The sequence below is a fragment of the Rhizobium sp. AP16 genome, assembly GCF_000281735.1.
GTDB lineage: Bacteria > Pseudomonadota > Alphaproteobacteria > Rhizobiales > Rhizobiaceae > Rhizobium > Rhizobium rhizogenes.
Genome location: NZ_AJVM01000063.1, coordinates 56,577 through 111,680, shown reverse-complemented (window position 1 = coordinate 111,680; position 55,104 = coordinate 56,577). Strand labels below are relative to the sequence as shown.

At 60.7% G+C, this 55,104-nt stretch carries 57 protein-coding genes and 1 tRNA gene (2 of these 58 running past the window's edge); 20 read left to right on the top strand and 38 right to left on the bottom strand.

Annotated elements, in window-relative coordinates; all coding sequences use genetic code 11:
• On the bottom strand, positions 1-902 hold the 5' portion of the coding sequence (locus PMI03_RS17005; RefSeq protein WP_007695521.1) for a carbohydrate kinase. 25 nt of this gene lie to the left of the window's left edge; 902 of the gene's 927 nt are visible here — the first part of the coding sequence; it begins with the start codon at positions 900-902; its stop codon lies beyond the left edge, outside the window.
• Between the two features lie 76 nt (positions 903-978).
• A complete protein-coding gene (locus tag PMI03_RS17000; protein ID WP_007695520.1) occupies positions 979-1,677 on the bottom strand; it encodes an orotate phosphoribosyltransferase in 699 nt (232 codons plus the stop codon).
• 192 nt (positions 1,678-1,869) lie between these two features.
• On the opposite strand from PMI03_RS17000, the gene PMI03_RS16995 reads away from it, so the two are divergent.
• Positions 1,870-2,346: a DUF1772 domain-containing protein gene (locus PMI03_RS16995; protein WP_007695519.1), complete on the top strand. Its 477-nt coding sequence runs from the start codon at positions 1,870-1,872 to the stop codon at positions 2,344-2,346.
• Between the two features lie 12 nt (positions 2,347-2,358).
• On the opposite strand, the gene pyrC is transcribed toward PMI03_RS16995, so the two are convergent.
• The 5 genes from pyrC to PMI03_RS16970 all read right to left on the bottom strand — a co-directional run bounded on the left by pyrC (position 2,359) and on the right by PMI03_RS16970 (position 7,175).
• Positions 2,359-3,399, bottom strand: a complete 1,041-nt coding sequence (gene pyrC / locus PMI03_RS16990; protein ID WP_007695518.1) for a dihydroorotase — start codon at positions 3,397-3,399, stop codon at positions 2,359-2,361.
• Between the two features lie 96 nt (positions 3,400-3,495).
• The gene (locus tag PMI03_RS16985; protein WP_007695517.1) at positions 3,496-4,128 is read right to left on the bottom strand and encodes a nucleoside triphosphate hydrolase; all 633 of its coding nucleotides are present in this window, start codon (positions 4,126-4,128) and stop codon (positions 3,496-3,498) included.
• Positions 4,125-4,931 (bottom strand): ATP-binding cassette domain-containing protein, encoded by an 807-nt coding sequence (locus tag PMI03_RS16980; protein WP_012650897.1) that lies wholly within the window; start codon positions 4,929-4,931, stop codon positions 4,125-4,127. The genes PMI03_RS16985 and PMI03_RS16980 overlap by 4 nt, the downstream gene beginning before the upstream one ends.
• The gene (locus tag PMI03_RS16975; RefSeq protein WP_007695515.1) at positions 4,907-5,971 is read right to left on the bottom strand and encodes an ABC transporter permease; all 1,065 of its coding nucleotides are present in this window, start codon (positions 5,969-5,971) and stop codon (positions 4,907-4,909) included. The genes PMI03_RS16980 and PMI03_RS16975 overlap by 25 nt, the downstream gene beginning before the upstream one ends.
• Before the next feature lie 178 nt (positions 5,972-6,149).
• A complete protein-coding gene (locus PMI03_RS16970) occupies positions 6,150-7,175 on the bottom strand; it encodes a sugar ABC transporter substrate-binding protein (RefSeq protein ID WP_007695513.1) in 1,026 nt (341 codons plus the stop codon).
• A gap of 252 nt (positions 7,176-7,427) precedes the next feature.
• Here PMI03_RS16970 and PMI03_RS16965 point away from each other — a divergent pair, with 252 nt between their 5' ends.
• Both PMI03_RS16965 and PMI03_RS16960 read left to right on the top strand, forming a co-directional pair.
• Entirely contained in the window at positions 7,428-8,675 is a 1,248-nt protein-coding gene (locus PMI03_RS16965) for an ROK family transcriptional regulator (protein ID WP_007695511.1), read from the top strand.
• Complete coding sequence (locus PMI03_RS16960) at positions 8,659-9,090, top strand: RbsD/FucU family protein (protein ID WP_007695509.1); 432 nt, start codon at positions 8,659-8,661, stop codon at positions 9,088-9,090. The genes PMI03_RS16965 and PMI03_RS16960 overlap by 17 nt, the downstream gene beginning before the upstream one ends.
• A 3-nt stretch (positions 9,091-9,093) precedes the next feature.
• Here the strand turns inward: PMI03_RS16960 and PMI03_RS16955 are convergent, their stop codons facing one another.
• From PMI03_RS16955 to PMI03_RS16930, 6 genes are all read right to left on the bottom strand, one after another.
• Entirely contained in the window at positions 9,094-10,131 is a 1,038-nt protein-coding gene (locus PMI03_RS16955; RefSeq protein ID WP_007695507.1) for a 4-hydroxyproline epimerase, read from the bottom strand.
• A gap of 14 nt (positions 10,132-10,145) precedes the next feature.
• On the bottom strand, positions 10,146-10,856 hold the full coding sequence (locus PMI03_RS16950) for an SDR family oxidoreductase (RefSeq protein ID WP_007695505.1): 711 nt from the start codon (positions 10,854-10,856) through the stop codon (positions 10,146-10,148).
• Positions 10,857-10,866: 10 nt separating this feature from the next.
• Positions 10,867-12,114 (bottom strand): FAD-binding oxidoreductase, encoded by a 1,248-nt coding sequence (locus tag PMI03_RS16945; RefSeq protein WP_007695503.1) that lies wholly within the window; start codon positions 12,112-12,114, stop codon positions 10,867-10,869.
• Positions 12,115-12,224: 110 nt separating this feature from the next.
• Complete coding sequence (locus tag PMI03_RS16940) at positions 12,225-13,526, bottom strand: alpha/beta hydrolase (RefSeq protein WP_007695501.1); 1,302 nt, start codon at positions 13,524-13,526, stop codon at positions 12,225-12,227.
• A 534-nt stretch (positions 13,527-14,060) separates the two neighbouring features.
• Positions 14,061-14,942 (bottom strand): aldo/keto reductase, encoded by an 882-nt coding sequence (locus PMI03_RS16935; RefSeq protein ID WP_007695499.1) that lies wholly within the window; start codon positions 14,940-14,942, stop codon positions 14,061-14,063.
• A 40-nt stretch (positions 14,943-14,982) separates the two neighbouring features.
• Positions 14,983-15,831: an oxidoreductase gene (locus PMI03_RS16930; protein ID WP_007695497.1), complete on the bottom strand. Its 849-nt coding sequence runs from the start codon at positions 15,829-15,831 to the stop codon at positions 14,983-14,985.
• Between the two features lie 132 nt (positions 15,832-15,963).
• Between PMI03_RS16930 and PMI03_RS16925 the strand changes: the two genes are divergently transcribed.
• A complete protein-coding gene (locus PMI03_RS16925; protein WP_007695496.1) occupies positions 15,964-16,893 on the top strand; it encodes a LysR family transcriptional regulator in 930 nt (309 codons plus the stop codon).
• A gap of 2 nt (positions 16,894-16,895) precedes the next feature.
• Here PMI03_RS16925 and PMI03_RS16920 read toward each other — a convergent pair whose 3' ends face one another.
• Entirely contained in the window at positions 16,896-17,549 is a 654-nt protein-coding gene (locus PMI03_RS16920) for a TetR family transcriptional regulator (RefSeq protein ID WP_007695494.1), read from the bottom strand.
• Between the two features lie 11 nt (positions 17,550-17,560).
• Positions 17,561-18,259 (bottom strand): class I SAM-dependent methyltransferase, encoded by a 699-nt coding sequence (locus PMI03_RS16915; RefSeq protein ID WP_007695492.1) that lies wholly within the window; start codon positions 18,257-18,259, stop codon positions 17,561-17,563.
• 227 nt (positions 18,260-18,486) lie between these two features.
• Between PMI03_RS16915 and PMI03_RS16910 the strand changes: the two genes are divergently transcribed.
• Complete coding sequence (locus PMI03_RS16910; protein ID WP_007695490.1) at positions 18,487-19,434, top strand: SDR family oxidoreductase; 948 nt, start codon at positions 18,487-18,489, stop codon at positions 19,432-19,434.
• A 47-nt stretch (positions 19,435-19,481) separates the two neighbouring features.
• Here PMI03_RS16910 and PMI03_RS16905 read toward each other — a convergent pair whose 3' ends face one another.
• Entirely contained in the window at positions 19,482-19,988 is a 507-nt protein-coding gene (locus PMI03_RS16905) for a BA14K family protein (RefSeq protein ID WP_012650888.1), read from the bottom strand.
• Positions 19,989-20,126: 138 nt separating this feature from the next.
• Here PMI03_RS16905 and PMI03_RS16900 point away from each other — a divergent pair, with 138 nt between their 5' ends.
• Together PMI03_RS16900 and PMI03_RS16895 are read left to right on the top strand one after the other, a co-directional pair.
• Positions 20,127-20,576: a MarR family winged helix-turn-helix transcriptional regulator gene (locus PMI03_RS16900; protein ID WP_007695487.1), complete on the top strand. Its 450-nt coding sequence runs from the start codon at positions 20,127-20,129 to the stop codon at positions 20,574-20,576.
• Entirely contained in the window at positions 20,573-22,129 is a 1,557-nt protein-coding gene (locus PMI03_RS16895) for an MDR family MFS transporter (protein ID WP_007695485.1), read from the top strand. Before PMI03_RS16900 ends, PMI03_RS16895 begins: the two co-directional genes overlap by 4 nt.
• Before the next feature lie 2 nt (positions 22,130-22,131).
• On the opposite strand, the gene PMI03_RS16890 is transcribed toward PMI03_RS16895, so the two are convergent.
• The 4 genes from PMI03_RS16890 to PMI03_RS16875 form a co-directional block, all read right to left on the bottom strand.
• A complete protein-coding gene (locus PMI03_RS16890; RefSeq protein WP_007695483.1) occupies positions 22,132-22,992 on the bottom strand; it encodes a WcbI family polysaccharide biosynthesis putative acetyltransferase in 861 nt (286 codons plus the stop codon).
• Between the two features lie 69 nt (positions 22,993-23,061).
• Positions 23,062-24,120: a GSCFA domain-containing protein gene (locus PMI03_RS16885; protein WP_007695480.1), complete on the bottom strand. Its 1,059-nt coding sequence runs from the start codon at positions 24,118-24,120 to the stop codon at positions 23,062-23,064.
• Complete coding sequence (locus PMI03_RS16880) at positions 24,117-24,992, bottom strand: WcbI family polysaccharide biosynthesis putative acetyltransferase (RefSeq protein WP_007695477.1); 876 nt, start codon at positions 24,990-24,992, stop codon at positions 24,117-24,119. The genes PMI03_RS16885 and PMI03_RS16880 overlap by 4 nt, the downstream gene beginning before the upstream one ends.
• Before the next feature lie 400 nt (positions 24,993-25,392).
• On the bottom strand, positions 25,393-25,818 hold the full coding sequence (locus tag PMI03_RS16875; RefSeq protein WP_007695475.1) for a helix-turn-helix domain-containing protein: 426 nt from the start codon (positions 25,816-25,818) through the stop codon (positions 25,393-25,395).
• A gap of 112 nt (positions 25,819-25,930) precedes the next feature.
• On the opposite strand from PMI03_RS16875, the gene PMI03_RS16870 reads away from it, so the two are divergent.
• Positions 25,931-27,352 carry an MFS transporter gene (locus PMI03_RS16870; RefSeq protein WP_007695473.1) on the top strand — a complete coding sequence of 474 codons (1,422 nt, stop codon included), beginning with the start codon at positions 25,931-25,933 and terminating at the stop codon, positions 27,350-27,352.
• A 52-nt stretch (positions 27,353-27,404) separates the two neighbouring features.
• Here the strand turns inward: PMI03_RS16870 and PMI03_RS16865 are convergent, their stop codons facing one another.
• The 4 genes from PMI03_RS16865 to PMI03_RS16850 all read right to left on the bottom strand — a co-directional run bounded on the left by PMI03_RS16865 (position 27,405) and on the right by PMI03_RS16850 (position 32,005).
• A complete protein-coding gene (locus PMI03_RS16865) occupies positions 27,405-27,797 on the bottom strand; it encodes a lysozyme inhibitor LprI family protein (RefSeq protein ID WP_007695472.1) in 393 nt (130 codons plus the stop codon).
• A 325-nt stretch (positions 27,798-28,122) separates the two neighbouring features.
• Positions 28,123-28,199 (bottom strand) — tRNA-Arg (locus tag PMI03_RS16860).
• A gap of 124 nt (positions 28,200-28,323) precedes the next feature.
• Positions 28,324-29,844: a HAMP domain-containing sensor histidine kinase gene (locus PMI03_RS16855; protein WP_007695470.1), complete on the bottom strand. Its 1,521-nt coding sequence runs from the start codon at positions 29,842-29,844 to the stop codon at positions 28,324-28,326.
• A gap of 169 nt (positions 29,845-30,013) precedes the next feature.
• Entirely contained in the window at positions 30,014-32,005 is a 1,992-nt protein-coding gene (locus PMI03_RS16850) for a methyl-accepting chemotaxis protein (RefSeq protein WP_007695468.1), read from the bottom strand.
• Positions 32,006-32,431: 426 nt separating this feature from the next.
• On the opposite strand from PMI03_RS16850, the gene rpmH reads away from it, so the two are divergent.
• Genes rpmH through yidC form a run of 3 tightly spaced genes read left to right on the top strand, consistent with a single transcriptional unit; the run spans position 32,432 to position 34,790 of the window.
• Positions 32,432-32,566, top strand: coding sequence for a 50S ribosomal protein L34 (rpmH, locus tag PMI03_RS31135; RefSeq protein WP_046794124.1), 135 nt, complete (start codon positions 32,432-32,434; stop codon positions 32,564-32,566).
• A gap of 20 nt (positions 32,567-32,586) precedes the next feature.
• Complete coding sequence (gene rnpA, locus PMI03_RS16845; RefSeq protein ID WP_034520160.1) at positions 32,587-32,988, top strand: ribonuclease P protein component; 402 nt, start codon at positions 32,587-32,589, stop codon at positions 32,986-32,988.
• Positions 32,988-34,790, top strand: coding sequence for a membrane protein insertase YidC (gene yidC, locus PMI03_RS16840; RefSeq protein WP_007695464.1), 1,803 nt, complete (start codon positions 32,988-32,990; stop codon positions 34,788-34,790). The genes rnpA and yidC overlap by 1 nt, the downstream gene beginning before the upstream one ends.
• A 108-nt stretch (positions 34,791-34,898) precedes the next feature.
• Here the strand turns inward: yidC and PMI03_RS16835 are convergent, their stop codons facing one another.
• Complete coding sequence (locus PMI03_RS16835) at positions 34,899-35,873, bottom strand: hypothetical protein (protein ID WP_007695462.1); 975 nt, start codon at positions 35,871-35,873, stop codon at positions 34,899-34,901.
• Positions 35,874-35,917: 44 nt separating this feature from the next.
• Positions 35,918-36,763, bottom strand: a complete 846-nt coding sequence (locus PMI03_RS16830; RefSeq protein ID WP_012650879.1) for a GyrI-like domain-containing protein — start codon at positions 36,761-36,763, stop codon at positions 35,918-35,920.
• Positions 36,764-36,920: 157 nt separating this feature from the next.
• Between PMI03_RS16830 and yihA the strand changes: the two genes are divergently transcribed.
• The gene (yihA, locus tag PMI03_RS16825; protein WP_007695459.1) at positions 36,921-37,580 is read left to right on the top strand and encodes a ribosome biogenesis GTP-binding protein YihA/YsxC; all 660 of its coding nucleotides are present in this window, start codon (positions 36,921-36,923) and stop codon (positions 37,578-37,580) included.
• 73 nt (positions 37,581-37,653) lie between these two features.
• Here yihA and PMI03_RS16820 read toward each other — a convergent pair whose 3' ends face one another.
• The 3 genes from PMI03_RS16820 to PMI03_RS16810 all read right to left on the bottom strand — a co-directional run bounded on the left by PMI03_RS16820 (position 37,654) and on the right by PMI03_RS16810 (position 39,567).
• Positions 37,654-38,211 (bottom strand): fasciclin domain-containing protein, encoded by a 558-nt coding sequence (locus tag PMI03_RS16820; RefSeq protein WP_007695457.1) that lies wholly within the window; start codon positions 38,209-38,211, stop codon positions 37,654-37,656.
• A gap of 109 nt (positions 38,212-38,320) precedes the next feature.
• On the bottom strand, positions 38,321-39,031 hold the full coding sequence (locus tag PMI03_RS16815; protein ID WP_007695455.1) for an anti-sigma factor domain-containing protein: 711 nt from the start codon (positions 39,029-39,031) through the stop codon (positions 38,321-38,323).
• Positions 39,028-39,567, bottom strand: coding sequence for a sigma-70 family RNA polymerase sigma factor (locus PMI03_RS16810; protein ID WP_012650878.1), 540 nt, complete (start codon positions 39,565-39,567; stop codon positions 39,028-39,030). The genes PMI03_RS16815 and PMI03_RS16810 overlap by 4 nt, the downstream gene beginning before the upstream one ends.
• A gap of 181 nt (positions 39,568-39,748) precedes the next feature.
• Between PMI03_RS16810 and argB the strand changes: the two genes are divergently transcribed.
• Positions 39,749-40,636, top strand: coding sequence for an acetylglutamate kinase (gene argB / locus PMI03_RS16805; RefSeq protein WP_007695451.1), 888 nt, complete (start codon positions 39,749-39,751; stop codon positions 40,634-40,636).
• A 63-nt stretch (positions 40,637-40,699) separates the two neighbouring features.
• Here argB and PMI03_RS16800 read toward each other — a convergent pair whose 3' ends face one another.
• Entirely contained in the window at positions 40,700-41,542 is an 843-nt protein-coding gene (locus tag PMI03_RS16800) for an oxidoreductase (protein WP_007695449.1), read from the bottom strand.
• 150 nt (positions 41,543-41,692) lie between these two features.
• Here PMI03_RS16800 and PMI03_RS16795 point away from each other — a divergent pair, with 150 nt between their 5' ends.
• Entirely contained in the window at positions 41,693-42,589 is an 897-nt protein-coding gene (locus PMI03_RS16795; protein WP_007695447.1) for a LysR family transcriptional regulator, read from the top strand.
• Here PMI03_RS16795 and PMI03_RS16790 read toward each other — a convergent pair whose 3' ends face one another.
• Entirely contained in the window at positions 42,590-43,360 is a 771-nt protein-coding gene (locus PMI03_RS16790; protein WP_007695445.1) for an isocitrate lyase/phosphoenolpyruvate mutase family protein, read from the bottom strand.
• Positions 43,361-43,581: 221 nt separating this feature from the next.
• On the opposite strand from PMI03_RS16790, the gene PMI03_RS16785 reads away from it, so the two are divergent.
• Both PMI03_RS16785 and PMI03_RS16780 read left to right on the top strand, forming a co-directional pair.
• On the top strand, positions 43,582-44,286 hold the full coding sequence (locus PMI03_RS16785) for a pyrimidine 5'-nucleotidase (protein ID WP_007695444.1): 705 nt from the start codon (positions 43,582-43,584) through the stop codon (positions 44,284-44,286).
• Between the two features lie 113 nt (positions 44,287-44,399).
• Positions 44,400-45,035 (top strand): EF-hand domain-containing protein, encoded by a 636-nt coding sequence (locus tag PMI03_RS16780; protein WP_007695443.1) that lies wholly within the window; start codon positions 44,400-44,402, stop codon positions 45,033-45,035.
• A gap of 63 nt (positions 45,036-45,098) precedes the next feature.
• Here PMI03_RS16780 and PMI03_RS16775 read toward each other — a convergent pair whose 3' ends face one another.
• Positions 45,099-45,971: an LOG family protein gene (locus PMI03_RS16775; RefSeq protein WP_007695442.1), complete on the bottom strand. Its 873-nt coding sequence runs from the start codon at positions 45,969-45,971 to the stop codon at positions 45,099-45,101.
• A 213-nt stretch (positions 45,972-46,184) separates the two neighbouring features.
• Between PMI03_RS16775 and dapD the strand changes: the two genes are divergently transcribed.
• From dapD to PMI03_RS16760, 3 genes are all read left to right on the top strand, one after another.
• On the top strand, positions 46,185-47,042 hold the full coding sequence (gene dapD / locus PMI03_RS16770; RefSeq protein WP_007695441.1) for a 2,3,4,5-tetrahydropyridine-2,6-dicarboxylate N-succinyltransferase: 858 nt from the start codon (positions 46,185-46,187) through the stop codon (positions 47,040-47,042).
• Positions 47,043-47,211: 169 nt separating this feature from the next.
• Positions 47,212-48,405, top strand: a complete 1,194-nt coding sequence (gene dapE / locus PMI03_RS16765) for a succinyl-diaminopimelate desuccinylase (protein WP_007695440.1) — start codon at positions 47,212-47,214, stop codon at positions 48,403-48,405.
• Positions 48,392-48,991, top strand: coding sequence for a hypothetical protein (locus PMI03_RS16760; protein ID WP_007695433.1), 600 nt, complete (start codon positions 48,392-48,394; stop codon positions 48,989-48,991). Before dapE ends, PMI03_RS16760 begins: the two co-directional genes overlap by 14 nt.
• 181 nt (positions 48,992-49,172) lie before the next feature.
• Here the strand turns inward: PMI03_RS16760 and mqo are convergent, their stop codons facing one another.
• From mqo to def, 6 genes are all read right to left on the bottom strand, one after another.
• Entirely contained in the window at positions 49,173-50,891 is a 1,719-nt protein-coding gene (mqo, locus tag PMI03_RS16755; protein ID WP_007695431.1) for a malate dehydrogenase (quinone), read from the bottom strand.
• 125 nt (positions 50,892-51,016) lie between these two features.
• A complete protein-coding gene (gene truA / locus PMI03_RS16750) occupies positions 51,017-51,814 on the bottom strand; it encodes a tRNA pseudouridine(38-40) synthase TruA (protein ID WP_007695428.1) in 798 nt (265 codons plus the stop codon).
• A complete protein-coding gene (fmt, locus tag PMI03_RS16745) occupies positions 51,814-52,761 on the bottom strand; it encodes a methionyl-tRNA formyltransferase (protein ID WP_007695426.1) in 948 nt (315 codons plus the stop codon). Before fmt ends, truA begins: the two co-directional genes overlap by 1 nt.
• Before the next feature lie 22 nt (positions 52,762-52,783).
• Entirely contained in the window at positions 52,784-53,203 is a 420-nt protein-coding gene (locus PMI03_RS16740) for a type II toxin-antitoxin system VapC family toxin (RefSeq protein ID WP_007695425.1), read from the bottom strand.
• Positions 53,204-53,271: 68 nt separating this feature from the next.
• A complete protein-coding gene (locus PMI03_RS16735) occupies positions 53,272-53,532 on the bottom strand; it encodes a FitA-like ribbon-helix-helix domain-containing protein (RefSeq protein WP_007695423.1) in 261 nt (86 codons plus the stop codon).
• Positions 53,533-53,598: 66 nt separating this feature from the next.
• Complete coding sequence (def, locus tag PMI03_RS16730; protein ID WP_007695421.1) at positions 53,599-54,114, bottom strand: peptide deformylase; 516 nt, start codon at positions 54,112-54,114, stop codon at positions 53,599-53,601.
• Positions 54,115-54,300: 186 nt separating this feature from the next.
• On the opposite strand from def, the gene PMI03_RS16725 reads away from it, so the two are divergent.
• Positions 54,301-55,104: the 5' portion of a DNA recombination protein RmuC gene (locus tag PMI03_RS16725; RefSeq protein WP_007695419.1), read on the top strand. The gene runs 393 nt beyond the window's last position; the window shows 804 of its 1,197 coding nt (coding positions 1-804); its start codon is at positions 54,301-54,303; its stop codon lies beyond the right edge, outside the window.

Sequence of the window (55,104 nt, the reverse complement as noted above, 5' to 3'; positions counted from 1 at the left end):
GGCGGATTGGCGCCCGCACGGGAAACCGTCACAGCCGCTGCCTTGGCGCCAAGCGCCAGCGCATCCCGCAACGCTTTCTCGTCCAGCGTGGCGACCTGCGCCTTGGTCAGCAGATTATTCATCTTCAGCGAAGCGAGGATACCAGCATCGAAGGTATCGCCGGCGCCGACCGTGTCGACCACGGTAACGCGTTCGCTCGGAACCGAGACCTTTAGCGACTTGGTGTAGCCTGTCGCCCCCTCGGCGCCCTTGGTGACGACCACCAGCTTGGCGCCCTGGTTCAGCCAATGAGCGGCGAGTTCATCATGGTTTCCGGCAATGCCGAACCATTCCAGGTCTTCATCGGAGAATTTCAGGATATCGGACATGGCGGCCATGCGGCTAATGCGACCCATATGCGCCTGCTTGTCCTTGATGAAGCCGGGACGGATGTTCGGATCGAGCGAGATCACCCGGCTTTGATATTCGCGCTTCATCAGCGCCTCGTAGGTCGCGCCGCACGGATCGGGGATCAGGCTGATGGCGCCGAAATGCAGGGCCTCGCAATCATCGCCCAGCGTCGGCAGATCGGCCTCGGTGATCATCCGGCCGGCGGAGCCTTCGTCGTAGAAGGCATAGGTCGCCTGGCCGTTGACCAGCTTGACGAAAGCGATCGTGCTCGGACGAGGAGCGATGGCGCAATAGCTATAGTCCACCTTGGCGGCGCCAAGCGTCTCCCGCAGGATCTCGCCCATCATGTCGTCGGCAATGCCGGTGAAGAAACCGGTCGGCACGCCGAGACGGCCAAGCGCAATCGCGGTGTTGAAGATCGCGCCGCCGGCATAGGGCGCAAAGGCTTTTTCACCCAGCGTCGTCTCCCGCGGCAACATGTCGATCAAAGCTTCGCCACAGCACAATATCATTCCGGCCTCCTGGAGAGCGCGTCTATCGGTCTAGTTCCGTAAATCGATTAGATAAATTCTTGGCAAAAGCAAAGTGTCACTTTGTTGCCAGTTCCGCCACGCCGCCGTTGCGGCCGGACCAGGCGAGTGGTGCATTGAGGAAAGCTTCCACTTCCTCGAGCGTCTTGTCGTCGAACAGCTTCTGTTCCTTGGCGACGGCGAGCACGTTGCGCCAGGTGGCGATATGGTGCAGGCGAACCTTGCCGTTTGCAAACCGTGCCTCGGCCTCGGGGAAGATGCCGTAGTAAAACAGCGCCATGCCGTGATCGACGATGCCGCCGGCAGCGCGGATGGCATCGATGAAGGTGAACATGCTGCCGCCGGCCGTCGTCAGGTCCTCGATGACCAGCACGCGCGCACCATCCGGCATATGGCCTTCGATCTGGGAATTGCGGCCATGGCCCTTCGGCTGTTTGCGGACATAGATCATCGGCAGGTTCAGGCGCTCGGCGAGGAATGCGGCAAAGGGGATGCCTGCTGTTTCGCCACCGGCAACGCAATCGAACTGCTCGAAACCGGCATCGCGCATAATGAGGCTGGCGGCGAAGTCCATCACCGTCGAGCGGACGCGCGGATAGGAAATGAGCTTGCGGCAATCGATATAGACTGGGCTCGCCATGCCCGAAGCGAGCTTATAGGGCTTATCGGCGCTGAAGTGCACCGCCTTGATCTCCCAAAGCATCTTCGCCACCAGTTCGGCCATCACGGCGCGGTCGGAAAATGTCATCTGGGTCATGCGGGTCTCCTTGGCTCCTGGGACGTCCCTGCGGCAATAGCAGCTAGCGGCGGCGGTTTCCAGAAGCTTCGGGGGATTTGCACGCGTTCGTTCTCGGCAGCGGCCTTATCCCCGGCTACGCCGCCACTGGCTTCTCCGAAACGTGGGTCGCAGGTATAAGAGAATCATCACATTTTGAAGAGGAGGAGCTTCATGGTGCCGATCACGAATATCGCTCTTATCGCGGCTGCGCTCGGCAGTGGCCTCATCGCCGGTATTTTCTTTGCGTTCTCGACCTTCATCATGCAGGCCTTCGCCCGGCTCCCCGCCGAACAGGGTATCGCCGCCATGCAGTCGATCAACACGACGATCCTGCGCTCGCCCTTCATGGTCGTGTTTCTACTGACCCTCGCTTTGTCGGTGTTCATCGCCGTGATGGCGATCGTGCATTGGCGAGGCGGTGTCAGCATCCTGATGCTTGCCGGCGCCGCGCTCTATATCGTCACCACGTTTGTCTCGACGATTGTCTTCAATGTCCCGCTAAACGACGCGCTGGACAAGGTCGATGGCCGCACAGCTGAAGCAGCCGAGCTATGGGCAACCTATCTCAGCGATTGGACGAGATGGAACCATCTGCGGACGGCAGCCTCTCTGCTGGCGTCCTGCGCCTTCGTGCGGGCTCTCTTTTAGAGGGTCGCAGGCTTAGCCTTCGACGTCCCAATGCAGCGGGAACATCGGGTCGAACACGGTAACCGTGCCTGCTCCGGTTTCGATCTTTTCGGGGAAGGTCACTGATTCCACGCGGCGGATAAGCGTGATCCGCTCCTCGTTGGGCGCCAGCCCGTACCAGGCAGGGCCGTTCAGCGAGGCGAAAGCCTCGAGCTTGTCCAGCGCGCCGTCCTGTTCGAAGACGTGCGCCAGGCAGCTCATCGTATTGATCGAGGTATAGATGCCGGCGCAGCCGCAGGCGCATTCCTTCAGCGGATCGACATGCGGGGCGGAATCCGTACCGAGAAAGAACCTGCTGTCGCCGCTCGTCGCAGCCGCGCGTAGTGCCAGGCGATGGCTTTCGCGCTTGGCGACCGGCAGGCAGTAATAATGCGGCCGGATACCGCCAACGAGGATGGCGTTGCGGTTGATGATCAGGTGATGGGTGGTAATTGAGCCGGCGAGATTGGCCTTGGCCGACTTGATATAGTCGATGCCATCAGAGGTCGTCACATGTTCCATGGTGACCTTCAGCTCCGGCAGGCGCTGGCGCAGCGGGTCGAGCACGGTTTCGATAAAGACGGCCTCGCGGTCGAAAATATCCACCTCCGGCGTCGTCACTTCGCCATGGACGCAAAGCGGCAGGCCGATCTTCGCCATGCGCTCCAGCGTCGGCATTGCCTTATCGAGATTGCGCACGCCGCCGTGGGAGTTGGTCGTCGCACCCGCCGGATAGAGCTTGACGGCGGTGATGAGGCCGCTCTTCTTGCCCTCTTCGACATCGTCGGGATTGGTGTGCTCGGTGAGATAAAGCGTCATCAGCGGCTGGAAGCGATCACCGGCCGGCAACGCTTTCAGAATGCGCTCGCGATAGGCCGTGGCATCGGCCGTGGTGACGACCGGCGGCACCAGGTTCGGCATGATGATGGCGCGGGCGAAATGCCTTGAGGTATCGCCGATCACGCCTTCCAGCATGGCGCCATCGCGCAGGTGCAGATGCCAATCGTCGGGGCGGCGGATGGTGAGCTTTTGCATGGGCGCGAACCTCTGGATGGTCTCATGGTGTCGCGCTTCGATAGCACCAACCGCTATCGCAAAACAATCGCCTATGCCACGGAAATGATACCGGGCTCAGTCCTGAACGATATAGACGGTGGCATCGGCGGGGCGACGGTTTTCCAGGATCAGGCGGCCATTGGGCAGATCGTTGCCGTAGACCTTTTCGCGGGCGGCCTCGTCGTCGAGTTCATAGCCCTTCCAGCGATCCCATAGCCGCTGCTCCAGGACTTCCATGGGGGGCGCGAGCATGATCGAATAGTCGAACATGCCTTCCAGCTCCGCCCATTTGCCCTGGCTGAGAAGCAGGTAATTGCCCTCGATGACGATGAAGCGATGATCGGGCGAGACGATGCGGGCCGAGGCGATGGCAAGCTCGCGCGAGCGGTCGAAAACCGGCACCAGCACCTCCTGATCGGCAGCCCGCACCGCCTTGACGATATCGAGAAAGGCGCGCACGTCAAAGCTTTCGGGCACGCCCTTGCGCTTCAGCAGGCCCTTTTCGATCAGGACGGCATTGTCCATGTGGAAACCGTCCATCGGCAGGACCTCGGCGCTTTCGCCCTTGGCCCTCAGTGCTTCGGCCACCTTATCGGCCAAGGTCGATTTGCCGGCGCCGGGCGGGCCTGCGATGGCCACCAGGAACCGTCTTGTATCGCCGGCGCGCGCGATGATCTCGCCGGCGATGTCCTCGAGCGTGGAACTCATGCGGCGACGGTCTCCGGCGGCGCCTTGGCGCCGGTCATGAAGGCGACGGCATCGGACATGGTGTATTCCTTCGGATTGATCACGGTCAGCCGGCGTCCGAGACGGTGGATATGGATACGATCCGCCACCTCGAAGACATGCGGCATATTGTGCGAGATCAACACGATCGGCAAGCCGCGCGAGCGCACGTCGAGGATCAACTCCAGCACCTTGCGGCTTTCCTTGACACCGAGGGCCGCCGTCGGCTCGTCCATGATGACGACCTTGGAGCCAAAGGCGGCGGCACGCGCCACCGCCACGCCCTGACGCTGGCCGCCGGAGAGCGTTTCCACCGCCTGATTGATGTTCTGGATGGTCATCAGGCCGAGTTCGGTCAGCTTGTCGCGGGCGCGCTTTTCCATTGCCGGCCGATCGAGCATGCGGAACACGGAGCCGAGGACGCCTGGCTTGCGGATCTCGCGACCGAGGAACATGTTGTCCGCAATCGAGAGCGCCGGCGACAATGCCAGGTTCTGGTAGACCGTTTCGATACCGGCCTCGCGCGCTTCCATCGGCGACCTGAAATGGACAGCCTTGCCTTCCAGCTTGATCTCACCTTCATCGGGTGTGACCGCGCCGGAAATCGCCTTGATCAGCGAGGATTTTCCGGCGCCGTTGTCGCCGATGACGGCTAGGATTTCGCCGGGATAGAGATCGAAATCGGCGTTGTCGAGCGCGGTCACGCGTCCATAGCGCTTGACGAGGCCACGCGCGGTGAGAAGGGGTTCGCCAGTCGTGGTCATGCCGATACCTTTCTGATCCATTGATCGATCGCGACGGCGCCGATAATCAGCACACCCGTCAGGAGGACCTTCCACTGCGGATCGGCTCCGAGCATGTTGAGGCCCATGGAAACGACGCCGACGATCATGGCGCCGAAGAGCGTACCAAGGATCGAGCCACGGCCGCCGAAGAGCGAGATGCCGCCGATCACGGTCGCAGTAATTGCCTGAAGATTGAAGTCCGTCACCGCCGAAGACGGCGAGACCGAGCCATTACGGCCGATCGAAACCCAGGCGGCGAAGGCCGCGATCAGTCCCGAGACGCCATAGACGGCAAGCAGCACCTTCTTGGTCTGGATGCCCGACAGCTTTGCCGCTTCCGGATCATCGCCGACCGCATAGACATGCCGGCCCCAGGCGGTGTGATTGAGAATGTACCACAGGCCCACCACCAGCAGCACCATGGCGATGACGCCGAGGGTCAGCACCGCGCCGCCGAGCCGGAAGCTGACCGCGAAGAGATGCAGGAGCGGCGCCTTTTCATCGACGTCGGTGTCGCGGATGGTTTCATTGGCGGAATAGATGAAATTCGTCGCCATGACGATGTTCCAGGTGCCGAGCGTCACGATGAACGGCGGCAGCTTCATGTTGGCGACGAGGAAACCATTGAGCAATCCACAAAGGCCGCCCGCAGCCATGCCGGCGATAATGGCGACCGGCGTCGGCAAGCCGTAAGTGACGGCGACATTGCCCATGACGACGGAGGAAATCACCATGATCACGCCGATCGACAGATCGATGCCGGCGGTCAGGATCACCAGCGTCTGCGCCGCAGCGAGAATGCCGACGATGGCGATCTGCTGCAGGATCAGCGTCAAGGTGTAGGCGGAGAAGAAGCGCCCGCCGATGGCAAAGCCAAAGATGATGATCGCCATCACCAATACGATCAACGGCACGGCGGCCGGCGTCGAATGCAAGAAATGCTGCATGCGTTTGAGAAGAGAGACATCCTGGTGCTCAAACGAGGCAACGTTCTTGTCGCTGCCGTCGAGAACACGCTCGAATTCCTGTGCTCCGGTCATTGTATTCCTCCGCTGCCGCGCCGAATTATACGCGGAAACCGCCGGGTGTTGAAACCGGCCGGATCTGAGGTCCGGCCGGCGTTGATGTCAGGAAGGCATGGCCGCGAACCGAAGGACCGCTTCAGCGAAAAATGTGAAGCGGCTCTCGGGTCGGATCATGCCAAATTCAGGATGAGGCTTAGCCCCAGCACTTTGCCGTGCCTTCCTTGGTGTCGATCGACTTCAGGCCGGAAACCGGCTTGTCGGTCACCAGCGAGACGCCGGTGTCGAAGAAGGACTTGCCTTCGGTCGGCTTCGGCTTTTCGCCGGTATCGGCGAACTTCTTGATCGCCTCGACGCCGAGGGCTGCCATCATCAGCGGATATTGCTGCGAGGTGGCGCCGATCACGCCTTCCTTGACAGACTTGACGCCCGGGCAACCGCCGTCAACCGACACGATCAGAACCTGCTTTTCCAAGCCGACGGCCTTCAGAGCCTGATAGGCGCCGACAGCGGCCGGTTCGTTGATCGTGTGGATGACGTTGATGCTCGAATCCTTCTGCAGGAGGTTTTCCATGGCCTTGCGGCCACCTTCCTCGTTGCCGTTGGTAACGTCATGGCCGACGATGCGCGGATCGGTTTCGTCGCCGATCTTGTTCGGATCCTTCGGGTCGATGCCGAAGCCGATCATGAAGCCCTGGTCGCGCAGCACGTCGACGGAAGGCTGCGACGGCGTCAGGTCGAGGAAGCCGATCTTGGCGTCCTTGGCCTTGTCGCCGAGCGTCTTGTTGGCCCATTCGCCGATCAGCTTGCCGGCGAGAAGGTTGTCGGTGGCGAAGGTCGCGTCGGCAGCGTCAGCCGGCTCCAGAGGCGTGTCGAGCGCGATGACCAGCAGGCCGGCGTCGCGTGCCTTCTTGACCGAGGAAACGATGCCCTTGGTGTCGGAAGCGGTGATCAGAATGCCCTTGGCACCGCTGGCAATGCAGCTTTCAATAGCGGCAACCTGGCTTTCGCTGTCACCGTCGATCTTGCCGGCATAGGACTTCAGCGTCACGCCGAGTTCCTTGGCCTTGGCGGTCGCACCTTCCTTCATCTTGACGAAGAAGGGGTTGGTGTCGGTTTTGGTGATCAGGCAGGCGGAAACATCGGCAGCCTTGGCCGGCGCGGCAAAAGCGACGCCGATCGCCAGAGCGGCGAGTGCTGCGGAAATAACAGATTTCTTCATTCAATCCTCCCAAGATTTGAAAAACCGGGATCCCCCGGCCACTCCGGCTCGCACTGAGTCCGGCTTCAAGACGTGCCATGTCCGTTTAGATTTCTTCCCGCTGGACCGCCTCCAAGGCCATGCGCACATCCTCGACGAGACATATCTGACCCTAAAGATTTCGCCCTGTCAATAAATAAATCCGATTGAATTATTAATCTGATGTGGCATTTTGATGAAAAATAGGGCATGGCCATGATGGAAGGAGGGCCAATGTCTCCCCCGCAAGATCCTGAGGAAACGCCGACATCACCCTTGATTCTCGACCCCAGCGGGGGTGCGAATCAGGTTCGCGTCCGCGCGCATAACGAACGGCTGGTGCTGTCGCTCGTGCGCCGCCACGGCGCTTTGTCGAAAGCCGACATCGCCCGGCGCAGCGGCCTGTCGGCGCAGACCGTCTCCGTCATCATGCGGGCGCTGGAGAAGGACGGGCTGCTGTCGCGCGGCGAACCGGTACGCGGGCGGGTCGGGCAGCCTTCCATTCCGATGCGGCTCAATCCGGATGCGGTGCTCTCCTTCGGCGTCAAGATCGGCCGGCGCAGCGCCGACCTCGTGCTGATGGATTTCGTCGGGCAGATCCGGATGCAGCTTCATCAGATCTATCCCTATCCGCTGCCGCAGGACATCCTGTCCTTTGTCACCTCGGGCATCCAGGAACTCGAATCGCGCCTCAACACCGAGGAACGCGGCAGGCTTGCCGGGCTTGGCATCGCGGCGCCCTTCGAGCTCTGGAACTGGGCGGAGGAGGTCGGTGCGCCTGATGGCGCGATGGAGGTCTGGCGCGGTGTCGACCTGCAGGCAGAAATCGCCGCCCGCGTGCCCTATCCCGTCTATTTGCAGAACGACGCCACCAGCGCCTGCGGAGCGGAGCTCGTCTTCGGCGTCGGCCCGCATTATCCTGATTTCGTCTATTTTTTCATCGGCTCCTTCCTCGGCGGCGGCATCGTACTGAATTCGTCTATCTTCGTCGGACGAACCGGAACCGCCGGGGCGCTCGGCCCCCTGCCCGTACGCGGGCGCAACGGCGAAACCCTTCAGCTGCTCGAGATCGCCTCGATCTTCGTACTGGAAAATCTGCTGCGCGATCACGGCTTCGATCCACAGCCGCTCTGGTATTCGGCGGACAATTGGATCGATTTCGGCGAACCGCTGGAAATCTGGATCCAGGAGACGGCCAAGGCGTTGGCGCAGGCAATCGTTGCCGCCGCCTCGGTCATCGATTTCAGCGCCGCCGTCATCGATGGCGGTTTTCCAAACTGGGTGCGCGAACGGGTCGTGCGCGCCACCATCAAGGAAGCCGCCGAGCTCGACCTGCAGGGCGTCGTCATGCCCGAAATCATCGAAGGTATGGTGGGGCCGCAGGCGCGCGCCATCGGCGGCGCCAGCCTGCCGATCTTCGCACGCTACCTCATCGATCAAAACATCCTCTTCAAGGAGATAGAGCATGCTGAAGGGCATTGACCCGCTATTGAGCCCCGAGCTGTTGGCGACGTTGCGCGCCATGGGCCATGGCGACGAAATCGCCCTCGTCGACGGCAATTATCCCGGTCTCGAACACGCCCGCCGCCTTATCCGTCTCGACGGTCACGGCGTCGTCCGCGTGCTCGACGCCGTGCTCAGCGTCCTGCCGATCGACGATTTCGTACCGCAGGCGATCTTCCGCGCGACGGTCAGGCAGGACCGCGATGCCATCGATCCGGTGCACGCGGAGATGATCGAGGTCTGCGCCCGGCATGTCCCCGACATCAAGGTCGTGCCGCTGCTGCCGGCGGATTTCTACGAGCGGGTGAAGCAGACGCACGCGCTGGTGCAGACCAGCGAACCGAGGCTTTATGGAAACATCATTCTGCGCAAGGGCGTGATTTATCCGGGATAGTTTTTAGATCTCTCCTGCCAACGGCCCCCAGACATCCGTCAACGCAAAGCCATTCGCCATCGGATCGAACGGATCGAGCGCCACCTGGCTGAGACCGAAGGTGAAACCGCGGCCGGTGATGGTGGGGATGATGGCGGGTTTGCCGGCGACTTCGGTCTCCGCCTGCAGGCCGACCTCGAATTCCGAGCCGATGATCGAGCGGGATTTGAAGACATCGCCGACCCTGGCCTTGCCGCGCGCATGCAGCGTCGCCAGATTGGCGGAATTGCCGGTGCCGCAGGGCGAGCGATCGGCACGGCCGGGCCACATGGTCGTGCAGGTTCGGATCGCACCATCGGCATCGATATCGCGGAACATCACATAGGCGACGCCGGAGATCGCCGGAATTTCCGGATGGACGACCGGGACTGTGCGGTTGATCAGCTCCTTGAGGACCATGCCCGCCTGGACCAGCGATGCGGCATTCGCCTTTCCGATCGTCAGGCCGATCTGGCCGACATCGACCAGCGCATAGAAGATGCCGCCATAGCAGAGATCTAGCTTGATCCTGCCCCATTGCGGCGTATCGATCCCGACATCCAGCTCATGCACGAAGGACGGCACCATGGTAAGGCGGACCTTCTCGCAGCGGCCGTCGCGGCAGGTGGCGGTCGCGCGCACCAGACCGGCGGCGGTCTCGAGCGTCACCACCGTTTCCGGCTCCTTCATCTCGACGATGCCGGATTCGAGCAGTGCCGTGGTCACGCAGATGGAGTTGGAGCCGGAGCTCGCATGCGCCTGATCCGGCTGCAGGATGATGAAAGCGGCGTCGGCATCAGGATGCCTGGCCGGCAGCAGCAGGTTGACCGAGCCGATCGGTGCGCCGCGCGGCTCCAGCACCAGGAAGCGGCGCAGTTCCTCGCCTTTCGGATCGGTGTTCAGCCAGTGCAATTGCTCGGCGACCGTATTGCCAGGGATCTTCGGCACGCCGCCGATGGCGACCCTGCCGATTTCACCCTCGCAATGGACATCCAGCAACTGGATCGTGCGCTTCCATCTCATCTCGGTAACTCCAATCAGACGTGACGGGTGACGCCGCCATCGACGCGGATATTCTGGCCGGTGATATAGCCGGCGCCGTCGGAGAGCAGGAAGCCCGCCGTCTTGGCGATCTCGCTCATCAGGCCGATGCGCTTCATCGGCACCTTGTCGGCGGTTTCCGGCTTGTGGTTGAGGCTGTCGATATAGCCGGGCAGGATGCAGTTCATGCGGATATTGTCGGCCGCATAACGATCCGAATAGAGCTTGGTGAAGGCCCCCGCGGCGGCGCGATAGGTGCAGGAGACCGGGAAGACCAGCGTCGGCTCATAAGCCGCGAAGGTGGTGATGTTGACGAAGGCGCCCTTGCCCTGCTTCTGCATGACCGGCGTCACCAGCCGCGCCATGCGCACCAGCGACAGGATCATCATGTCGGAGCCGAGCGTCCAGTTCTCGTCGGTGATATCGAGCAGATCGCCCTTCGGCGGATGGCCGGTATGGTTGACCACGGCATCGATGCGGCCATAGCTCTTCATCGTCAGATCGAAGATCGCCTGGATATCCTCGGCCTTTTCGGCGACGCCGCGCGAGGCGACGCCACCAAGTTCAGCCGCCAATTTTTCGCAGCTTTCCGAGGGCGACATCAGCGCCAGGCGATAGCCGCCGGCTGCAAGTTCACGAGCGATTGCCTCGCCCATTCCACGGCCGCCGCCGGTGATCAGCGCGACGGGCTTTTCGGTTTCGGACATTTGTTTCCTCCTAGTAGCGATTGATACGGAACGGGGTCATGTCGACCTCAGGTGTCATGCCGGTCATCATATCGGCCATCAGCCGCGCTGTCGTCGCCGAAAAGGTGAGCCCCAGATGGCCATGGCCGGTGGCGTACCAGACGCCGGACACACGCGATGACGGCGAAATGATCGGGATCGTGTCGGGCAGCGCAGGGCGATGGCCCATCCAGTCCTTGGCGTCTTCCACCTGCAGGCCGGGCAGTGCCCGCTGGGCGTGGCGGACAAGGACGCGCGGGCGGCGAAAATCCGGGCGCGCATCGAGGCCGGCCAGCTCGACATTGCCGCCAACGCGGATGCCGCCGGCCGTCGGTGTCACCATGAAGGCGCGATGCGGCCAGATGATCGAATAGCGCATGGCGATGCCGGGCTTCATGATCTGCGTGTGATAGCCGCGCTCGGTCTCGAGCGGTATCGGCTCGCCAAGTGCCGAAGCAATAAACCGCGTACGGACGCCGGCGGCAAGCACGACATCATTGGCCTCCAGCCGCCGCCCATCCTCGAAAAGCACCGTCACGACGCCCTTTGCCTGTCGCTCGACGGTTCTCACAGTACCGGAGGCAAAGGTGGTGCCGAGAGCCCTTGCAGCCTCCACCAGCTTGAGGACGAGCTGATAGGGATCGCGGATCGACTTGTTGTCCGGCAGCAGCACCGCCTTGGCGATATCGGGCGACAGTGCCGGTTCGTAATCGCGGATTTCCGCGCCGGAGAGAATTTTGTGTTCCAGACCGTAACGCCGCAGCAGCTCAATATGGGCACGGTCACCGGCGAATTCGGATTCGGTCTCGTAGATGGCGAGACATCCCTCCTCCGTCATCAGATCCGGCGCGTCGAGTGTATCGAGCATCGCCCTGAAATCACCGAGAGCATAGCGCGACAGGCTCATGCCGGCATCCTCGATCTCTCTCAATCGCGACGGACGACCGGCCGCAATGAAGCGCAGGAACCAGGGCAGCATTTTGGGGGCGTAGGAAGGTCTCAGCCAGACCGGGCCTTCCGGGTCCAGCAGCCAGCGGGGAATTTTTGCCCAGGTGGACGGGCCGGAACCAGCGGCGAAATCGAGCGCGATGCTCGCCATATTGCCGAAGGAGGCGCCCTCGCCCGGTTCGTCCTTGTCGACAAGCGTCACCTGCCGACCGCGCCGTTGTAATTCGAAGGCGATCGCCGCGCCGATGATCCCGGCGCCGACAACGACGACCGTACGCTTGTTTTCGTCCATTCCCAAAGTCCGTCCGCAGAGCACCGCAACATGCGATAAGGCACGACTCTGTGATATATCAGATCACGAGAGGTGGCTATGATGTTTTTCGGAAGTGCTGCGGGCGCGACCTATTGGTTGAGCGCCGCGCCGACATTGCTGCTCGTCGTTGTCACGCTGTCGCCAACGGAACCGACGGTGTTGCCGGCGGATGCGCCGACACGCCGCAGCTGCTCGCCATAGTTCCGGCGGGTGCGCGGATCGAAGATGGCGATCGGCGCGCTGACGGCGGCGCTCGCCGCACTGCCGACCGTCTGTGCCGCACCGAGGGCAACGGCGCCGACCGCATCGCCAATGCCGACATCGGAATCGGTGATGGTCTGCCCGGCGATCAGCCGGTCACCAATCAGTCGCACCACTTCCGGGCTTTCGGCGAATTTGCCATGGTTCAGCCCATCGCCGGTCTTGAGCTTGGTGAGATCGAGCACGGTGATGCCCTGTTTTTCCAACTCGCTGCGATAGGGTTCGACGGTTGGGTCGATCTGGCCGAGGCGATCGACATTGCCGGAAATACGGCGCGACAGCGACAGCGCCCGGTCATCACGCGAGACGAATAGGGTGAAATGCGGCTTGTCCTTGCCGAGGGCGGCGAATTGCTGACCGAAAACATCGACGTCGAGGTCGGGAGAGGCAAGAATGACGTTGGTGATCTTCGGCGCGACGCGGCCGTCGCGGATGGCCATCTGCCGGAGAGCTTCAACGGCAAGCCAGGTGCCCATGGAATGGGCCATGACCGTGATATCGCCGACAGCAGGATCGGAAGCGGCGCGGTGCAGCATCTCTTCCAGCGCATCGCGGGAATAGTTGGTGCTTTCCTTGTCGTAGGCGTAATCAAAAATGCTGGCGCGCGACGGCCAGGTGAAAACGACCGGCGCGACATCGGCATGGGAATCATGGACGATCTGGGCGAAGCGGTAGACGGCGTCCTCGTAGGTATTGTTGAAGCCATGCACGAAGATCAGGACCCGCTTGTTCTTCGGCAGATGCGGGCGCAGCCAGGAGTGAACGTCGGCTTCGGTCGGCAGCGGTCGGACGGCGGTGGTGACGAAATTCTTCAGGGGATCGCCGGGCAGCCTGCTCGGCCATTGCACCTGTCCGACCTTGCGATTGGCTTCCGGCGGGATCGAGATGCTGACGGCGTCCACCTTCAGCCCCGTGCCGCGCTCGCCGGAAAACAGGATCGCCGGATCATTGTCCGGCAGTCGGGTGGTGGCGACCATCAGCTCGACTTTAGTGGTACCTGGCACATTTTCCGCGATCGGCTGCATGACGCCGACCGGGCGGCCACAGGCCGTCAAAGAGAGTGCTGCGACAACGGCGATAGCCCGGAAGATTGTCCTTCCCCATTGGCCGGCATCTTCCATACGCTGCATTACACCCAACCTCATCGTCGCAAGTCCAACGTGGCCGCCACTCTACGCATGAGGGATGATGGTGCAAGCCGCCTTCGCGGTTCCGACCCATATGAACCAGTGCTAATTCATAACAGCGAGGCAAAGAAGCAACGGTTGCCGAAACCGTCGGGGGGACGCTTGCGAAAGCATGGAAAATAAAAAGAGCCCGATGCGGGAGGAGGATGCATCGGGCTCTTGATCCGGATTGGCAACAGGGAGGAGGAGAGTTGCCAATCGATGAAGGAGCGCTGGGAGGAGGAGATGCGCTGCCTTCGAGAGGAGAGATATAATCGCGGGACCGAGATGAACAGGCAATCTTCCGCAATGCAGCAATGCAAGAAACGCAATGCTTTTAATAGCAACCACCTAAAATACCGCATATCTCGGGTATTTCCAGCATTCATCCGCCTATTTTACAGCCGCAAAATGTTGAAAGAGGTGATTCACATAATCGTGATCCCTCACTTTCGGGACGCGGTCGTCAAGCGTGACCGCGTCCTCGCGACAGGCGGCTCAAGCGGCGGCGAATGCCTTCTTGCCTTCGGCATCCAGCGCCGCAAACTCTTCATCCGACAGGGTGATGTTGACGGCGGCCGTATTCTCCTCGAGATGCTTGACCTTCGAGGTGCCAGGGATCGGCAGCATCACCGGGCTGCGCTTCAGAACCCAGGCAAGCGCGATCTGGCTCGGGGCAGCTCCGTGCTTCTTGGCGATGGTGTCAAGCAGCGAGCCTTCCTTGGCGAGTTCACCCGATGCCAGCGGGAACCAGGGGATGAAGCCGATAGTGTGCTTTTCGCAATAGTCGAGCACGTCTTCGCTGGTGCGGTCGATCAGATTGTAGCGGTTCTGCACCGTCGCGACCTTGAAATATTTCGAGGCGGCGTCGATATCGGCAACCGATACTTCGCTAAGGCCCGCATGGCGAATGATCTTGGCGTCCAACAGCGACTTGATGGCGTCGAACTGTTCGGCGGCCGGCACCTTGGGATCGATGCGGTGAAGCTGCCAAAGATCGATCTGCTCGAGGCCGAGATTGCGCAGGCTCTTATGCGCCTGCTGGATGAGATATTCCGGACGCCCCACAGGAATCCATTCTCCGGGGCCGGTCCGCGTCAGGCCGCCCTTGGTGGCGACAACCACCTTCTTGTCGTAGGGATAGAGCGCTTCCTTGATCAGGCGCTCGGAGACGTCCGGACCGTAGGAATCGGCTGTGTCGATGAAATCGATGCCGAGTTCCGGCAGGCGCTTGAGGGTGCGGATGGATTCAGCGTGATCATCCGGCTCGCCCCATATGCCGTAGCCGGTAACGCGCATGGCGCCGAAACCGAGACGATTGACGGTGAGATCGCCGTCGATCTTGAATTGACCGGACTTGGCTGCGTTCAAATCTGACATGCTTTTGGTCCCTTGCACTTGGCCTATAATATCGTTGAACTTATTCGAAATCCGTGGAAGCCGAGACTTGTTCCCAGGCGTCGAACTCGGTCTTGAGCAGGCCGAGCTTTTCGCGAACGAGGCTAATGGCGTCGCGGCCTAACAGAAGATGGGTCGGCGGGTTTTCCGATGCAATAAGCTGCAGCATAACGTGTGCCGCCTTCTTCGGATCACCGGGCTGCTTACCGCTGCGTTCGAGGCGGCGCTGGCGCCACGGCTCGAAGATTTCGTCGTAATCCGAAATCGAGCGCTCAGCGCGCACCATCGAGCGACCGGCCCAATCGGTACGGAAACCGCCGGGCTCGACGGCCGTCACATGGATCCCAAGGCTTTTGACCTCCTTGCCGAGACTTTCGGAAATCCCCTCCAGCGCGAACTTGCTGCCGTGATAGACGGAAAGTCCGGGAAAGGTGACAATGCCGCCCATCGACGTGATGTTGAGGATATGACCGGCGCGGCGCTTGCGCATATAGGGCAGTACGGCCTGGATGAGGGCCACGGGACCGAAGACGTTGACCTCGAACTGGCGGCGCAAGTCATCGATCGTCGATTCCTCCAGCAAGCCCTCATGGCCGTAGCCGGCATTGTTGACGAGAACATCGATGGCGCCGATCTCCTTTTCGACCTCGGCGACGACGGGAGCGATAGCGGCAGTATCGGTAACGTCGAGCAGCTTGCCGAAAGCAGATCCAGGCTTCAGCGCCTCGAATTCGACGCGATCCACCTGGCGGCGCAGCGTGGCGACGACCTTGTGGCCGCCGGCAAGGGCAGCCTCCGCGAGAGCCCGGCCGAAGCCGGTGGAAACGCCGGTGATAAAGAGCGTCTTGGCATCGGACTTTGTATCGGACATGGCGATGTCTCCTTGTTGAATGCGGTCAGGATAGGCCGAGACGACAGTTTCGATAATCTCATCAATTGCAGATGGCCTTTTTAGCAAAACTGATTAATCTCGGCGAAGCACAATGTCGTTCGGAGAGCATGGATGCGTCAGGATATGTTGGACGGGCTGGTGACATTCGTCACCGTCGCTGAGGAGAAGAGCTTCTCGGCCGCAGCCGTGCGGCTTGGCGTATCACCCTCGGCAGTCAGCCAGTCGATCAGCAAGCTGGAGGGCCGGATGCGGCTGGCGCTCTTCAATCGCACTACCCGCAGTGTCAGCCTCACCGAGGCGGGCTTGCGCTATCTCGAGCGCGTCGTTCCCGCCGTGCACGACCTGACGGCCGCCGCTCAGGAGCTTGGCGAAGCTGTCGACAAGCCCGCCGGACTGCTGCGCATCAACGTGGCGCGTGCCGGTTACATGATCGCGCTTCAACCGATCCTGCGCGATTTCCTCGACACCTATCCGGACATCGAGCTGGAGGTACGCATCGAGGGATCGCTGGTCGATATCGTCGGCCAAGGGTTCGACGCCGGCGTCCGCTTCGGCGACCTCGTGCAACGCGACATGGTGACGGTGAAGATCGGGCCGGCTATCTCGGCCCATATTATCGCAGCGCCCGGCTATCTTGGCCGATACGGCATCCCTAGACATCCGCGCGATCTGCTCCACCACAATTGTATCAGCTTCCGCCATTCCTCCAGCGGACAGATCGAACGCTGGGAATTCGAAAAGGACGGCGAGAAGATCGAGCTTGCGGTCAACGGCCGGCTGATCCTCAACGATTCCGCCGCGCTAACCCAGGCTGCTCTGGACGGCATCGGCATCGCCTATATGATCAACGGTTATATCGATCGCTTTCTCGATGACGGACGGCTGGTGCGAATCCTCTCCGACTGGAGCCCGTCACTGACGGGACTTGCGCTTTACTACCCCGACCGCCGCCGCGTTCCGGCCAAGCTTAGGGCGCTGATCGACTTCCTGCGCCAACGTCGGCAGGTCGAACCGCCACAAACAGCCGGCGCCTTCACCTGAGATCAGCGATCCAAGGATCGTTGGCGCACCAGAGCACCGAGATCGGCAAGCGTCGTCCAGAGTTCCCCGAACAAGCGCTGGGCAAAATCCTGCAAAGGCAGATCCTGCGGTCTTTCGTTCCAGCGCTCACCGCCGATACGTACAGCGCTGACGACGATCGCCGATAGCAGGCGCAGATGCAGCAATTCCCCCTCGCCGCCGCCGGACCGCGCATAGAGCGCATCCGTCAATTTCGTCTCGAGCTTGGCATATTTCAACTGATGGCGGGCGCTCAGTACCGGCGTATCATGGATCAAAGCACCGATAGCGAGGCTCTGTGGATCGGCCATAGCGGCAAGCAGTGCCGACGTCAAAGCGCCTTCGATGACGGCGACGATCGATGCGTCCTTGGGCTGCGCGGCAACGGCGTCGGCCAGTTCGTCGGCGAAATTGTCCTGCCAGGCGAAGACCACCTCTTCCTTGCTTGGGAAATAGTCGAAGAAACTGCGTTTGGAGACATCGGCAGCCTCGGTGATGTCCTCGATCGTCGTACCGTCAAAGCCACGTTCTAGAAACAGGGCCAGCGCCGCCGCCTCGATGCGCTCACGCGTCTGGCGACGCTTGCGTTCGCGCCGGCCTTCCTTCACGGCACCATCGATCTCCTGAACATCCGTCATGAAGTCCCCCGTTATGCACCTGCCTCCGGCCGCCCCATATCGGCCGCGCCGGCCTCAGCCGCATAGGCGGCGATTCCAGCATTCTCATTCGTGCTACGATATTCGGAGCCATCAATCGAGAGCTCCAGCGGTTTTCCACGCGATATGCGATAGACGCCCGCCGGCGGAATGTTGCGCACAGTGCCGCCGACGCGCGTCGCCTTCAGGCCGAGGCGATCGAGGATCAGCCGCGGCACCGGACAGCGCGGACCGTAGGTGAACTGATAGAAGGAGCCGCCGGGCTTCATCGTCGCGAAAGCGCCGCCGACGATCGCGGCGATCTTTTCCGGAGGCATAGAAAGCAGCGGCAGACCGCTGACAACAGCGCCGAATGGCGTGTCAGCAAACAGGCCGCATTGGCCGAGCTGCGCCGCATCCATCTGAACCACGCGCGCTTGCGGAAAACGGCCGCGCAGCGGAGCGACGAACTCTTCGCCGAACTCGATCAGGGTCAAATCGCATTCGGAGACGCCACGCGCCAGCAATGCCCGCGTGAAAACGCCGGTGCCGGGACCGAGTTCGAGGACCGGGCCGTCGAGCGGTTCGATCTCCTGCGTCATCAGCCGCGCCAGTCGTTCGCCGGATGGCGCAATCGCCGCAACCCGCATGGGGTCGCTCACCCAGGAGCGGAAGAACTGCACGAAATCGGAGCATGTCGTCTTTGTCGTCATTCCGTTAGTCCCATCTGTGACCAAGAACACCAATTGTGGCGTGATCACGCCACGAGCAGCGTGGCAATTCGAAGGCACAGCAACAAACCCGCCGCTGAAATCAGCGGCATGAAAACCATAACGGCGTCTCATAATCAATGCATTTTTTTAACTATTGTATTTTTGCGTTTAGTGCAATATTTAATCCGATACAGAAATAGCGAAACTCTTCCCCTTGGAGACTGGCAATGCCCGACTGGACCGTGAAAGACATTCCCTCGCAGACCGGCCGTACGGCCGTCATCACCGGCGCCACCAGCGGCATCGGTTATGAAGCCGCCAAGGCGCTGGCAGGCGCCGGCGCCAGGGTGATCATCGCGTCGCGCAATGAAAGAAAAGGCGCCGAGGTGCTGGCTGAGATCCGCGCCGCGGCGCCCGGCGCCGACATTGCCTTCGAACCACTCGATCTCGCCAGCCTCGTTTCCGTCGCCCGCGCCGCCACCCGCATCGCCGCATCCGCGCCCCGGATCGACCTGCTCATCAACAATGCCGGCATCATGGCCATTCCGGATCGGCATGAGACGGAGGATGGCTTCGAGATGCAGATGGGCGCGAATTATATCGGTCACTTCGCCTTGACCATGCGGCTATTGCCGAAGCTCCTTGCCGCAAAGAGCCCGCGCGTCGTCACCGTAAGCAGCCTGGCGCACCGCAGCGGCAAGATCAATTTCGACGACCTGCACTGGGAGGAGAGCTACAGCGCATGGCGCGCCTATTGCCAGTCAAAGCTGGCGACATTGATGTTCAGCCTCGAACTCGACCGGATCGCCCGGGCCGAGGGCTGGAACCTCACGAGCACGGCGGCCCATCCCGGCTACGCGATCACCGGCCTGCAAAGCACCGGCCCGCGCATGGGCCGGAACAGGGCGGGCTGGCTTGAACTGGTTGGCAAGGCGATAGAGCCGATCCTCTCGCATTCGGCGGCGGGCGGCGCCCTGCCGACATTGTTCGCCGCCACCTCGCCTATTGCCGAGGGCGGTGTCATGTATGGTCCTGATGGTTTCTACGAGCTGAAAGGCTCGCCAGTCCGTGCCAAGATCGTGCCCTACGCCCAGAACAACGCCATATGGCGGCGGCTTTGGGAAGTATCGGAGCAGTTGACGGGATTGAAGATGCCGGTGCCGGCTATAGCGTGATATTCGCCCTCTCCCCGCCGAGGCGGGGAGAGGGATTCACACATAAATCACCGCACGACGCATTGCCGGCGCGGACCATTGGTCGGCTGATAGGTGTTGTCGGAGGCGCGATACGACCGATACCGGTTCGCGCACCAGCGAACATGCGCGCTTCCATGCGATGGGCGAGCCACCGCGCCACCGACGATCGCGCCCGCGGTGAAGGCCGCCATCGGATACCACCAGCCATCATTGTAACGGCGATAGCCGGGGCGCGCGTAACGATAGCCGCGATGGCCCTGCCAATAGCCCGGGCGATGATGATAGCCAGGGCGATAATACGGCCGATGATGGGGCCGGTAATGCGGACGATAGTGCGGTCGGTGATGACGATATTGCACCTCGGTCACGCCATTGGCCTGGCCGGTCGTCTGCAAGGCCCCGTTCGTCTGCAAGGCCAGTGGCTGCGGCAGGGGTTGGATTGGCCCCGCAGCGACTGGATTGATGGACGAAACGGCAAGCAAAACACTCAAGGCGGTGGCTGACACCGCCGACAATAATCTCCTCACGGTCATTCTCCTCTCAAGTCCCAACGACATCAGAAAACGCGCAATGATTGAAAAAGGTTCCCGAGGATTCGACCGCTTGCGCAAACTTGAACAGCGTAATATCTATATAGATAGGAAGCCTACCTATTTATAGGATCTGAACGCATGTATGAAACCGGGCACGCCAACGATATTGAAGAGGCTATGGCACTGGCCGAAGCGCTGCGCCCGGCCCTGCATCGCCTCCATCGCCAGCTAAAACGCGAGACCGGCGACACCGGCATCTCGCCGCTGCAGGCGCTTCTTCTCGTCGGGATCATCCGGCAACCGGGCATCGGCGTCGCCGAGCTGGCCCGGCAGGAAAAATTGCGTGGGCCGACAATATCGGGGCATATCAAGGCCATGGAACGCGAGGGCCTTGTCGCCCGCGCCGCGCCCGATCCGCAAGACCGGCGACGCAACGGCCTGATCGCCACGGACAAGGGGTGGACCCTGATCAAGAGCATCAAGCAAAGGCGGACCGACTGGCTCGCCTCCGAACTCGCAAAACTGTCGCCCGAAGCGCGCGCCGCCATTCGCGCAGCGATCGGCCCACTCGGAGCCATCGGACAATGACCGCCCGGAATCAGCAAGCCGCCCCGCAACCGACACTGAGCGAAAGCGGCCCGCCCGACCGCCGCGAAATCCGCGCCGTCATCCTCGGCCTGATGATCGTGCTCGGCCTCGCCGCCATCGACCAGAGTATCGTCGCCACAGCTCTGCCGCGCATCGTCAGCGATCTCGGCGGCGTGACGCATCTGTCCTGGGTGGTCAGCGCCTATGTGCTGGCCTCGACCAGCACCATGCCGCTCTACGGCAAACTCAGCGACCAATATGGCCGCAAGCCGATGATCTACGCGGCAATCCTGATCTTCCTTCTCGGCTCCATTCTGAGCGGCATGGCGCAGACGCTGCTGCAGCTCATTATCTTCCGCGCCATTCAGGGCATTGGCGCCGGCGGGTTGATGCCGCTTGCGCAGATCATCATCGGCGACCTGGTGCCGCCGGCCAGGCGTGGCCGCAGCCAGGGCTCGATCGCCGCCGTCTTTGCCGTCTGCAGCGTCATCGGCCCGGTCGTCGGCGGTGTCATCACCGATCTGCTTTCGTGGCACTGGATCTTTTACGTCAACCTGCCGATCGGCGCGGTCGCCCTTGTCATGATCGGCCGCGCCATGAAGCGGCCACATCAGGCGCGCAGCCGCCGCATCGACTATCTCGGCGCGGCACTCTTGACCGCCTGCACCACCGGCCTCCTGCTGGTACTTGCGCTTGGCGGCAACGAATGGCCCTGGAATTCACCTGAGATCATCGGCCTGTCGGCGGCCTCCCTCATCCTCACCGTCCTCTTTGTCTTCCATGTCCGCCGCGAATCGGAGCCGGTTCTGCCACCCGATCTCTTCCGCAACCGCCTGTTCGTCATTGCCTGCCTTGTGCTCGCCCTGACCTTCATGGGCATGCTCGGCGCGAGCCTGTTCTTTCCGCTGTTCTTCCAGATGGTCATGGGTGTCAGTCCCTCGCAATCCGGCCTGCTGACCGGACCGCTGATGGTCGGCTTCGTCATCTCCTCGATGTTCAACGGACGTGTGCTTCTACAACGCTCCGGCCGCTACAAGCCGGCCCAGCTTTTTGGCCTCGGCCTTGCAACCACGGCCTTCGCCGTGCTCACCTGGGCCGCCGCCGAGAGCCTGGGATTCGCCGTCATCGAACCCTCGATCTTTGCGCTCGGCCTGGGGCTTGGGCTGGTGATGCCGACGATGACGATCGCGGTACAGAACGCCCTGCCCCTCGCCCATCGCGGTGTCGGCACGGCGACGCTTGCCTTCTTCCGCTCGCTCGGCGGCCTGATCGGCGTCACCGGCTCCGGCGCGATCCTTGCCTATCGCGTGCAACAGGCGACTGGCGCGTCCGGCAGCCTGGACATGTCGTCGCTGACCGAAAGCGGCCTGAAGCAGCTCGCCACCGCTTCGCCGGAAGCCCATGCCGCGGCGATCGCGCTCTACCGCCACGCCATCGCCATGACCTTCGCCACCGGAACCGTCATCGTGGCACTGGCACTGATTGCGCTGTTGTTTCTGCCAGAGCTTCCGCTAAGAGCGGACCACGGAGAGGGTGCCAGGCCGCAACGTTGAAATCACTGTAGATTTTCTTCTGCCACAATGGATCTGACGCGATCGTAGCGCTCAGTGAAAAGAGGACCCGGCAGGATCTCCTCGGGAGAGTATTTCCCATACAAGGCGAAGCTTTGCTCGATAAACTTCTCCAACGAAATGAGCCTATAGTCCTGATGCGGCTTGAACATATAGGAGCCCTCGACTCCCAAAACCTCAGCCACCTCCGGATATACCGGAAAACAACACCCAGCCATGATGACGTCAGCGGGCACGATATCGGTCTGGTTTGTTTCGATGCCGCACTGTCGCAGGAAGACGCGCGCGATATCGCGGATGGGGCGAGCCTTGGAGTGATCTATGCCATACATGAAGCTCTCGCGCCGCGACCAGGCTCTAAACGACTCCGATATATCCAGCCCATGCGCGGCAAAGCTTTCCAGCAGCTGCTTCCGCTCGCTCTCCCAGCGGGAAAAGAATCCGCTTCGCTCGAATATATCGCGCCGAAACAAGGCTCGCGTTCTCTCGGCGCTCAATCCCGCTCGAAAGGCCGCCAGCGCGATCATGGAGTGATAGGCGCCCATCGGACCGTTGATGAGCTGCCCTCTCGCGCCGACAAAACAGATGTCCGGATGGTAGGCATCAAATTGTATGGACGGAATTCGGCTCAGCTTTTCCACCGAGGAGAAATCATAATATCCATGCTCGATCTGGGGATGGATCACGATCCGGTCATATGTGGGAATAGTCTGGACGAAATGATCCAGGCTTGCCCGAAGCGTCCAGACATCGACGTGATCGATCTTCACATCATTGGTCAGCAACCTCATGGAGTTTGCAAGGCCGAACGTCTGGGCATTCGAAATAATCAACCATGCTTCCACGGCAGGCTCCCAATGATATCCATATGCCTCTAAACATCTCCCGTAAGCCGGCTACCGGTTTGGGCGGCGTCAGGGGCGCAGCATCTCGATCTCTCGTTCGTCGCAGACAACGGTTTGATACTCGGTCTCGGGAGGCGGCGGCAGCATCACGGCTTTGGGCTCGGCTTCCTTGCTGGGCTGCGAGACGTAGTTCCTGACGAAGCACCGCATCACATGCGCTACACCGAGATGGTTCACCTCACGGTAGTCGTCTTCATAGTAGAGGCCGCCGGCATAGCTTCCGGTGATGATCTCGTAGGACGGGAAATAGTCGATCCAGTCAAAACGCGAGAGCATCTGCTCTGCCACCACGCGCAGCACGGCTTTGCTATAGGTCGTCGAAACCAGGACGTTCCGGTTCTCGTAGGTCGCCACCAGCGGCACCGGGGAAACGGTGAGAAGCACCTTTACGCGAGGATTGACCTCCTTCAATTTCTTCAGGAACAGCGACAGATGACGGTCGACCTCTTCGACGGTGAAATTGACGAATTCATACCGGTTAGGATCGAACGATCCCGCGGTCACCCCGGGCGCAAGAGGAAAGACGGATCCATCCGCCTTCGATCGCCACGATTCCGTCAGCCCCAGCGTGAAGACGAGAACATCGGAATCGAGGAATACCGACCGCACGGCCGCAAGATGTGAACGGCGCGCCTCGACGACGGCGTCCGGGCTTTCATACCCGTCCGGCTCGATCTGCGGACGGTAAGGATCGACGAACCTTCCATCCTTGCGCAACCAGGCTTTCTCCACGGGTTCACGACCTTCGAAGACTTCATCGAAAAGCTGAAGCAGCTGCCGGGCCGTATAGATATTCCCGTAGCGCGCCGAGAAGACGCCGAAATTTCGCTTGGATCTTTCCGCGTCGGACAAATGCTCGCCCTTCTCGGCAATGAAATAATGAAAGCCGATGCGTTGAATCTGGCGCGAGATATGCTGCGCGAAACAACTCCCGGCCGTTGCGACTTTCACTTGCCTGTCGATCTTGAATCTCGGATTGACGATCGGATCGAACATATGCGTTTCCACGCGTGCAACGGAGCGACGCCACAACTGATAGTCATTGATCGTGGAATATGGATTGCTCATGCATCTGCCTCCGCTATCGCCTGTTTTACGCGGTTGAAACGCGTGAGATAGCCCGGCTCGACCGTGATCTCATCCGCCCCATAGTCCGAGTAAGCTTCGAAACTGAGCTCAATGAGTTTCTCCAGCGAGATGAGCTTGTACTCGCCGAAAACCTTAAACATGTAGGAGCCACGAACCCCGAACAATTCGCCTATTTCGGGGTATACCGGAAGACAGACCCCATTCACGATTGTGTCGAACGGCACCAGATCCGTCTTGTTTGTCTCGATGCCGCGGTTCCTGAGAAATGTGCGAGCGACATCGAGGATAGGGTGGGCCTTGGGATGCGCCAGGCTATGCATGAAACTCTCGCCGCGCGTCCAGCGCCTGAAGGGGTTCGTCATATCCATCCCGAAGACAGCGAAGGTGGAGATGAGTCTGTCTCTCGCCGGCTCCCAGCGCGAGAAGAAGCCGCTTTGTTCATATATGTCGCGACGAAACAGCCTTCGCGTCTTCTCGACGCTCAACCCCGCCTGGAAGGCTGCGAGAATAATCATCGACTGATTGGCGGCCAGAGGCTTGTAGATACGTTCGCCGCGCGCGCAGGCGAAACAAAAATCCGGGTGGTAGGCGTCGAACTCAAGGTTCGGAATCTTGTGCAGATTCTCCACCGATGAAAAATCATACCCCATCAGCTCGGCTATGGGATTTATGATCAGCCTATCGTATTTCGGAATCTTCTCGGCGTAATCCGCCATTTCCCTCTTGAATTGCCAAACATCCACACAATCAAGATCGAAACTGTCGCTCAACAACTGCAACGAACGCGCAAGCGCATAAGTATTGCAATTGGAAATCAACAACCAACGCTCCACGGCGCGCCCCCTAAGCACAGGCCAATTCCCAGCAGCCTCGCCATCGCGTGTCGGATTTCGAATAAATAGCCCCTATTCTATTCGAAGATTGCGACGTGGAAGCACCAACAGAGAAACCTCCGAGAAAGATGGAGGTCTATTCTCCAGATATCTCAGCGTTAAGTCATGGAATCTCCAACACCATTTGAGCATTGAAACGAGTAAACTTGCTATGGCCAAGCAATTCTATACAGATAACGTCGGCCCCAGTCGGCTAGCGTCACATCACTATGGAATGCCTTGTATTTCGGTCGGCGGGGCATGAGTTTACCGCTTGAAAACTCAAACGGTCGCAGCCGTGTCGTCCAATCACACGACAGGAAGGCATCCGGGCCAGGCATGTGGGACTTGAAGCCCACCGCGGCGCGCGGAAATCCGGTCAGCGATCCCGTTCCCGCGCGTCATAGCGGATGCGAGCCTCAATGATTTCCCGCTGATTGTTTTCCGTCCAGTTGACCAGCGACTGGATCGTTTTGTGCAAGGTGCAGCCGAGAGATGTCAGCCTGTATTCGACGCGTGGCGGCACCACCGGGAACACGGTGCGTTCGACAATGCCATCACGCTCCAGATGGCGCAGCGTATTGGTCAGCATCCGCTGGCTGACGCCATCGATGCTCCGCTTCAATTCCGTGAACCGCAGCGTGCGCTTTTCAAGCAGGGCAATGACCAGCAGCGACCACTTGTCGGCGATCCTGTCGAGGATCTGCCGGACTTCACAGCCCTCGCGCTGATCCCATTGGAGAATGTCGTAGCCCTCGTCGGTGCTGCTGCAATCACTCGGTGAGTTTGAAGTGCCTTCTTCCATGGGTCCGGAATATGCCTTACCTCAATCATGGTTACAAGAAGTAACTGACAGGCATCCTAGTAATTGACCTGCCATTTCCATACCGAGCCATCAAACATGAGGGCATACACCCATGTCGACCCTATCTCACACCTCAACTTCGCAAGCGCCGATGAGCGCAGGGGCGAGAGGCGCCCTGCTTGTCCTGTGCGGAGCGATTTTCCTCGAAGGCATCGATGTCGCTATGCTGAATGTGGCCTTGCCGGCAATCCGCGCCGAGTTGAGCCTCTCGACCACGACGCTCAGTGCCGTCGTCAGCTCCTATGTGCTCGGCTATGCCGGCTTCATGCTGCTCGGCGGCCGCGCGGCCGACATTTTCGGCAAGCGGCGGGTATTTCTCTCCGCGCTCGCCGTGTTCATCGCCTTCTCCGGTCTCGGGGGCTTTGCCACCGAAGGCTGGATGTTGCTGACGGCGCGCTTCGTCACCGGCATCGCCTCGGCCTTCATGACGCCGGCCGGCCTGGCGCTGATCATGACAAACTTCCCGGAAGGGCCGCAGCGCAACAAGGCAGTCCTCATTTACGCCGGCACGGCTGCCGGAGGCTTTTCGCTGGGGTTAGTCGCCGGCGGCCTGCTTTCCGCCATCGACTGGCGGTGGGTGTTTTTCGCGCCGGTCATTCTTGCCAGCCTCATCTTCATCCTGACGCCGCGCCTGGTCGCCGACGACCATCAAAGAGACCATAGCCAGCGCTTCGATATGTTGGGGGCCGTCATCCTCGCCGGCGCCATGCTGACCGCTGCCTACGGCGTGACACGGCTTGAAAACCCCAAGCATGGCCTGGAGTGGACCCTTGCCGCCTTTGCCGCGAGCGCAATCCTCTGGATTGCCTTTATCGCCATCCAACGGAAGGTCGTAATGCCGCTGGTGCGCCTCGGCATCCTGCGCTCGCCTTCGCTCGTCCGCGCCAATCTCAGTGCCTTGTTCTTCGCCGGCTCGTTCTTCGGCTTCCAGTTTCTGGCGTCGCTCTACCTGCAGGAGCTGATGGGCTGGACATCGCTGCAGACAAGCCTTGCACTGTTGGCGATCGGCGCCGACGCTATCCTCGCCCCGACCGTGACGCCGTGGCTGGTCAATCGCTTCGGTAATATCAAGGTCATTTTCGGCGGGGTGCTGCTGGCGGCATTGTCCTATGCCTGGTTCCTGCAAGTGAGCCTCGACTGGACCTATGCGGCAATGTTCCCTTCGATGATCCTGCTTGGCCTTGCATTCTCGCTCGCCTATGGCCCGCTGACCATTCTGGCGACGGACGGGATCGACGAAAGCGAGCAGGGTCTGGCCAGCGGCCTCGTGAACACGGCCTTTCAATTCGGCGCGGCACTCGGACTGTCGGCGGCAAGCGCCGTCGGTGTTTTGGCGCTCGGCGCGGAAACCGACGCCGACTCTCGCCTCGAAGCCCTGCGATTGGCACTGCTCGTGCCCGTGGTCGCAACCGTCATCGGTCTCGCCGTGACCGCGACCGGATTAGGCCCATGGCGAAAGGCTGCTCACGGATGAGCGATATCGCCCGATTGCATCGATGTCAGGAACGATAATCCCGGTTGAAGGACTACCGATTTTGCCCGACACGCTTTTCAAGTTCGAGCGTGCGCGCGGTCAAATCGTCCAGCTCAAACCCCTGAGACACGAGAAGAGCCGCCGATCCGTCATTGGGATCGGCGGCAAGACGGTGCGCTTCCTGCAAATGATGTTTTAGCCAAGCGCGCTGCTCACCCTGTAACCGCAAGCGTTCAGCACCATGTTTGCGATCCGTCAGGATATTGTAGGCCACATTCAATCTGGCATCGAACTTGTCAATCTCGACTTGCCCACATTTCAGCATTTCCGAGGTGACCCCCTCAGACCGATCGACGCACGCTTTCATTTCGTCCTCACTCTGCGCCATCGCGGGATGAGTCGTCATCATGGCTATAATTCCGACAAGGAAAACATATCGGAGCATGGAAGCAGTTCCTTGATCTCAAAACCAGAATGCAGATTTGGATATGTCTGTTTCGGCACGCTGGATGATGTCTGCTTTCAAGAAGCAGCAAAGCTGACCCTAGTGCCGACACGCGGCGCATAGCCGTCGTCTAACGGCAAATATGCGAGCTTTGCCTTGGGTCAAGATGCGTCATTCCGCCACAAGCGATTCGAACTTTTCATCGCCGATCACCGCCGCTACGACGCTTTTTCGCCTGTTGGCTATTTGCCAGCCCACACGGGGTTGTAGTTCCGGCCGCAACGGGCAGCAATTTTCGATATTGATGCTTTGGAAGTGGAAGAAATGGCGCACCCGAAGAGATTCGAACTCCTGACCCCCAGATTCGTAGTCTGGTGCTCTATCCAGCTGAGCTACGGGTGCGTGGCCGAGACGGTGTAATCCGTTGGCGTGGCGGTTCTCTAAAGCGTCCTTCCGGGGAATGCAAGTGGGTTTGTGAAAAAGATCGCGATTTTCACAGAAGCGGAGGCGAAGAAGCTGAAAAACCTCAGCTTTCGTGAGCGCTGCGGCTGCGGTAATCGTCAAGCGATACAGGGCGATCCGGTATTTCGATGCGGAACTGCGTGCCGGCGGCGGGTTTTTCCACCAGGGCAATGGTGCCGCCATGGGCCAGCACCAGCTCGCGGGCAATCGCCAGACCAAGGCCGGTGCCGCCGGAGCGCGCGGAGCCACGGAAGGCGGTAAACAGGTTTTCCCGTGCCTTCTGCGGCATGCCCGGGCCGGTGTCGTCGACGGTGATGCCGACGACACTGCCGATACGATGCCCTGAAACCGTGATGCGGCGAATGCTGTCTGGCTCGGCATCGCCGAAGGCGACCAGCGCCTGATGGGCGTTGCGGCAGAGATTGTGGATGACGCGGAACAGTTGCTCGCTGTCGGCATCGACGACCAGATCCTGGCTCACCTGCTCGACGAACTCGATGCCGCCATCGGGATCGATCGCCAGGATATCGCGCACCTCGTCGATCAACTCGTGCAGATGCACCCGGCGGCGGCGCGGCGCTGATTCGGAGGTCTGGCCGTAGGATAGGACCTCGGTCGTATAACCGACGGCGCGGTCGATGGTGCGCAGGAGTTTCGGCGCGAAACGCTTGACCATGGGGTCGTCGACATCGACCAGACGGTCCGACATCAGTTGCGCCGCCGACAGGATGTTGCGCATGTCGTGGTTGATCTTCGACACGGCAAGGCCGAGAGCAGCGAGGTTCTTCTGCTGCTTCAGCGTCTTTTGCAGTTGCGACTGCATGGAGGCGAGATGGCGGCCGGCCACGGCAAGCTCGTCGCGTCCTTCATCCGGCACCAGCACGCGGCTCGGATCTTCCGGATCGTCGGAATAGGCCTGCATGCTGTCGGTCAGCCGACGAATCGGGCCGATCATCATGCGGTTGATGGCAAAAAAGATCAGGGTCGCCGTGAACAGCGAAATCAGGATCGACATCAGGAAGACGCTGCCGGAATAGGCGAGCATGGCATTGCGCAAGCGCGTGTCCTTCAGCACCACCTCGATGCCGGTGCCGGCATCGCCACCGACCGGGCCGAAGACACGGATGATCCGGTTGCCACCGAACAGCAGCGTGTCCAGCGCGTCACGCATCGCTGTCGGCAGCGAAACATTGCTCAGATCGTACTGCTCGTCGACCGAGGCCGGCATCTCGGCGGTCGCCAGCAGCCGCGAGGTTCCGTCCTTGCGCAGCACGATGGCGCGCGTTCCCGTCGCCATCAGCGTTTCCTTCTGAAGCGCGCGCGGGAGTTCCACCGGCTGAAGACCGTCGATGACGGTCGCAGCCGCGGCGGCCGTGTTCAGCCGGTCTTCCAGCCAGCGCAGCCGCATGTTGGCGACCGACGGCACGAAAATCAGCACTTCGGCAAGCAGGATGAAAAAAATGGTGAGGATCAGGAGTTTGCCGGAGAGGCCGCCGAAAATGCCGGTGGGCCGGCAGAAACGGGCATGACCACGCGCCTCAGCCTTGTTGGCCGTGCCGAGGTTCCTGTCCTGCTCACTATCCATTTCAGCTGTCCCGCTTTGCTGCAAAGCGATCTGATGACGACATATCGAAAGCGGATAATAGGGGATTGCGGCGCGTTTTCCAATCGCTTCCGTGACAGACGGCAAGATTGGCCGTCGCAGGAGCGGAAAAGGCGCATTCGCGTACCCTTCCAGCTCCTGTACTGATGGATCAGAATTCCTGTGTCGCCGCTGCGCCACCGCCAAAGGCGCTGGCGATCTTGCCGATCATGCGGTGTGCCGGCGATGCCACGGCGCGATGGGTCTCCGCGCGCGCCGAGACCGGTGCGGATGCCGCTACCGTATCCGTGTCGACCTTGAAGCGGGCGACAAGGCGAACGAGGCCGTCCGCCTCCTCCGAAAGACGGTGGGTGGCGGCCGAGGTTTCCTCAACCATGGCGGCGTTGCGCTGTGTCACCTCATCCATCTGGTTGACGGCCTTGTTGACTTCGGTCAGGCCTGTCGCCTGTTCGCGGGCAGCCGTCGCGATGGAATGAATGTGATCATTGATCTTCAAGACGCGCGCCTCGATGGTCGCCAGCGCCTCGCCGGTTGCCTGCACGAGCTTGACGCCCACTTGCACCTCGCTGCCGGATTTGCTGATCAGCGCCTTGATATCCTTGGCAGCCGTGGCCGAGCGTTGCGCCAGCTCGCGGACTTCCTGGGCGACGACGGCGAAACCCTTGCCGGCATCGCCGGCACGGGCGGCCTCGACGCCGGCATTCAGCGCCAAAAGATTGGTCTGGAAGGCGATCTCGTCGATGACGCCGATGATCTGGCTGATCTCGCCGGATGCCTGCTCGATACGCCCCATGGCATCGACGGCATTGCGCACGACCGTGCCCGAGCGAGCGGCATCTTCCTTGGCATCCGTCACCATGACGCTCGCCTCCCGTGCCCGCTCGGTCGAGCTTTGCACCACAGCGGTAATCTCGTCGAGCGCCGCCGAAGTCTCTTCCAGCGCGGCGGCCTGCTGCTCGGTGCGCCGCGACAGGTCGTCGCTGGCGTGACCCAGTTCGCTGGTATTGGCGTTGATCGAGCCGGTCGTCTCGCGCACCTCGCGCATGGTGCTCTTCAGTGTCATGAGCGTGGCGTTGACGTTCTGCTGCAGCTCGGCGAAGGCGCCCTGGAATTCGCCCTGCATGGTCTGGGTCAGATCGCCGTCCGCAAGGCTCGCAATGACGCGGCGAACCTCGCTGGTGCCCGTATCCACGCTCACCAGGAGTTCGTTGATGTTGCCGGCGAAACGATTGAGGTTGACGTCCTCGTAGTCCTTGTCGATGCGGCGGCTGAAATCGCCGGCCGCTGCCGCCGCAACGACGATCGACATGTCGGACTGCAGCTCATCGTTCCGGGCGCGCATCGTCGTTTCCTCGGCATTCATGCGCTGCACTGTCTTGCCGTTCTGCTTGAATATATCGACGGCGGCGGCCATCTCGCCGATTTCATCCGCGCGTCCTGCGAAGGGAACCTCCACGTCGAAATTGCCGTCCGCCACCTGCTTGATGGTTTCCGTCACCTTGCGGATCGGGCGGCTCAAATGCACGGTGCCGATATAAGTGCCGAGGCCGGCGCCCGCGGCGATGCCCAACACCGTGATACCGAGCACAGCCCAAAGGACCGTTTGGTGGAAAGCGTCGATTTCAGCGCCGATCGTCGCGAGCTCGGCCTTATCAGCCTTGACGACGGCATCGATCTCGGCCTGGAAGGCCTTGCGGTTGGCACGGTTGGCATCATTGTTGCCCTGCTTGCTGGCGGCATCCGGGCCGTCCGACAGGGCGAGCCTTACGGTCTCTGACCGGAATGTGCGGAATTCCTGGGCCCGATCCTGCAATTTGGCGAATTCCGCCTTCTGTGCTTCGGGAACCATCGGCAGCCAGATGGCAAATGTGCTGTCGATTTCGTCGAGATCCTTCATCAACCCATCGGCGAAACCCTTGGCATCCTTGGCGGCGGCGGAGGCATAGATACCGCGCGCTTCCATAACCACGGCGGTCACGACACGGTTCAGATGCTCGCCCTGATAGGCGCGGCTCGCTGCCTGTTCATAGGCCCGCATCTGCCGTTCATATCGGTGCACGGCATAAAGAGCGGTTACGCCGATCAAAAGCGCGGCTCCGGCCATCACACATACAAGCAGATTAATCTTGCCACGAATCTTCAACGACATGCCTCCTGGAAGCGGAAGCCATCCCCTCGAAAACTTGGGCTTCCCGCAATACCCCTAAATATCCACTAAAATCATTAATGTTATATTGCGCTATTTTTAATATAAATTCCGAAACACTTTCCGATACTTAGTGTATATTTAAAAATAACACTTTTAATATTATAAAATACGAAACTACCAACTATCCGGAATCTCAGCGCCGTTACGCCGGCAAGACAAAGCCGCGCTCGACCCAGGACACCTGGCCTATAGGAATCTGCGGAGGTATAATTGACTTCCGGGGCCATGATCCGTATAAGCCCGCGCACGTCCGGTCATGGAGCCTGCATTTGCGGGCCAAGTCCGTTCGTCATAATCAACAACGCTCCTTGCTTTTAAAGCAAAGCTCAAGAAGGGCCGCACTCCGCGGTATTCAAATAAATGAAGCGTACTTACCAACCATCCAAGCTTGTTCGCAAGCGTCGCCACGGTTTCCGTGCACGCATGGCAACTGCTGGCGGCCGCAAGGTTCTTTCCGCCCGCCGTGCCCGCGGTCGCAAGCGTCTTTCGGCCTAAGGGCCGGAATGCCCGAGAAGATGGCGGGCGAATTGACGAATGAACGATCCAAAAAGACTGTCGGGCGGCTGAAAAGCCGGCCGCAGTTTCTTGCTGTCCGCCAGGGCGAAAAGCGCAAGGGAAGTCTCTTCCTCATCGAAGCGCTGGACCGCAAGCTCACCGATGCCGAACCCCGCGTCGGTTTTACCGTTACCAAAAAACATGGCAACGCGGTGGAACGCAACCGCATGCGGCGCAGGCTGAAGGAAGCCGTGCGGCTTCATGCCGGGTTTGCAATGCAGCCCGGACACGACTATGTGGTTGTCGCGCGGCGCGAAGTGCTGACCGCATCCTTCGAGAAACTCGCGAACGAACTCGTTCAGCGCATCGAAACCAGGCCGAAACATCGGCGGCCGGAAACGGACCGTTCCAGGAAAGTATGATGGAAAATAAACGCAATTACTTCATAGCAATTGCCCTGTCTGTGCTGATTGTTCTCGCTTGGCAGTTTTTCTACATGAACCCGCGTCTCGAAGCGCAGCGCAAGGCCGAACAGGCCGCGAAGCTGCAGCAGCAGACGCAGCAGGCTCAGACGACGCAGAACCCAGCCGCCGGCGCCACCGTAGACGGCGCAGCGCCGTCGAGCGGCCAGAGCGCACCGACGACGCTGACCCACGATCAATCGGTTGCCAAGTCGGCCGCCTCGCGCGTCGCCATCGACACGCCCGCGCTGTCCGGCTCCATCAATCTGGAAGGTGCCCGCTTCGACGATCTGCAGCTCAAGGCCTATCATGAGACGGTCGACAAGAGCAGCCCGATCATCACGCTGTTCAGCCCGGCTGACACCAAGGACGGCTACTTCACCGAGCTCGGCTATGTCGGCAGCGACGCGACCGGCGCCGTTCCCGGCCCCTCGACCGTTTGGACGCTTGCGAGCGGCAGCAAGCTCACCGACAGCACGCCGGTGACGCTCTCCTATACCAACGACAAGGGCATCACCTTTACCCGCACCGTCTCGGTCGACGAACGCTACATGTTCACGATCACCGACAAGATCGCCAATAGCGGTCAGGCGCCGGTGTCGTTGTCGAGCTATGGCCGCGTGACGCGCTACAACAAGCCGACCACACCGTCGGCCTACGTCCTGCATGAAGGCTTCATCGGCGTCATCGGCGACGACGGCCTGATCGAGACCAAATATACCGCCGCCGAAAAGGAAGCCGTCAATCCCGCCAAGGCGACCGGTGGCTGGCTCGGCATCACCGACAAGTACTGGGCTGCCACGATTGTGCCGCCGCAGTCGGGTGCCTACGACGCGCATTTCTCGCATTTCGCCGATGGCCAGCCGCGCTATCAGGCCGACTACAAGCAGGATGCCGTCACCGTCGCCCCCGGCCAGTCGCAGGAGCTGAAGAGCCTCGTCTTCGCCGGCGCCAAGGAAGTGCCGGTCATCGACCGCTACGAGACGAGCTATTCGATCCCGAAATTCGACCGCCTGATCGACTGGGGCTGGTTCTATTTCATCACCAAGCCAATGTTCAAGCTGATGGATTTCTTCTTCCGCTACTTCGGCAATTTCGGCGTCGCCATCCTGTGCACGACCATCGTCGTCAAGGGTCTGTTCTTCCCGCTCGCCAGCAAGCAGTACGCCTCGATGGCGAACATGAAGCGCATGCAGCCGAAGATGGAAGAGCTGAAGGCCAAGTTTGGCGACGATCGCATGGGGCTGCAACAGGCGACGATGCAGCTCTACAAGGAAGAGAAGATCAACCCGATCGCCGGCTGCTGGCCGGTGCTCCTGCAGATCCCGATCTTCTTCTCGCTCTACAAGGTGATCTACATCACCATCGAGATGCGCCATGCGCCGTTCTTCGGCTGGATCCAGGACCTTTCAGCTCCCGATCCGACCTCGATCGTTAATCTCTTCGGCCTGCTGCCGTTCACGGCTCCGACGATCCTGCATCTCGGCGTCTGGCCGCTGATCATGGGCATCACCATGTTCCTGCAGATGCGGATGAACCCGACACCGCCGGATCCGACCCAGGCGATGATCTTCAACTGGATGCCGCTGGTATTCATGTTCATGCTGGCCAGCTTCCCGGCCGGTCTGGTGATCTACTGGGCGTGGAACAACACGCTCTCGGTGATCCAGCAGTCGATCATCATGAAGCGCCATGGCGTGAAGGTGGAGCTCTTCGACAATATGAAGGGCCTCTTCAAACGAAAACCGGCACCATCGAAATGACGAAAAAAGGCCCCGCGAGAGCGGGGCTTTTCTTTTTGGGGATATCGCGTGCGCGAGGCTATCCGTTTTCCCCGTGATCCCGGTGGTCTTGAAAGCCGGGCCGACCGGTCAGGGCTTGCCCGCTTCGATCAGATGCCGCCGGAAGAATGACAGAACGTCCGCATCGAATGACTTGTGAAAGGCTACTCTGTCAAAGCCGTTGGCGTCCTTGCAAATCTCCGGCAGCGACTGGGTAAGCGCCGGCGAGCAAGGTGCGAGAAAGGCGAAGTGCGCTGCGTTGGAGACGACGTGAAATTCGGGCTTTGCCGGCAAGTCGCCCGTAAGAGCTATGACGTTTTCCGGCAGCACGCCGTCGCCGCCATATTGCGAGCCCCAGAGCTGAACGGGTGCCTTGACATTCTTCAGGCTGTCCTTGGTCGAAAAGAAACTGAACGGATCGGCAATGACCAAAGCCTTGATGCGCGCATCTTGGGTCAGCGGCTGCGTCGGAAGCTCGTTGCGGCGGATCTGTCCGCAAATCGGCGCCGGTTCCGGGCATGAGACATGCGGATCGTGAAAATCCGGGATCGCTCCGGCAAGAACCAGGCCGGTATAGCCGCCGCGCGAAAAGCCGAAGAAGCCGATGCGGCTCGGATCGATCTTTGCTGCTTCCGGAGAGGCGTTCAGCATGAAATCGATGAGACGTTTGATATCTGTCGGTCGCTCGACGAAGACGGATATATCGCCCGATTGGCTCATGTCGGAAAAATTGTCGCGCGGATGGTTCAAGGCAACGACGACGAAACCGGCATCCGCCAGGGTTTCCGCTGTATCGTGATGGCCGAGAGAGCTGCCGGCATGACCATGCGAGATGACGACCAACGGCAGATTGTCGCCCACGATCGGGCAATTCCGGACACCAGAAACGACGATCGGTCCAAGCGTGATGTCCGCCGGCGCAACCGCGCAGGGCGACCAGATTAAGACACGGAGAGCAGGACCGCTTGCGTCCGCCGGGACTTCAAACGATTTCAGGCCCGCTGCGTGAGCCCACGTTGCGGTCAGGCAGACGACAATGAAGCATAGAAACTTTGTGAAATGCATTTTCTTTTCCCAAAATGAAAATCGAATGGGGTTGGCGCAATGCATCACTCGGCTGCGTCGCGAAGCGGAATCAGCAGATCGGTGGCGAGTTCGCTGTCGGCTACGTGCCTTGGGTGATTGAGATAAATCTCGAGCGCCGGGCGATCGTCAGGCTCGAGGCCGCTTTGCGGTAGCCATCCGCCGAAGAGCGTCTGAAACGTCGGAGAAATGAGCGCATAGGGGCCGATCAGCCGGTGCCGGGCATAGCGGCCGCCCGGCACGTCGCATCGTTCAAGCCCGTCCATCGCCACCGCATCGTTCGACAGGATCAGCCCGGCAAAATATCGGAAGCCGTCACCTTGATCCGGATCGCCATAGCAGACACCGATACGAGCAACGTCGTTCCATGCTATCCCACGCTCCGACGACCATTGTCGCAAACGCCGATAGCTATGTGGAATCGTTGTGAGCGGCCCATCGTGACGCACACCGAATACAGTCACCGGCTGCCGGTCGGCGATCGTCACCGGAGGAAGGCTCGTCGTGATCGACTGTTGCTGCATCTGGAAATCGGTCGGACTAAGCCCGGTCAGATTGCGAAAGGCGCGCGCGAAGCTTTGCGAGCTGTCGTAGCCTGCATCCAATGCCGTTTCCGTAACCGAGACGGTGCGGCCGGCCAATCGATGCGCCGCCTGGGCAAGCCGCACCCGGCGTATCGTGGCGGCAATGCTTTCGCCGGTCAGCGCGCGATAGAGCCGATGGAAATGGAATGGCGAGAAATGAGCGATGGCAGCCAGGCTTTCGATCGAATGCGGCGCCGATGGCTCAACCATGATCGCTTCGATGACGCGGGCGATGCGCCGGCGATAATTTTCTTCTGTGCTGGTCTTCATGAGGCCAAAGAGTAGCATGGCTCTCGCATATGCGCGGCGCAGGAATTGCGGATTTTGCGAGTGCCAGTCAAAATGCATCGCCAGAAGATCGTCGACGGGCACACCGATCAAAACTTGACTTTCGGCGGTAAAACCCCGAAGCCAGTCAGCAATTGAACCGGAAGACTGAAGCAGCATGGCAGAACAGACGACAAAAGACGACAAGCCGCTTTTCGGCCGCCCGTGGATCTTCATCCGCGGCGTGCCGGCGATGAAATTCCTGCCGCCGGAAGGGCCTCTGGAAGTGGCCTTCGCCGGACGCTCGAATGTCGGCAAGTCGTCGCTGATCAATGCGCTGGTCGGCCACAAGGGTCTGGCGCGCACCTCAAACACACCGGGCCGCACGCAGGAACTCAACTACTTCGTTCCCGACGGCTTTTCCGGCGAAGGCGGCGACCTGCCGCCGATGGCCCTGGTCGACATGCCCGGTTACGGCTATGCCGAAGCGCCGAAGGAACAGGTGGATGCCTGGACGAAGCTGGTCTTCGACTATCTGCGCGGACGCACGACGCTGAAGCGCGTCTACGTGCTGATCGACAGCCGCCACGGCATCAAGAAGAATGACGAAGAAGTCCTGGCATTGCTCGACAAGGCGGCGGTTTCCTATCAGATCGTGCTGACCAAGACCGACAAGATTAAGGAAGCGGGCCTGCCGAAGCTGCTGGCCGATACCGCCGAAAAAATCCGCAAGCGTCCCGCCGCCTATCCGGGCATTCTCTCCACCTCCTCAGAAAAGGGCGATGGCCTGGAGGAAGTGCGCCAGGCGATCCGCCTGACGGTCGGCATTCCCTTCTGAACACCTGACAGGAACAAAATGAAGCCGCCGCCCCCGACGCCCCGGGGAACGGCGGCCCTGCTGCCGACGTTCTTTACATTTTCGGCAACAACACCTTGTCGACCACATGGATCACGCCGTTCGACTGCTTGACGTCGGCGATGGTGATATGAGCGGTGCCGCCGGCCTCGTCGACCAGCGTCAGCTTGCCGCCTTTTTCCGTGGCCTTGATCACGCAGCCGCCGACCGTCTTCAGGTCATATTCGCCGCCATTGCCCGTCGCCATCTTCGCGATGGTGGCCGCCATGTCGTCACCGGCCACGACATGGCAGGTCAGGATCTTCGTCAGCGTTGCCTTGTTCTCCGGCCTCAGCAGCGTCTCCACCGTGCCGGGTGGCAGTTTCTTGAAGGCGGCGTTGGTCGGCGCGAAAACGGTGAACGGACCCTTGCCCTCCAGCGTATCGACAAGGCCGGCAGCCTTGACGGCGGCAACCAGCGTCGTGTGGTCCTTTGAGTTCACTGCATTCTGAATGATGTTCTTGCTGGCAAACATCGGCGCGCCGCCGACCATCGGGTCTTTGGCATAGGCGAGGCCGGTCGCGGCCGAGAGCGTTGCGGCAACTGCGGCGATGCGAATCACGGTCTTGATCATAGGTCTATCCTCTTCCTCTTTTGCCCCGATCTTGCGGGGTCAGAGCAAGGTACGGAGGCATAGGTGGAAGAGTTTCAGCCGCAGTTTCTTTTTCGGAAGAAAGATGCTCTCAGGGCAGGCGGATCGTGCCGGAGGCAATGACGTTGCCCGTGGGCTTGCCGGTCGGCGAGCCGCCGAAGGGCTCGACGCTGACGGCGATGATCGCGCCTTCGGTGAGCTTGCTATGAAGCTCCGACGGCAAAACGATCTCACCCTCGCCGGTCTGCGGCAGGATGCCGAGCGCCTCGGCCGGATCGCTGCCGCGAATCAACCAGAGCTCCAGCGATTTTTCCTGCGGCTGGCCGGCGGCAACCGGCGTTACCCTCAACAGCCCATTGGTGGCGTCATAATTCGCAAGCAAATTGATGGGGCTGTTTTGTCCGGCAAGAGACGCGCTGAGCTGCTTGCCCGGCGATGGCTGCGAGGTGTTGTTGGTGACGGTAAACATCAGGACGCCGATCGCGAGAAACAGCGAGCCGAAAGCGACCGAGCGCCAGAGCAGCAGCGAGCCCCAGACATGGGCGCCGAACGCAGTTTCTCCGAAGACACGTTTCTCGACCTTTGGAAATACCGAGGCCGGCGGTGCAACCATCTCGTAATCATCGTTGAACCCTGAAAGATTCTGCTCCCAGCGGCTGACGATCGCTGCGAACTGACGGTCGCTGCGCATGCGCCGCTCTACCTTCTGCCGATCCTCCAATGACAGCACGCCGAGCACATATTCTCCGGCCAGGACTTCATCACGGGAGCGGCCTCCCTTGCTTTGATCGGACGAACTCATCGGTCCAAGCACTCTCTCAGTCTGATCAGGCTTCGGCGCAGCCAGGTACGCATGGTATTCAAAGGCACCGAATATTGCTCGGCAAGTTCCTGGTAGCTCAGGCCCTCGACATAGGCGCTACGAACAGCTTGAGCCCGACCAGCTTCCAACTCTTCCATGCACCTGTCAATGCGCCTTCCCTCTCCCTTCACGATTGCCTGCTCCTCCGGACCGGGTTCGGTGTCGGCAAGATCATAGGCTGAGTCTATTTCGTCGGCTACGGGTTTTCGGGCGCGGATGGCATCGATCGACTGATTGCGTGCGATCGTCGTCAACCACGGCATCGCCGGCCCTTCCGACGCACGGAAACGCTCGGCCCGCTGCCAGATTTTCACGTAGACCTCCTGCAAAACCTCCTCTGCATCAGTCTTGCTGCGAAGGATACGCAAACAGACGGCATAGAGTTTCGGACTGGTCCGCCTGTAAAGCGCAGCAAAGGCTTTCTGGTCGCGCATCGCAACTCGGCCGATCAGTGTCTCTATCTCCTCATTCGCCATCCGCCCCCCGATCATGGCTCCCTCTCCACATCTTTAAGGGAAAGATGCGGGGCGGCAAGCTCGCTTGAAAAATGAAATATGGCAGAGGCGATGTGACGTAATAGAAACTAATCTTGTCATCATTATTCCCTCTGTCAAAAACTTGAGATAAAAGGCCGCGAACGATTTCACGGGGTGCCCCATGTCCGAAGCCCAAAGCGAACTCCAGGCCAGCCTGCTTGCCAAGGCCCTGCCCTACATGCAGCGTTATGAAAACAAGACCATCGTGGTGAAATACGGTGGCCACGCCATGGGCAATGCCGAGCTCGGCAAGGCTTTTGCGGCCGATATCGCGCTCCTGAAGCAGTCGGGCGTCAACCCGATCGTCGTCCACGGCGGCGGCCCGCAGATCGGCGCCATGCTGACCAAGATGGGCATCGAATCGAAATTCGAAGGCGGACTGCGCGTTACCGACCAAAAGACGGTCGAGATCGTCGAAATGGTGCTCGCCGGCTCGATCAACAAGGAAATCGTCGCGCTGATCAACCAGACCGGCGAATGGGCGATCGGCCTTTGCGGCAAGGACGGCAACATGGTCTTCGCCGAAAAGGCGCACAAGACCATCAAGGATCCGGATTCCAATATCGAACGCGTGCTCGATCTCGGCTTCGTTGGCGAAGTGGTCGAAGTCGACCGCACCCTGCTCGACCTGCTGGCCAAGTCAGAAATGATCCCGGTCATCGCTCCGGTCGCCCCCGGCCGCGACGGCGCCACCTACAACATCAACGCCGACACCTTTGCCGGCGCCATCGCCGGTGCGCTCAGCGCCACCCGCCTGCTCTTCCTCACCGACGTTCCGGGCGTGCTCGACAAGCAGGGCCAGCTGATCAAGGAACTCTCTGTCGCCCAGGCGCATGCGCTGATCGCCGACGGCACGATTTCCGGCGGCATGATCCCGAAGGTCGAGACCTGCATCGACGCTATCAAGGCCGGCGTCCAGGGCGTCGTCATCCTCAACGGCAAGACCGCCCATTCCGTGCTGCTCGAAATCTTCACCGAACACGGTGCCGGCACGCTGATCGTTCCCTGATAAGAAACGCACCTTTCCCCACGCAGAAAGGGTGCGTTTTTCCCGTTATCGCCGGCGACGCGTTCAACCGAAATCGGTCGAGCGCGTTAGGTTTTCCCAGGCGGTGATTTCCTCGCTGAGAGCGGCGATTTTCCCGCGCACCAGGTTCAGCGCGTCCGTGCCGAGCAGCAGATGAACGGGCGGATTGTCGGACGCCACCAGCGCCAAAATGGCTGCGGCTGCCTTTTGCGGGTCGCCCGCCTGATTGCCGTTTTTCTCCTCGCGCGCCTTTCGGATCGGATCGAATAGCGCGTCATAGTCGGCGATGCTGCGGCCGGAGCGGACCATGGAACGGCCGGCCCAATCGGTACGGAACGAGCCGGGTGCGACAGCCGTCACCTTGATGCCGAAATCCTTCACCTCTTTCGCCAGAACCTCGCTGATGCCCTCCAGCGCAAACTTGCTGCCGCAATAGTACGCGATTCCGGGCATGGTGATGAAACCGCCCATCGAGGTGATGTTGATGATGTGACCGGCGCGACGGCGGCGCATGAAGGGCAGGACCGCCTTGATCATCGCCACAGCACCGAAGACGTTGACGTCGAACTGGCGCCGCATCTCGTCGAGTGGCGATTCCTCCAACGTGCCCTCATGACCATAGCCGGCATTGTTGATCAACACGTCGATCGGACCGAGTTCAGCTTCGATGCGCGCAATCGCGGGCTCTATCGCGGTAAAATCGGTGACATTCAGAAGGATGGCTTTGGCGCGGCCCGGTGCAAGGGCCTCGAACTGCTCTTGACCGGAGGCGTTGCGGACTGTGCCGGCAACGCGGTGGCCAGCGGCGAGCGCCGCCTCGGCAAAGGCGCGGCCGAAGCCGGAACTGACGCCGGTGATCAGGAAAAGTTTGCTCTCTATCGAATTCATGGGAACGCTCCTTGCTGTCAGCGCGCTCGACGCTTGGCCGAGCGGTCGCGTGCTGCCTATGTGGACGCGGCGTGACTGACAGTCCAATATATTGCGGTGGCTTTATCCATATCCTAAAGATATCGCCTTACGCCGCTGGAAGAGAGCAGGATGGAACTACGCCACATCAGATATTTTCTCGCCGTCGCCGAGGAACTTAATTTCACGCGCGCGGCCCGACGCATCGGCATAGGCCAACCGCCCCTCAGCAATCAGATCCGCGATCTGGAGGAGGAAATCGGCGCACCGCTGTTTCGCCGCTTGCCGCATGGCGCCGAGCTGACGGAGGCGGGACAGGTTTTTCTGCGCGAAGCACGCGCAATCCTCACCAGGGCCGGGCAGGCGAAGGCCTTGGCGCTGCGGGCGGCGCGCGGCGAGCTCGGACGATTGCGGGTGGGCTTTACCGGTTCGGCGGCTTTCAGCCCTATCGTGCCGTCCTCCGTGCGCAGCTTTCGCCGCACCTATCCAGAAATCGACCTGACATTGGAGGAGGCCCATACGACACGGCTGCTGGAGCGGCTTGACGCCGAGGAACTGGATGCCGTCTTCATCCGGCCGGGTCGGACCGGTCCACCGGGTTTCCGATCGCATGTACTTGGCGAGGAAAGCATGGTGATCGCCCTGCCCTCCAGCCATCCCCTGGCAGAGGCGGACACCCTGCCGCTGTCGACTCTATCCGACGAGCCGTTTGTGCTCTTTCCGCGTGCCGCCGGCCCAAGCCTGTTCGACGAGATCATTGCCGCCTGCCGACGGGCAGGCTTCGAACCGATCCTGGGGCAGATTGCGCCGCAGATCACGTCGATCGCCAATCTGATCGCCGTGGAACTCGGCGTTTCGGTGGTGCCATTGGCCGTAGCCGAGATCCAGGTTCCGGGCGTCAGCTATATTCCCATCTCTGGCGATGGACCGGTGGCGCGGCTGGCGCTCGCAACACGCCGCGATGAATGCTCAGCCGTCGTGCGGAATTTCATTGCGCGCGTGTTGGCGACTAAAGCTGAACTCGGATGATCAGTCCTGCTGATAAAGCGCCTGGGCTTCGCTTTTCAGCATTCCCATCACCGAGCGGTAGGGCGCTGGGCCGTAGCTGATGCGGCTGACGCCGAGGCCGGCCATGGTGATATTGTCAGGGGTCGCCGGACGCACCATGATGTTGACCGGCAGGGGCGAACGATCGCAGAGCGCTTCAATCAGCTCCGCATCGACAAGGCCCGGCGCGAAGAAGCCGCTAGCGCCGGCTTCGGCAAAGGCATCGGCGCGGCGATAGGCCTCGTCGAGCAGCAGCTGGTGATGCGCGGTATCGCTTTCCTGTAGAAACAGATCGGTGCGGGCATTGATGAAGAACGGCATTTCCCGCCGGGTGGCCATCTCGCGGATGGCCCGGATGCGGGGCACCTGCGTCTCGATTGGATGAACGCCACGGCCGCCGATCACCTGATCCTCGAAATTGATGCCGATGGCGCCGTGATCCATGATCTTTTCGACATTGGTGGCGACAGCATCGGGCTCCAAGGCATAGCCGCCCTCGAAATCGACGGAGACCGGTAGGGGGCTCGTCACCGAAATTAGGCGGGTGATGACTGCCAGCAGCGACAGCGGCACGGCCTCGCCATCACCAAAACCATTGGCCGCCGCGACCGACCAGCTTCCCGTTGCCAGCGCCTTGGCGCCCGCTTCGGTCACTGCCTTGGCCGAACCGGCATCCCATATGTTGAAGAGGACCAGTGGATCGCCCTTGCGATGCAACCGAGCAAACCCTTCTGCCTTTTCCACCTGACTCATCTCATCCCCCTGCGCAAAAGCCCGATCGGGCACATCCTGCCCCTTGCACCCAGGAAACAGGGGCTCCTCTTCCACCTGACACCTAGCGCAAAGCCCCGAAAATCAACCTGCAAAACCATAGCCTGCATTGGAATGCCCGGCAATGTCCGCAATCTTGCCCCTCTATGCCGGAATCATATTTTGCTTTTCCTCGAGCGATGCCGCATGCCATAAGGCCACCCATGACCCAGACAAAGACACAGCCCAGTCCCGCCGATTTCTCCGATATCCGTGACTGGGTGTTCGACCTCGACAATACGCTCTATCCGCATCATGTCGATCTGTTCGCGCAGATCGACAAGAACATGACGGCCTATGTCTCAACGCTCCTGCAGATGGAGCGGGACGAGGCGCGCAAGCTGCAAAAGCAGTATTATCTCGAGCACGGAACGACATTGCAGGGGCTGATGATCCATCATCGCATCGACCCCAACGACTTCCTGGAGAAGGCGCATGCGATCGACTATTCGGCGCTGATGCCGCAGCCGGAACTGGCCGCCGCCATCAAGGCGCTGCCGGGACGCAAGTTCATTTTCACCAATGGCAGCGTCAGCCATGCGCAGGCGACCGCCGGTGCGCTGGGCATCCTCGATCACTTCGACGATATCTTCGACATCGTCGCCGCCGATTACGTGCCGAAACCGGCCGGCAGCACCTATGACAAGTTCATGAGCCTCAACCGGGTGGATACGAAGCGTGCCGTCATGTTCGAGGATCTTCCGCGCAATCTCACCGTACCGAAGGCACTCGGCATGAAGACGGTCCTGCTGGTGCCGCAGAACCTCGAGGGCACCGTCGTCGAATGGTGGGAAAAGACCACCGGCGAGGACGAGCATATCGACTATGTGACCGACGACCTCACGGCCTTCCTCAAAACTTTGGTTTAAGGATTCATTAGGATCGGGTTACGAAAGTTTCATCCGCCTTACAGATGTTTAATTGGTCGTTTCTGACCGCCAGCCGTATCGTTTGACCAGTCCTCGACACGAAAGGAAAAACGATGAACGGGAAAAAACTTCTTCTGGCGGGCCTTTCCGCAGCACTCCTGGTCGGCGCTGCCGCGCAGGGCAGCTTTGCCGCACAACGCGGCCACGACGGCAGAGATGGCCGGGATGGTCGAGACGGTCCGCGCTTTTCGCCGGAAATCGTCTATGTTCGCATGCTGAAGCAGTTCGGCCAGCCTGGCGACACGAAGGTCACCAAGGATGAAGTCAAGGCCGGCGTCGACAAGATCTTCGATCAGATCGACACCAACCACGATGGCCAAATCACCCCCGGTGAAGTGCGCGCCTATCGTCAGGAGCGCATCAAGGAATGGAAGGCCGCACACGCCAAGGGCAATGACGATCAGGCCAACAACCAGGCCCAGAACGATCAGACCAAGGGCGACCAGGCTCAAAACGACGACAACAAGGGTGACAACGGCCCGCGTCATCACGGACATCGCGGCCGCTTCATGCACGAAGCCGGATTGATGCGTGGCATGATGCTGTTCCACCGCATCGACAAGGATGAAAACGGCCAGATCAGCAAGCAGGAAGCCGAAGACGCCGCCAACAAGTTCTTCGACCGCATGGACCGTAACCATGACGGCGTGATCTCGCTGGACGACATGCCGGACCGCCCGCTGCTCTAAATGACCAATCAGGTATGATTGACCATTGAACTGAAAAACCCGCCGAAAGGCGGGTTTTTCTTGTCAGTGTCCGTTGTCGTGCTCGTAAAAATCCGAGACGATCTTCCAGGCGTCCTCGGCCGTATCGACAAAGCTGATCAGCTTGACGTCGTCGGGAGCAATGGTGCCGAATTCGGCGAGCGCGTCGAAGTTGATGATGTCGCGCCAAAATTTTTCGCCGAACAGGATGAGCGGCAGGCGCTCCATGCGGCCGGTCTGGATCAGCGTCAGGCATTCGAACAGCTCGTCCAGCGTGCCGAACCCACCCGGAAACACAGCGATCGCCTTGGCACGCACCATGAAATGCATCTTGCGGATCGCGAAGTAGTGGAAATTGAAGCTGAGCTCCGGCGTCACATAGACATTCGGCGCCTGCTCGTGCGGCAGCACGATGTTGAGGCCGATGGAGGGGGCACCCTCCTCCGAAGCACCGCGATTGCCCGCCTCCATGACGCCGGGGCCACCGCCGGTGACCACGACATATTCATGGAAATCGAAGCCGGCGGAATAGCGCGAGCACAGCCGCGCGAATTTGCGCGCTTCCTCGTAGTAGACAGAGGCTGCTTCAAGATTGGCCCGCTGCACCTCGTTGCGCGCCGCCCAGGCGCTGGTGCCGGGGGCCGGAATGCGAGCACCGCCGAACATCACCACCGTCGACTTTATGCCGCGCTCGGTGAGATACATCTCGGTCTTCAGGAGTTCGAGCTGCAGGCGGATCGGTCGCAGCTCCTCGCGGCAGAGAAAATCCTCGTCGGCATAGGCGAGACGATAGGAGGGCGACATCGACTGTGGCGTCTTCGGAACGGATTCAGCCCGCTGCTTGTCGGCCGAGCTCGTCTTCAAGGGATCCCATACCCCATCCTTGCGCCTCAGCCTGCCATTCTTCGCCTTGCTCATTTCCAATGCCTTTCGATCGATCCTTCAAGGGCCGCCATACACCGCAGCGCGAGCGGCCGAGTATCGCATATGCCCCTCTAACGCCTTGAATCCAAGCTCAATCCGCACCGAAAAATCATTCCATTTTTCAGGCCCATGCTGTAGGACCAATCGACCGTATCTGCGGACACTCTTCCGATCGCAACGATAGCCATTGAAGTTTAAGGAATTCTCATGAGTGCCACCGACCTCGCCTCTCTCGAAAACGCCATCGAGGCGGCCTTTGAAAATCGCGACAATGTGAACGTCTCGACACGCGGCGAAGTTCGCGACGCCGTGGAAACTGCGCTGAACCTGCTCGACAGTGGCAAGGTGCGCGTGGCCGAGCGTGGTTCCGACGGCAACTGGACCGTCAACCAGTGGCTCAAGAAAGCCGTGCTGCTCTCCTTCCGCCTGAACGACATGCAAATCGTCGACGGCGGCCCCGGCGGCTCGACCTGGTGGGACAAGGTGCCGTCGAAGTTCGAGGGCTGGGGCGAGAACCGCTTCCGCGAGGCAGGCTTCCGCGCTGTGCCGAACGCCGTCGTCCGCCGCTCTGCCTATATCGCCCCGAACGCCATCCTGATGCCGTCCTTCGTCAATCTCGGCGCCTATGTCGGCGAAGGCACCATGGTCGACACCTGGGCGACCGTCGGCTCCTGCGCGCAGATCGGCAAGCATGTCCATCTTTCCGGCGGCGTCGGCATCGGCGGCGTACTGGAGCCGATGCAGGCCGGCCCGACGATCATCGAGGACAATTGCTTCATCGGCGCCCGTTCGGAAGTGGTCGAAGGCTGCATCATCCGCGAAGGCTCGGTGCTCGGCATGGGCGTCTTCATCGGCAAGTCGACCAAGATCGTCGATCGCGCCACCGGCGAGATCACCTATGGCGAAGTGCCGCCCTACTCCGTCGTCGTTGCCGGCGCGCTGCCGAACGGCAACACCATGGCAAACGGCCAGCCGGCTCCGAGCCTCTATTGCGCCGTCATCGTCAAGCGCGTCGATGAAAAGACCCGCTCCAAGACCGGCATCAACGAGCTGCTGCGCGATTGATATGACTTCGGGAGCGCGCCTCTTGGGGAAGCGCTCCGGCCCGCCGGCCGGGTGACGGCCCTTGCATGATCGGCTGGAACCGCGGCGGAAATTTTCAGACAATAATGGCCCACCAGTTGCCATAGCCTCGCCATCGCCTTGCCATCTCTCCCCGGATAAGTAGCCTCCGATGACCGCCACCGATCCCGTCGCCAATCTGCAAACCCTGATCCGCTGCGCCTCCGTGACGCCGGCCGAAGGCGGCGCGCTCACCGCGCTCGCCGACATGCTGCTGCCGCTTGGCTTCAAGGTCGAGCGCATGACGGCCAGCGAGGCGGGCACGCCCGATATCGAGAACCTCTATGCCCGTCTCGGCACCGAGGGGCCGCATCTGATGTTCGCCGGCCATACGGACGTCGTTCCCGTCGGCGACGCCGCTTCCTGGAGCCATCCGCCCTTTGCCGCCGACATCGCCGGTGGCGAACTCTTCGGCCGTGGCGCGGTCGACATGAAGGGCGGCATCGCCTGCTTTGCCGCCGCCGTCGCACGCCACATCGAAAAGCATGGGCCGCCGGCCGGCTCCATCTCCTTCCTCATCACCGGCGACGAGGAAGGCCCTGCGATAAACGGCACGGTCAAGCTGCTGCAATGGGCCGCCGAGCGCGGCGAGCAATGGGACGCCTCGCTCGTCGGCGAGCCGACCAATCCCGATCAGCTCGGCGATATGATCAAGATCGGCCGTCGCGGTTCGATCTCCGGCTTCATCACTGTTCATGGCGTGCAGGGCCACGCGGCCTATCCGCATCTCGCCGACAATCCGGTGCGCAGCATCGTCAAATTGACCGAGGCGCTGCTCGACCCGCCTTTCGACGCCGGCACCGACAATTTCCAGCCGTCGAACCTCGAAGTGACGACGATCGATGTCGGCAATGCCGCCACCAACGTCATCCCCGCCAAGGCGACCGCCGCTTTCAATATCCGCTTCAACGACACCTGGACCGTCGAGACCCTAAGGGCGGAGATTCTCGCCCGCCTCGATGCTGCTGCGGCCGATCAGACACTCCGTCCCGGTCGTGAGCCGACTAAGTATGACATCACCTGGTCCGACCGTCCGAGCCAGGTCTTCCTGACGCGCAACAATGCGCTGATCGCCTCGCTCTCCTCGGCAGTCGAAAATGTCACGGGCCATACGCCGAAGCTTTCGACCACCGGCGGCACCTCGGATGCCCGCTTTATCAAGGACTATTGCCCGGTGGTGGAGTTCGGCCTTGTTGGCCAGACCATGCACATGGTCGATGAGAGGGTGGCTGTCGCGGATCTCGAAACCCTGACCGAGATCTACGAGACCTTCATCCAGCGCTGGTTTGCGAATGCCGAGCTTTAAGGAAGTCCAATATTATCTGGCGGGCCTGTGGCTTCTGCTGCGCATGGACGCGCGAGGCTTCCAATATCTCGACATATCGGACCGTGGCATGCTGCGCTCCTTCTGGGCGATCCTCTGGAGCCTGCCGTCGATCGGCATTTCCTGGCTCTGGTGGCAGCAGGCCTATCTCACCGCCATGCCGCCGGAAACCTCGACCGGCATGGCCTTTTTCCTGCGTCTGGCGCTGGTCGAGGCGGCCAGCTGGCTGACGCCGCTGGTGCTCGCCGGCGTGCTGCTGATGATCTTCCGCTTCGGCGACAAATTCGCGCCTGTCGTCGTCGTCGTCAACTGGCTCGGCCTGCCGACGTCCTATCTCAACGCCCTCTTGATCGCGCTGCTGGCCTTCATCCCCGGCGCCAGCGGGCTAGTGGCCATCCTGTGGCTGGGGCTGATGATGGCGATCGTCTTTTCGCTTGCCCGCATGCTGAGGATGATCTGCGGTACCCATCCGCTTTTCATCGGCACCTTGACGCTGGTGCTGCTGATCCCGACCATGCTGCTGACTGATTTTCTGCAACGTTTCCTCGGCATCTATCCGCCGGGCTAGATGTCTGCTCCCGACATTGGACCGCGCATTATTCCCATAGGAATGGAGAGATGCGCCACGACGACAAAAGCGGTCCGCCAAGCGATACAACAAATAAAAAGCCGTAGCGCTCTTTCGAAGCGCTACGGCGTTGTGAACCTAGTTCCAAAGACGCATCAGAGCCGATCGTGCCGGAGCACAATCAGAGTGCCATATCCGGAACATGCTTGACTGCACCGTTCGGAGCACTCGTCCCATCGGGCTTTGCCAGCGCAGACGCATCGATGGCCGGCGAAGCGATGGCCAGTTGCAGCCGACCGGCCGTCGCGGCCCACTCTTTAGCAAGCACCTCAGGAGTCTCGTTCAGCTTCACGCCATAGCTCGGAACAATATTGTGGATCTTTTCCTGCCATTCGGCCGTCGCGAGCCGCTCGGCGAATACCTTCTTGAGCAGATCGAGCATGATGGGCGGCGCGGTGGATGCGCCGGGCGAAGCGCCGAGCAGCGCGGCAATACTGCCGTCCTTCGACGCAACGATTTCAGTCCCGAGCTTCAGGACGCCACCTTTTTCTTCGTCGCGCTTGATGATCTGAACACGCTGGCCAGCCTGCCATAGGCGCCAATCTTCCGCCTTGGCATGCGGGAAATATTCGCGCAGCGCCGCCAGACGGTTCTCATCGGACAGCATCAGCTGGCCCGCCAGATATTCGACAAGGCTGAACTCATCCAGGGCCACCCGGATCATCGGCCAGATATTGTCGAGCGTCACCGAGGCGGGCAGATCGAGATAGGATCCCTCTTTCAGGAACTTGGTGGAGAAGGTCGCGAAGGGTCCGAACAGAACCACCCGCTTTCCGTCCAGCATGCGCGTGTCGAGATGCGGCACGGACATGGGCGGCGCACCGGTTGAAGCCTGGCCATAGGCCTTTGCCAGATGCAGGCTTGTCACATCGGGATTGTCGCAGACGAGGAACGAGCCGCCGACGGGGAAGCCGGCGTAATCGTCACCTTCGGGAATGCCGGACATCTGAAGCAATGGCAGGGCAGCGCCGCCGGCACCAAGGAACAGAAACTTCGCGTTGATCGTGCCCTTGCTGGAGCCGTCCTTGGTATCCGCGTAGGTGACGCGCCAGGTGCCGTCTTCGTTACGCTCAATCGCGTGCACTTCCGAAGAGGTGTGCAACTTGAAGGTCGACTGGCTCTTGAGATGCGCGACATATTGCCGGGTGATCTCGCCGAAATTCACGTCTGTTCCGAGCGGGCACCATGTCGCCGCGATGTTCTGCGAGCGGTCGCGCCCTTCCATCATGAGCGGAACCCATTTCGCGATCTCGTCGTGATCGCGCGAGAACTTCATGCCGGAAAAGAGCGGGCTTGCCTTCAGCGCCTGATGACGCTTTTCCAGGAAGTCGGTATTCTTGTCACCCCAGACAAAACTCATGTGGGGCGTCGAATTGATGAAAGAACGCGGGTTTTTCAGAACACCCACATCCACTTGATGGGCAAAGAACTGGCGGGATATCTGGAAGGATTCGTTGATCTCGACCGCTTTGCTGATATGGACGGTGCCGTTCTCGTCCTGGGGCGTGTAGTTGAGTTCGGCTAGAGCCGAATGGCCGGTCCCGGCGTTGTTCCAGCCGTTGGAGCTTTCCAGTGCGACATCATCGAGCCGCTCAAGCATTTCGATCGTCCAGGAGGGCTCCAGCTCGGTCAGGAGAACACCGAGCGTCGCGCTCATGATGCCACCGCCGACAAGGAGAACATCCACTGCTCTCTCGGCAGGGGCAGCCCAGCTGGGCAGTGCGGGAAGGCTGAAAGCAGCGGCGCTGGCGGCTGCGGATCCAAGAAGTTGCCGCCGGCTCATCTCAATGGTGGAAGAGCGTTCGGCGCGCGTCTTGATGCTCTTGGGATTGTTGGGCATCGCTAATCCTGCCTCATATCATTCGGCTATAGATCCTCCCGGGCGAGGCTATAAGCCATCGATTGTGCCGTGACAAGTATGCGCGCGACATAATGTATCACTCCCCCAGACCTGGATGGGGTACCTTACGAATCGTCCGATTCGTCGTCGGGGATCGGCGGCGCGGAACCGGCATCATCACGATAATCCACCTGCATGAAATAGAGCCCGTCCGGCGGCGCAACAGGGCCGCAAGCCTTGCGGTCGCGCGCCTCCAATGCGGTTCGCACATCGTCCGGCGTCCACTTGCCTTCGCCCGCGAGCTTCAGCGTTCCGGCAAAGGAACGGATCTGATTGTGCAGGAAACTTTGCGCCGTGGCGCGGATCTCGATCAGCTCGCCACTCCGCGTCACATCCAGTCGGTCAAGCGTGCGCACCGGGCTGTTGGCCTGACAATGCACCGATCGAAAGGTCGTGAAATCGTGCCGGCCGACCAGGGTTTGCGCCGCTGTATGCATGACCTCGTGATCCATATCCTTCGCCACCCACCAGGCGCGCCCGGCCTCCAGCGCCAACGGCGCGCGGCGGACGATAATGCGATAAAGATAGTGCCGGCGGATTGCCGAAAAACGGGCGTCGAAGCTGGCATCGACTTCCATGACATTCAGAATGGCGACACGGTCGCCGGCAAGCCGCAGATGGGCGTTGAGCGCATTGCGCAGCGTGTGCGGCTTCCATTCCTTGGACAGATCGGCATGGGTCACCTGACCCACGGCATGCACGCCGGAATCGGTGCGTCCCGCGCCGCGAACGGAAGCCGTCTCACCCGTCAACGACAGGATGGCGCGCTCGATCGCGCCCTGTACGGAAGGACCGTTGTTCTGACGTTGCCAGCCGACATAGGGGATGCCGTCATATTCGACGGTCATACGGTAGCGCGGCATCAGACGGGTCCCAGCGCCAGTATCGTGCCCGCCGCGACTGGCGTGCCGCGCAGGAAGTCGGCCGCGGCCATCGGCTTGCCACCGGCCTTCTGCAGCTTCGTCAGCCTGACAGCACCGGAACCGCAGGCAATCGCCAGATCGTCGCTCAGCACTTCACCGACAGCGCGCTCGCCCTCGGCAAGTTCGGAGCCAAGCACCTTCACACGCTCCGGCTTGCCCGCAATTTCCATTTCGAACCAGGCGCCCGGAAAGGGCGACAGGCCGCGAATATGATTGTGAACATCGGCGGCCGGCTTGCTGAAATCGATGCGGGTCTCACCCTTGTCGATCTTGGCGGCGTAGACGACGCCCTCGGCGGGCTGCTCGGTCAGCGGCAGCTCATTATATTCCAGCTTGTTCATCGCCTCGGCCATCGCCTTGGCGCCGGCTTGCATCAGTTTGTCATGCAATTCGCCGGCAGTCATGGTGCCGCCGATCTCGACTTCGCGGGTCAGGGCGACCGGGCCGGTGTCGAGGCCTTTGTCCATCTTCATCACCATCATGCCGGTCTTCTTATCGCCGGCCATGATCGCCCGCTGGATGGGAGCGGCCCCGCGCCAGCGCGGCAGCAACGAGGCATGGCCGTTATAGCAGCCGAGCCGCGTGCCGGTGAGGATCGCCTCGGGCAACAGCAGACCGTAGGCGACAACCACGGCGACATCGGCATCGAGCTCGCGAAAACGCTGGCGCTCTTCCTGATCCTTGAAATTGACCGGCGTGAATACCGGCAGGCCCAACAGCTCCGCCGCCTGATGCACCGGCGACTTCTGCAGGTCTAACCCACGCCGCCCGCCGGGACGCGGCGGCTGCGTATAGACGGCACGGATCTTATGACCGGCATCGATCAGCGACCGCAACGTCGGCACGGAAAATTCGGGCGTTCCCATAAAGATAATGCTGAGCGACATGCGATCCGTCCGGCTAACTAAATTAGCCGCCTTCAAACGGGTTTACGAGCCTAAGATCAAGCCCTTCGAAATCTTTTGTATTCCGCGTCGCCAATGTTGCGCCATGCGCAAGGCAGATGGCGGCGATCATGGCATCCTTGGTTTCCATGCGTCGCCCGATCTTGTGGCGTTGGGCAGAAATCACCCCGTAGTGATGAGCAGCGTTTGGCGAAAAAACAAGAATACGTCCGGTAAACTCTGCTTCGATTGCCTCCAATTCCGAAAGCAACCCAGCTTTGCGCTTGCCCTCGACCAGAAGTTCCAGTCCAAAACGAACCTCGCCAATGGTAATCGTTGTCAGAAAAACAGCCTCAGCATCCTGAGCATCGAGCCACGAAAGTATCCGATCGCTGTATAACCGCCCCTGCAGCTCCGATATGACATTGGTGTCTAGAACGATCATTCGGAATCTCCGAGTAGGAGATCACTCACAGCAGCATCTCCTGCAACACAGCCTGTTGTACAGTGCAGTCACTCGAACCGCGGCGGCTCGCGATCCGGTGCATGCCGGAAAGCGGCAATTGCCTCGATCTCATCCTCGGTCAATTTCTCTTTGCCAAGAATGGCCCGCAGTCTCTGCCCCGCAGAGGTACCTGAATTCAGCTGACGCCCAAGAGATTGGCGTAGCAGATCAATTGCCTCATCGGAAAGACTTCGGCCATGTCGATTGGCATTCGCTTGCAATTGCTTTTTCAGTGCCTCGTCCATGCCGCGTAGCAAAAGGTCGCTCATTCAGCACCTCCATTTGATATCAATGATATCATAGGCGCTTCAGCCGCATCTTTCAACGGCGACTACTCAAAGCGCCTTCGACTTGGCCGCCTTGGTGAATTTCTTGATCACCATCTCGCGCTTCAGCCGCGAGATATAGTCGATGAACAGCACGCCGTTCAGGTGATCGATCTCGTGTTGCAGGCAGGTGGCGAGCAAGCCGTCGGCTTCGATGAGCTGTTCCTTGCCGTCGCGGTCGATGTGCTTGACGGTGACACGGGCCGGGCGTTCGACCTCGGCGTAATAGTCCGGAATGGAGAGACAGCCTTCCTCATATACCGAACGCTCGTCCGACGAGGCGACGACCTCGGGATTGATGAAGACCAGCGGCTGCTTGTCCTCGCCTTCACGCGCGACATCGATCACCAGCATGCGGCGGGCCACGCCGATCTGGACGGCTGCAAGGCCGATGCCCGGTGCGTCGTACATGGTTTCCAGCATGTCGTCGGCAAGGCGCAGAATTTCGGTATCGACACGCTCGATGGGCTTGGAGGCCTGGCGGAGCAGCGGATCGGGCAAAATGATGAGTGGCTTGATCGTCATGACGTTTCCCATAACGCATCTTTTGGCGCGATGGAATTATCTAGTTGGCAGTCGAAGCGTGTTTTTTCAACGACTACGGCTTCGGGTCGACAAAGACGCCCCGGAATTTTGTTCACGTTTTGATCTGGATATTCTTCGCGGTTTTGTTATGGTGCCGGCAAGAGTTCCACGAGTATATACGATATCATGTCCTTTACCCTCTTCGGCCAGGCAATTCCCGCAGTCCCGGCTCTGACCGGCCTTATCATTCTGCTCCTGATCATCGTGATCGTCCTTGTCATCAACGGCAGAAGGCGGCAATCGGAGGAGGATATGCTGCGGGCCGAGGATGCCGAGCACAACATGGCGGCGATCCTCAGGGCGCAGACGGAGATGCAGGGGCGGCTTGCCGCCATGACCGAGGTCTTCGGCTCGCGGCAGGCAGAGCTCAATCAGGCCATTGGTCAGCGTCTGGATGGCATGTCACAGCGGGTAACGGCGACGATCGGCGAACAGACGCGCTCGACGCACGAGAACCTGCGCCGTCTGCAGGAGCGGCTGGCCGTCATCGATGCGGCGCAGACCAATATCCAGTCGCTGGCGAAGGATGTCGTCGGGCTACAGGCGATCCTCTCCAACAAGCAGACGCGCGGTGCCTTCGGCCAGGCGCGCATGGAAACGATCATCGCCGACGGACTGCCGATGGGCGCCTATGCGTTTCAACCGACGCTGTCGAACGGTTCGCGGCCGGACTGCACCATCCGTATGCCGAACGGCTCACCACCGCTGGTCATCGATGCCAAATTTCCGCTGGAAGCCTGGAACGCCATCCGCAACGCCACTGCCGCAGGCCCGGAGCATGGCAAGGTCGCCGCGCAGCAATTCCGCCGGGATCTCGAAGTGCATATCCGCGATATCGCCGAGAAATATCTCATCCAGGGGGAGACGCAGGATACCGCCTTCCTCTTCGTCCCCTCCGAATCGATCTTTGCCGAAATCCACGAGAATTTC

Coding starts and splice junctions, on each gene's coding strand:
- PMI03_RS17000 (WP_007695520.1), bottom strand. CDS start 1,677: ATGACCCAGATGACATTTTCCGACCGCGCCGTGATGGCCGAACTGGTG.
- PMI03_RS16995 (WP_007695519.1), top strand. CDS start 1,870: ATGGTGCCGATCACGAATATCGCTCTTATCGCGGCTGCGCTCGGCAGT.
- pyrC (WP_007695518.1), bottom strand. CDS start 3,399: ATGCAAAAGCTCACCATCCGCCGCCCCGACGATTGGCATCTGCACCTG.
- PMI03_RS16985 (WP_007695517.1), bottom strand. CDS start 4,128: ATGAGTTCCACGCTCGAGGACATCGCCGGCGAGATCATCGCGCGCGCC.
- PMI03_RS16980 (WP_012650897.1), bottom strand. CDS start 4,931: ATGGATCAGAAAGGTATCGGCATGACCACGACTGGCGAACCCCTTCTC.
- PMI03_RS16975 (WP_007695515.1), bottom strand. CDS start 5,971: ATGACCGGAGCACAGGAATTCGAGCGTGTTCTCGACGGCAGCGACAAG.
- PMI03_RS16970 (WP_007695513.1), bottom strand. CDS start 7,175: ATGAAGAAATCTGTTATTTCCGCAGCACTCGCCGCTCTGGCGATCGGC.
- PMI03_RS16965 (WP_007695511.1), top strand. CDS start 7,428: ATGTCTCCCCCGCAAGATCCTGAGGAAACGCCGACATCACCCTTGATT.
- PMI03_RS16960 (WP_007695509.1), top strand. CDS start 8,659: ATGCTGAAGGGCATTGACCCGCTATTGAGCCCCGAGCTGTTGGCGACG.
- PMI03_RS16955 (WP_007695507.1), bottom strand. CDS start 10,131: ATGAGATGGAAGCGCACGATCCAGTTGCTGGATGTCCATTGCGAGGGT.
- PMI03_RS16950 (WP_007695505.1), bottom strand. CDS start 10,856: ATGTCCGAAACCGAAAAGCCCGTCGCGCTGATCACCGGCGGCGGCCGT.
- PMI03_RS16945 (WP_007695503.1), bottom strand. CDS start 12,114: ATGGACGAAAACAAGCGTACGGTCGTCGTTGTCGGCGCCGGGATCATC.
- PMI03_RS16940 (WP_007695501.1), bottom strand. CDS start 13,526: ATGCAGCGTATGGAAGATGCCGGCCAATGGGGAAGGACAATCTTCCGG.
- PMI03_RS16935 (WP_007695499.1), bottom strand. CDS start 14,942: ATGTCAGATTTGAACGCAGCCAAGTCCGGTCAATTCAAGATCGACGGC.
- PMI03_RS16930 (WP_007695497.1), bottom strand. CDS start 15,831: ATGTCCGATACAAAGTCCGATGCCAAGACGCTCTTTATCACCGGCGTT.
- PMI03_RS16925 (WP_007695496.1), top strand. CDS start 15,964: ATGCGTCAGGATATGTTGGACGGGCTGGTGACATTCGTCACCGTCGCT.
- PMI03_RS16920 (WP_007695494.1), bottom strand. CDS start 17,549: ATGACGGATGTTCAGGAGATCGATGGTGCCGTGAAGGAAGGCCGGCGC.
- PMI03_RS16915 (WP_007695492.1), bottom strand. CDS start 18,259: ATGACGACAAAGACGACATGCTCCGATTTCGTGCAGTTCTTCCGCTCC.
- PMI03_RS16910 (WP_007695490.1), top strand. CDS start 18,487: ATGCCCGACTGGACCGTGAAAGACATTCCCTCGCAGACCGGCCGTACG.
- PMI03_RS16905 (WP_012650888.1), bottom strand. CDS start 19,988: ATGACCGTGAGGAGATTATTGTCGGCGGTGTCAGCCACCGCCTTGAGT.
- PMI03_RS16900 (WP_007695487.1), top strand. CDS start 20,127: ATGTATGAAACCGGGCACGCCAACGATATTGAAGAGGCTATGGCACTG.
- PMI03_RS16895 (WP_007695485.1), top strand. CDS start 20,573: ATGACCGCCCGGAATCAGCAAGCCGCCCCGCAACCGACACTGAGCGAA.
- PMI03_RS16885 (WP_007695480.1), bottom strand. CDS start 24,120: ATGAGCAATCCATATTCCACGATCAATGACTATCAGTTGTGGCGTCGC.
- PMI03_RS16875 (WP_007695475.1), bottom strand. CDS start 25,818: ATGGAAGAAGGCACTTCAAACTCACCGAGTGATTGCAGCAGCACCGAC.
- PMI03_RS16870 (WP_007695473.1), top strand. CDS start 25,931: ATGTCGACCCTATCTCACACCTCAACTTCGCAAGCGCCGATGAGCGCA.
- PMI03_RS16865 (WP_007695472.1), bottom strand. CDS start 27,797: ATGCTCCGATATGTTTTCCTTGTCGGAATTATAGCCATGATGACGACT.
- PMI03_RS16855 (WP_007695470.1), bottom strand. CDS start 29,844: ATGGATAGTGAGCAGGACAGGAACCTCGGCACGGCCAACAAGGCTGAG.
- rpmH (WP_046794124.1), top strand. CDS start 32,432: ATGAAGCGTACTTACCAACCATCCAAGCTTGTTCGCAAGCGTCGCCAC.
- rnpA (WP_034520160.1), top strand. CDS start 32,587: ATGGCGGGCGAATTGACGAATGAACGATCCAAAAAGACTGTCGGGCGG.
- yidC (WP_007695464.1), top strand. CDS start 32,988: ATGGAAAATAAACGCAATTACTTCATAGCAATTGCCCTGTCTGTGCTG.
- PMI03_RS16835 (WP_007695462.1), bottom strand. CDS start 35,873: ATGCATTTCACAAAGTTTCTATGCTTCATTGTCGTCTGCCTGACCGCA.
- PMI03_RS16830 (WP_012650879.1), bottom strand. CDS start 36,763: ATGCTACTCTTTGGCCTCATGAAGACCAGCACAGAAGAAAATTATCGC.
- yihA (WP_007695459.1), top strand. CDS start 36,921: ATGGCAGAACAGACGACAAAAGACGACAAGCCGCTTTTCGGCCGCCCG.
- PMI03_RS16820 (WP_007695457.1), bottom strand. CDS start 38,211: ATGATCAAGACCGTGATTCGCATCGCCGCAGTTGCCGCAACGCTCTCG.
- PMI03_RS16815 (WP_007695455.1), bottom strand. CDS start 39,031: ATGAGTTCGTCCGATCAAAGCAAGGGAGGCCGCTCCCGTGATGAAGTC.
- PMI03_RS16810 (WP_012650878.1), bottom strand. CDS start 39,567: ATGGCGAATGAGGAGATAGAGACACTGATCGGCCGAGTTGCGATGCGC.
- argB (WP_007695451.1), top strand. CDS start 39,749: ATGTCCGAAGCCCAAAGCGAACTCCAGGCCAGCCTGCTTGCCAAGGCC.
- PMI03_RS16800 (WP_007695449.1), bottom strand. CDS start 41,542: ATGAATTCGATAGAGAGCAAACTTTTCCTGATCACCGGCGTCAGTTCC.
- PMI03_RS16795 (WP_007695447.1), top strand. CDS start 41,693: ATGGAACTACGCCACATCAGATATTTTCTCGCCGTCGCCGAGGAACTT.
- PMI03_RS16790 (WP_007695445.1), bottom strand. CDS start 43,360: ATGAGTCAGGTGGAAAAGGCAGAAGGGTTTGCTCGGTTGCATCGCAAG.
- PMI03_RS16785 (WP_007695444.1), top strand. CDS start 43,582: ATGACCCAGACAAAGACACAGCCCAGTCCCGCCGATTTCTCCGATATC.
- PMI03_RS16780 (WP_007695443.1), top strand. CDS start 44,400: ATGAACGGGAAAAAACTTCTTCTGGCGGGCCTTTCCGCAGCACTCCTG.
- PMI03_RS16775 (WP_007695442.1), bottom strand. CDS start 45,971: ATGAGCAAGGCGAAGAATGGCAGGCTGAGGCGCAAGGATGGGGTATGG.
- dapD (WP_007695441.1), top strand. CDS start 46,185: ATGAGTGCCACCGACCTCGCCTCTCTCGAAAACGCCATCGAGGCGGCC.
- dapE (WP_007695440.1), top strand. CDS start 47,212: ATGACCGCCACCGATCCCGTCGCCAATCTGCAAACCCTGATCCGCTGC.
- PMI03_RS16760 (WP_007695433.1), top strand. CDS start 48,392: ATGCCGAGCTTTAAGGAAGTCCAATATTATCTGGCGGGCCTGTGGCTT.
- mqo (WP_007695431.1), bottom strand. CDS start 50,891: ATGCCCAACAATCCCAAGAGCATCAAGACGCGCGCCGAACGCTCTTCC.
- truA (WP_007695428.1), bottom strand. CDS start 51,814: ATGCCGCGCTACCGTATGACCGTCGAATATGACGGCATCCCCTATGTC.
- fmt (WP_007695426.1), bottom strand. CDS start 52,761: ATGTCGCTCAGCATTATCTTTATGGGAACGCCCGAATTTTCCGTGCCG.
- PMI03_RS16740 (WP_007695425.1), bottom strand. CDS start 53,203: ATGATCGTTCTAGACACCAATGTCATATCGGAGCTGCAGGGGCGGTTA.
- PMI03_RS16735 (WP_007695423.1), bottom strand. CDS start 53,532: ATGAGCGACCTTTTGCTACGCGGCATGGACGAGGCACTGAAAAAGCAA.
- def (WP_007695421.1), bottom strand. CDS start 54,114: ATGACGATCAAGCCACTCATCATTTTGCCCGATCCGCTGCTCCGCCAG.